The organism is Geothrix sp. (assembly GCF_049292215.1).
Taxonomy (GTDB): Bacteria; Acidobacteriota; Holophagae; order Holophagales; family Holophagaceae; genus Geothrix.
In genome coordinates, this window is the sequence record NZ_JBATQW010000011.1 from 1 (window position 1) to 57,671 (window position 57,671).

The 57,671-nt window shown below is 66.9% G+C and carries 44 protein-coding genes and 2 tRNA genes; 20 read left to right on the top strand and 26 right to left on the bottom strand.

The features are described 5' to 3' along the window. The 3 genes from WAS25_RS02055 to WAS25_RS02065 form a co-directional block, all read left to right on the top strand. Positions 1-190 (top strand): hypothetical protein (locus WAS25_RS02055; RefSeq protein ID WP_422309818.1); only part of this gene is annotated, 190 nt, incomplete at its 5' end. 21 nt (positions 191-211) lie between these two features. After that, entirely contained in the window at positions 212-952 is a 741-nt protein-coding gene (locus WAS25_RS02060) for a metallophosphoesterase family protein (protein ID WP_422309820.1), read from the top strand. A 13-nt stretch (positions 953-965) separates the two neighbouring features. Beyond that, positions 966-1,664 (top strand): PilZ domain-containing protein, encoded by a 699-nt coding sequence (locus WAS25_RS02065; RefSeq protein ID WP_422309822.1) that lies wholly within the window; start codon positions 966-968, stop codon positions 1,662-1,664. Between the two features lie 43 nt (positions 1,665-1,707). Here the strand turns inward: WAS25_RS02065 and WAS25_RS02070 are convergent, their stop codons facing one another. The 3 genes from WAS25_RS02070 to WAS25_RS02080 all read right to left on the bottom strand — a co-directional run bounded on the left by WAS25_RS02070 (position 1,708) and on the right by WAS25_RS02080 (position 4,376). After that, entirely contained in the window at positions 1,708-2,232 is a 525-nt protein-coding gene (locus WAS25_RS02070) for a hypothetical protein (RefSeq protein WP_422309824.1), read from the bottom strand. Positions 2,233-2,260: 28 nt separating this feature from the next. Further along, positions 2,261-2,809, bottom strand: a complete 549-nt coding sequence (locus tag WAS25_RS02075) for an SET domain-containing protein (RefSeq protein WP_422309826.1) — start codon at positions 2,807-2,809, stop codon at positions 2,261-2,263. 91 nt (positions 2,810-2,900) lie between these two features. Then, entirely contained in the window at positions 2,901-4,376 is a 1,476-nt protein-coding gene (locus tag WAS25_RS02080; RefSeq protein WP_422309828.1) for an MFS transporter, read from the bottom strand. Positions 4,377-4,553: 177 nt separating this feature from the next. Between WAS25_RS02080 and WAS25_RS02085 the strand changes: the two genes are divergently transcribed. The 3 genes from WAS25_RS02085 to WAS25_RS02095 all read left to right on the top strand — a co-directional run bounded on the left by WAS25_RS02085 (position 4,554) and on the right by WAS25_RS02095 (position 8,613). After that, positions 4,554-6,263: a cation:proton antiporter gene (locus tag WAS25_RS02085; RefSeq protein WP_422309830.1), complete on the top strand. Its 1,710-nt coding sequence runs from the start codon at positions 4,554-4,556 to the stop codon at positions 6,261-6,263. Positions 6,264-6,339: 76 nt separating this feature from the next. Further along, on the top strand, positions 6,340-7,230 hold the full coding sequence (locus WAS25_RS02090; protein ID WP_422309832.1) for a polysaccharide deacetylase family protein: 891 nt from the start codon (positions 6,340-6,342) through the stop codon (positions 7,228-7,230). A 354-nt stretch (positions 7,231-7,584) separates the two neighbouring features. Further along, the gene (locus WAS25_RS02095; protein WP_422309834.1) at positions 7,585-8,613 is read left to right on the top strand and encodes an alpha/beta hydrolase family protein; all 1,029 of its coding nucleotides are present in this window, start codon (positions 7,585-7,587) and stop codon (positions 8,611-8,613) included. Between the two features lie 54 nt (positions 8,614-8,667). On the opposite strand, the gene secD is transcribed toward WAS25_RS02095, so the two are convergent. The 3 genes from secD to tgt form a co-directional block, all read right to left on the bottom strand. Next, complete coding sequence (gene secD / locus WAS25_RS02100) at positions 8,668-11,514, bottom strand: protein translocase subunit SecD (protein ID WP_422309836.1); 2,847 nt, start codon at positions 11,512-11,514, stop codon at positions 8,668-8,670. A 72-nt stretch (positions 11,515-11,586) separates the two neighbouring features. After that, the gene (gene yajC, locus WAS25_RS02105; RefSeq protein ID WP_422309838.1) at positions 11,587-11,901 is read right to left on the bottom strand and encodes a preprotein translocase subunit YajC; all 315 of its coding nucleotides are present in this window, start codon (positions 11,899-11,901) and stop codon (positions 11,587-11,589) included. Next, the gene (gene tgt, locus WAS25_RS02110; protein ID WP_422309840.1) at positions 11,902-13,050 is read right to left on the bottom strand and encodes a tRNA guanosine(34) transglycosylase Tgt; all 1,149 of its coding nucleotides are present in this window, start codon (positions 13,048-13,050) and stop codon (positions 11,902-11,904) included. It abuts the gene before it with no gap. Between the two features lie 265 nt (positions 13,051-13,315). Between tgt and WAS25_RS02115 the strand changes: the two genes are divergently transcribed. Genes WAS25_RS02115 through WAS25_RS02130 form a run of 4 tightly spaced genes read left to right on the top strand, consistent with a single transcriptional unit; the run spans position 13,316 to position 15,955 of the window. Further along, a complete protein-coding gene (locus WAS25_RS02115) occupies positions 13,316-14,116 on the top strand; it encodes an energy transducer TonB (protein ID WP_422309842.1) in 801 nt (266 codons plus the stop codon). A gap of 49 nt (positions 14,117-14,165) precedes the next feature. Beyond that, a complete protein-coding gene (locus tag WAS25_RS02120; protein WP_422309843.1) occupies positions 14,166-14,894 on the top strand; it encodes a MotA/TolQ/ExbB proton channel family protein in 729 nt (242 codons plus the stop codon). Positions 14,895-14,954: 60 nt separating this feature from the next. Beyond that, entirely contained in the window at positions 14,955-15,455 is a 501-nt protein-coding gene (locus tag WAS25_RS02125) for an ExbD/TolR family protein (RefSeq protein ID WP_422309845.1), read from the top strand. Then, positions 15,455-15,955, top strand: coding sequence for an ExbD/TolR family protein (locus tag WAS25_RS02130; protein WP_422309847.1), 501 nt, complete (start codon positions 15,455-15,457; stop codon positions 15,953-15,955). The genes WAS25_RS02125 and WAS25_RS02130 overlap by 1 nt, the downstream gene beginning before the upstream one ends. Positions 15,956-15,998: 43 nt before the next feature. Here the strand turns inward: WAS25_RS02130 and WAS25_RS02135 are convergent, their stop codons facing one another. The 5 genes from WAS25_RS02135 to WAS25_RS02155 form a co-directional block, all read right to left on the bottom strand. After that, positions 15,999-16,886, bottom strand: a complete 888-nt coding sequence (locus WAS25_RS02135) for a DMT family transporter (protein WP_422309849.1) — start codon at positions 16,884-16,886, stop codon at positions 15,999-16,001. 35 nt (positions 16,887-16,921) lie between these two features. Further along, positions 16,922-18,400 carry a DUF512 domain-containing protein gene (locus WAS25_RS02140; protein ID WP_422309851.1) on the bottom strand — a complete coding sequence of 493 codons (1,479 nt, stop codon included), beginning with the start codon at positions 18,398-18,400 and terminating at the stop codon, positions 16,922-16,924. 61 nt (positions 18,401-18,461) lie between these two features. Next, a complete protein-coding gene (locus WAS25_RS02145) occupies positions 18,462-20,501 on the bottom strand; it encodes an elongation factor G (protein WP_422309853.1) in 2,040 nt (679 codons plus the stop codon). A 129-nt stretch (positions 20,502-20,630) separates the two neighbouring features. Continuing rightward, a complete protein-coding gene (locus WAS25_RS02150) occupies positions 20,631-22,994 on the bottom strand; it encodes a 3-hydroxyacyl-CoA dehydrogenase NAD-binding domain-containing protein (protein WP_422309855.1) in 2,364 nt (787 codons plus the stop codon). Between the two features lie 35 nt (positions 22,995-23,029). Beyond that, positions 23,030-24,178 (bottom strand): thiolase family protein, encoded by a 1,149-nt coding sequence (locus WAS25_RS02155; RefSeq protein WP_422309857.1) that lies wholly within the window; start codon positions 24,176-24,178, stop codon positions 23,030-23,032. A gap of 164 nt (positions 24,179-24,342) precedes the next feature. Here WAS25_RS02155 and WAS25_RS02160 point away from each other — a divergent pair, with 164 nt between their 5' ends. The 3 genes from WAS25_RS02160 (at position 24,343) to WAS25_RS02170 (ending at position 28,605) form a co-directional block, all read left to right on the top strand. Continuing rightward, positions 24,343-25,296 (top strand): AAA family ATPase, encoded by a 954-nt coding sequence (locus tag WAS25_RS02160; RefSeq protein WP_422309859.1) that lies wholly within the window; start codon positions 24,343-24,345, stop codon positions 25,294-25,296. 257 nt (positions 25,297-25,553) lie between these two features. After that, complete coding sequence (locus tag WAS25_RS02165; RefSeq protein ID WP_422309861.1) at positions 25,554-27,302, top strand: ABC transporter permease; 1,749 nt, start codon at positions 25,554-25,556, stop codon at positions 27,300-27,302. A 7-nt stretch (positions 27,303-27,309) separates the two neighbouring features. After that, positions 27,310-28,605 (top strand): nitrate/sulfonate/bicarbonate ABC transporter ATP-binding protein, encoded by a 1,296-nt coding sequence (locus WAS25_RS02170; protein WP_422309863.1) that lies wholly within the window; start codon positions 27,310-27,312, stop codon positions 28,603-28,605. Between the two features lie 7 nt (positions 28,606-28,612). On the opposite strand, the gene WAS25_RS02175 is transcribed toward WAS25_RS02170, so the two are convergent. From WAS25_RS02175 to WAS25_RS02200, 6 genes are all read right to left on the bottom strand, one after another. Next, on the bottom strand, positions 28,613-29,506 hold the full coding sequence (locus WAS25_RS02175) for a DMT family transporter (protein ID WP_422309865.1): 894 nt from the start codon (positions 29,504-29,506) through the stop codon (positions 28,613-28,615). A gap of 23 nt (positions 29,507-29,529) precedes the next feature. Beyond that, a complete protein-coding gene (locus WAS25_RS02180) occupies positions 29,530-29,901 on the bottom strand; it encodes a response regulator (protein ID WP_422309867.1) in 372 nt (123 codons plus the stop codon). A gap of 57 nt (positions 29,902-29,958) precedes the next feature. Then, positions 29,959-31,092, bottom strand: coding sequence for a D-alanyl-D-alanine carboxypeptidase/D-alanyl-D-alanine-endopeptidase (locus WAS25_RS02185; RefSeq protein ID WP_422309869.1), 1,134 nt, complete (start codon positions 31,090-31,092; stop codon positions 29,959-29,961). A 17-nt stretch (positions 31,093-31,109) separates the two neighbouring features. Then, positions 31,110-31,634 (bottom strand): type II secretion system protein, encoded by a 525-nt coding sequence (locus WAS25_RS02190; RefSeq protein ID WP_422309871.1) that lies wholly within the window; start codon positions 31,632-31,634, stop codon positions 31,110-31,112. A 26-nt stretch (positions 31,635-31,660) separates the two neighbouring features. Beyond that, the gene (locus tag WAS25_RS02195) at positions 31,661-33,475 is read right to left on the bottom strand and encodes an HD domain-containing phosphohydrolase (RefSeq protein ID WP_422309872.1); all 1,815 of its coding nucleotides are present in this window, start codon (positions 33,473-33,475) and stop codon (positions 31,661-31,663) included. Positions 33,476-33,596: 121 nt separating this feature from the next. Continuing rightward, entirely contained in the window at positions 33,597-34,502 is a 906-nt protein-coding gene (locus tag WAS25_RS02200) for an ACP S-malonyltransferase (protein WP_422309874.1), read from the bottom strand. Between the two features lie 32 nt (positions 34,503-34,534). On the opposite strand from WAS25_RS02200, the gene WAS25_RS02205 reads away from it, so the two are divergent. After that, positions 34,535-35,506 (top strand): hypothetical protein, encoded by a 972-nt coding sequence (locus WAS25_RS02205; protein WP_422309876.1) that lies wholly within the window; start codon positions 34,535-34,537, stop codon positions 35,504-35,506. A gap of 89 nt (positions 35,507-35,595) precedes the next feature. Here WAS25_RS02205 and WAS25_RS02210 read toward each other — a convergent pair whose 3' ends face one another. The 4 genes from WAS25_RS02210 to carA form a co-directional block, all read right to left on the bottom strand. Then, positions 35,596-36,003 (bottom strand): CoA-binding protein, encoded by a 408-nt coding sequence (locus WAS25_RS02210; protein ID WP_422309878.1) that lies wholly within the window; start codon positions 36,001-36,003, stop codon positions 35,596-35,598. Positions 36,004-36,048: 45 nt separating this feature from the next. Next, positions 36,049-39,642, bottom strand: coding sequence for a PAS domain S-box protein (locus WAS25_RS02215; protein ID WP_422309880.1), 3,594 nt, complete (start codon positions 39,640-39,642; stop codon positions 36,049-36,051). A 218-nt stretch (positions 39,643-39,860) separates the two neighbouring features. Next, entirely contained in the window at positions 39,861-43,070 is a 3,210-nt protein-coding gene (carB, locus tag WAS25_RS02220) for a carbamoyl-phosphate synthase large subunit (RefSeq protein WP_422309882.1), read from the bottom strand. Beyond that, entirely contained in the window at positions 43,063-44,145 is a 1,083-nt protein-coding gene (gene carA, locus WAS25_RS02225; RefSeq protein WP_422309884.1) for a glutamine-hydrolyzing carbamoyl-phosphate synthase small subunit, read from the bottom strand. Before carA ends, carB begins: the two co-directional genes overlap by 8 nt. 200 nt (positions 44,146-44,345) lie before the next feature. Here carA and tadA point away from each other — a divergent pair, with 200 nt between their 5' ends. Continuing rightward, on the top strand, positions 44,346-44,798 hold the full coding sequence (tadA, locus tag WAS25_RS02230) for a tRNA adenosine(34) deaminase TadA (protein WP_422309886.1): 453 nt from the start codon (positions 44,346-44,348) through the stop codon (positions 44,796-44,798). Between the two features lie 10 nt (positions 44,799-44,808). Next, complete coding sequence (locus WAS25_RS02235; RefSeq protein ID WP_422309887.1) at positions 44,809-46,632, top strand: diguanylate cyclase; 1,824 nt, start codon at positions 44,809-44,811, stop codon at positions 46,630-46,632. A 4-nt stretch (positions 46,633-46,636) separates the two neighbouring features. On the opposite strand, the gene WAS25_RS02240 is transcribed toward WAS25_RS02235, so the two are convergent. Further along, on the bottom strand, positions 46,637-47,704 hold the full coding sequence (locus WAS25_RS02240) for a DUF2891 domain-containing protein (protein WP_422309888.1): 1,068 nt from the start codon (positions 47,702-47,704) through the stop codon (positions 46,637-46,639). A 53-nt stretch (positions 47,705-47,757) separates the two neighbouring features. Between WAS25_RS02240 and WAS25_RS02245 the strand changes: the two genes are divergently transcribed. Beyond that, positions 47,758-47,847 (top strand) — tRNA-Ser (locus tag WAS25_RS02245). A gap of 78 nt (positions 47,848-47,925) precedes the next feature. Here the strand turns inward: WAS25_RS02245 and WAS25_RS02250 are convergent. Then, positions 47,926-50,031, bottom strand: a complete 2,106-nt coding sequence (locus tag WAS25_RS02250; protein WP_422309889.1) for a hybrid sensor histidine kinase/response regulator — start codon at positions 50,029-50,031, stop codon at positions 47,926-47,928. A 1-nt stretch (position 50,032) separates the two neighbouring features. Further along, entirely contained in the window at positions 50,033-53,053 is a 3,021-nt protein-coding gene (locus WAS25_RS02255; protein ID WP_422309890.1) for an ABC transporter substrate-binding protein, read from the bottom strand. 191 nt (positions 53,054-53,244) lie between these two features. Here WAS25_RS02255 and WAS25_RS02260 point away from each other — a divergent pair, with 191 nt between their 5' ends. Then, the gene (locus tag WAS25_RS02260) at positions 53,245-54,711 is read left to right on the top strand and encodes an aminoacyl-histidine dipeptidase (protein ID WP_422309891.1); all 1,467 of its coding nucleotides are present in this window, start codon (positions 53,245-53,247) and stop codon (positions 54,709-54,711) included. A gap of 76 nt (positions 54,712-54,787) precedes the next feature. Further along, positions 54,788-54,878, top strand: a tRNA-Ser gene (locus tag WAS25_RS02265). Between the two features lie 386 nt (positions 54,879-55,264). Here the strand turns inward: WAS25_RS02265 and WAS25_RS02270 are convergent. Beyond that, entirely contained in the window at positions 55,265-55,933 is a 669-nt protein-coding gene (locus tag WAS25_RS02270; RefSeq protein ID WP_422309892.1) for a DUF502 domain-containing protein, read from the bottom strand. 4 nt (positions 55,934-55,937) lie between these two features. Continuing rightward, on the bottom strand, positions 55,938-56,249 hold the full coding sequence (locus WAS25_RS02275; protein ID WP_422309893.1) for a DUF4010 domain-containing protein: 312 nt from the start codon (positions 56,247-56,249) through the stop codon (positions 55,938-55,940). 687 nt (positions 56,250-56,936) lie between these two features. Here WAS25_RS02275 and WAS25_RS02280 point away from each other — a divergent pair. Next, the gene (locus tag WAS25_RS02280; RefSeq protein ID WP_422309894.1) at positions 56,937-57,365 is read left to right on the top strand and encodes a rhodanese-like domain-containing protein; all 429 of its coding nucleotides are present in this window, start codon (positions 56,937-56,939) and stop codon (positions 57,363-57,365) included. Positions 57,366-57,671: the final 306 nt, after the last annotated feature.

Below are 57,671 nucleotides of genomic sequence, written 5' to 3' on the forward strand. Positions count from 1 at the left end.
GCTCTGGCTGGCGGAGACCCCTTCCCGGGCCTGGGCGCGGGCGGGACGGGACCCCCGACGCCCCCTGGCCCAGGATCCGGCCGCCTTCATGGCCCGCTGGCGAAGCCGAATGCCCGCCTGGTCCCAAGAGGACATGCTCCTCGCCTTTGGTCACAGTTCGCGGGACCTCGCGTCAGCCTTGCTAGACTGAGATGCCTCCCCTGGACATCCCTTGGACCTGATCCTCTCCGATCTGCATTCGAACCTGCACGCCCTGCGCGCCGTGCTGAGGTTCGCCCGGCGGCGGGCCATCCACCGCTTCGTCCTGCTGGGCGACCTGGTGGGCTACGGGGCCCACCCCAATCAGCTCCTCGACAAAGTGAAGGAGTGGCGGCCCCGGTACATGGTGCGCGGCAACCATGACAAGGTCTGCGCAGGCCTGGAACCGGACGGCTCGTTCAGCCTGCCCGCCAAGCAGGCGGCGGACTGGACCCGGGACCGGCTCCGCCAGGACAACTGGCGCTTCCTGGCCGACCTGCCCGTGGGGCCCCTCTGGGTGGGTGAGGACTACCAGATCTCGCATGGCTCCCCCGTGGACGAGGACGCCTACCTCCTCCACATGCGGGAGATCAGCCAGGCCTTCGACGCCTTCCAGGGCCAGCTCTGCTTCTTCGGCCACACCCACCTGCCCGGCTGTTTCGAGCTGGATGAGACCCGGGGACAGCTCAACTGGATCTGCCTCCAGCCTGGCGAGTGGTTCCAACTGCAGCCGCACTGCCGCTATCTCGTGAACCCTGGGTCCGTGGGCCAGCCCCGGGACCGGGACCCCCGAGTCTCCTTCATGACCTACAACCCCAAGCGCCACTGCCTGAGGCTGCACCGCCTCGACTACGACGTGAAAGGGGCAGCCAAGGCCATCCTGGCCGCGGGGCTGCACCGCAACCTGGCGGACCGGCTGGGCCAAGGCATTTGAAAGGCAGGACCCCATGGGCCACGCATCGCTTCTGTCCCCACCTGTCCTGGAGCAGTTCCTCCACCAGGCACGCCTGACCAAGGCCGTGGCGAGTCTGCGGATCCAGGACGCCAACTCCCGACTGCTCGGAGACCTGCGGATCCATCGCTTCATCGCCGGCTCGGCCCTGGAACTGGTCGGCCTCCACGCCCGCGATTCGGTTCCCGCCGATGGCACTGCCGTGACCCTGACCTTGCTGCTGGGCGAAGAGGTGCTCACGCTCGAATCGTTCCTGCTGAGCCCGGCCCACGATGATTCCGGCGCCACGCTGCTGCGGCTCGACTGGCCACACGAATCGGCGCGCCTCCACCACCGCCGGGATGTCCGGGTGGCGGGGCCCAACCAGACACCCCTCAAGGTCCGAGTCAGCCTGGGTGGACGGCAGCTGGAGGCCCTGCTGGTCAACCTCACGGAAACCGGCGTGGGACTCGCACTGCACGAGCCCCTGATGGTGGACCTGCACGCCCGGGTGGACATCGACGCCGAACTGCCGGACGGCGCCGTCCTGCGCTGTCCCGGCGAAGTCCTGCACCTCACCTACCTCGAGGGCCAGGACTACCCGACGCGGCTGGGCGTGGTGCTCCACCCGGAACCGGACACGGATCTCGAACCCATCCACCGGTTCATCCAGGCCCGGCGGACCGACCGCTCCCAGAGCTTCAGACAGTCCTGAAGCAGCGGAAGGTCCTGGCAACGCCGGGTTCCCGGGTGGATGGCTACTTCACGAACACCATGTCTCCAGCCTGGGAGAGGTAGAATTTTTCACCCCGGCTGTTCTGCTGGAGGACATGGCCCTGTGCATCCACGCCGAGCACGGAGACCTTGCTCTCGCCCTTGATGCCGTCGAATTTGATGAAGGTGGTGGACCTGGCCCCAGTCATGGATACGCGGCCCTCGGTCACCTTGATGTAGCCCAGGGACTCGGGGCTCATCCACTTCAGGTCACCGGTGTTCGGCTCCACCTGGAAGTACTCCCCCTGCGGGGTCTTGAACACCGGGCTGCCGTTCATCATGCCGGCCACGGCGAGGCTGGCGTGCCACTTGATGAAGCTGTTGGCGAACTTGATGTGGGTGTCCGTGCTGCGGCCGGCTGCGGCCGGGCTACCAGGCATGGGGGCGGCCGCAGGCGGGGCGGGCATTTTGGAAGCCGGAGCGGCGGCCTTGGGAGCCTGGGCGGATGCGCCCGTGGCAAGGAGCATCCCGGCCGAGAACAGGGTGGCTGTGCTTCGTTTGCGCGTCATGGCGCCTCCTGGAGAGGGGTAAACCGCATCATGGCTGCGGCTGGAAGGGTGGTGTCTGACCCCCGAGGGGGGTCTTGGTGCGCCGGACGGGAAGTGCCACCAGGGTTCGCCGGCAGGTCCTGGCCCCGCAATGGCAGGGGTACAACTCGCGGCACAGGGCGGCTGAGAGCCGATGGCCATTGGGTGACTGCAACTGATAGTCAAAGGTCAGCTCGGCCCCGGCGGCGATGTCCTCCAGGGCGTAGAGGTAGGGCACGCCGCCAAAGATGAGCACTTCGCAGTTGGGGGCGCAGCTGTGGTTCAGGAACCGGGCCTCGTTGCCTTCCAGGGCCCCGTCGATGGCGAACTCATCATCCACGTTCAGCACGTAGGTGAGCTTCCGCTCGCCCCGCTCTGCCGCCGCCAGCAGGTCGGCCTTGCGGCACCTCTGCCCCTTGTACTCGATGATCCTGGTGCCGCGGGCCAGGGCACCCTTGGCGAAGGCCCCGGTACCGTGGATGACCGAGTCCTGGACCCGGACCAGGTCCCGCTCGGGCCAATCGGCAGTCTGGATGGGAGAGGGCTGACCGGGGTTCATGGGAACCCATCATGCCCCTTTAGGCCTGCATGGGGATAAGAAATTTAAGACATTCTTTAACTATTTGGTATCTTTACCCGACGCATCCCACTCAGCGCCGGCGCAGGCTCACCGCCGCGCCGCCCGCACCCAGGAGCAGCATGATCACGGCCTGGACCATGGTCTTGTAGGAGATCTCGGCCCCGCCAAAGAGCGCTGACCGGACGAAGAGCAGGCCCGCCACGAGCAGCAGCGTGTAGATGCCGAGCATGATCTTCCGGGCCTTCTCGTTGGTCGCCGGGGTGTCTTCCGCGAAGACCCGGTCGTAGAAGATGAGCCCGATGGCGGCCACCACGTTCAGCACGACGAAGAGCAGCCAGAAGGTACGGGCGGCTGCCGCCGCGCCAGGCTGGCCCACCAGGGGCTTCAGCATGGAGCCGTAGAGCATGCCACCCAGGCTGGAGCCAATGAGGCTGCCGATAACACCGTAGAGGAAGGCATAGCCCATGTAGACGGCCTTCTTATCGGCCGGGGCGACCAGGCCCACGTAGCTGTAGTACTTCGGGTGGGCGGTCATCTCACCGATGGAGAAGACCGAGATGCCCAGGATGAAGATCCACACGTTGGTGGACGCGGCGAGGCACAGGAAGCCCAGGGTGCCGATGACGATGCCCGACACCATGGTCGGCAGGGGGCGGATGTTCTTGACGATGCGGCTCACGATGACCTGCAGCAGGATGATCGTCCCGCCGTTGACCACGGTGACGTGCTCCGCGTCGAACTTGAGCGGGATGCCAATGGAGGCGAAGAACCGGTTCACCGGGGTGGCGTCCACGAAATCCCGGAGGTACCACAGCACCGACCCGAAGTTCTGGAAGTAGAGGATCCAGAAGCCGGAGTAGACCACGATCATCAGCATGAAGCGCGCGTCCCCCAGCACCATGGCCGCACTGTGGGCCACTTCACGCAGGCTCTTGGTATTCTCGGGCTTCGGCGGATCCTTGAAGAGGAACACCGTCGGCACCAGCATGGCGGCGCAGTAGAGGGCCGAGGCGATGAACACGTAGCGCCAGGAGAAGCCCTTCAGCACGCTCACCACGAGGGGCGCCAGGAAGGCCCCGATGTTGATCATCCAGTAGTAGATGCCGAAGCCGAACCCCGAGTTTTCCTCGGTGGTGGTGCGGGCAAGGGTTCCCGAGATGATGGGCTTGAACAGGCCTGCGCCCGTGGCCATCAGCAGGAGGGCGGCGAAGACCGCGCCGTAGGCCGTGACGTTGCCCGCGATGAAGTAGCCCGCCGACAGGATGGAGAACGAGAACAGCAGCATCCGGCGGTAGCCATAGCGGTCCGCCAGGGCGCCGCCTGCGATGGGGATGACGTAGGTGAAGGCGTAGATGAGGCTCTGGAGGAAGCCCACGGACTGTTCCGTGAAGCCCAGGCCGCCTTCGGAGACCTTGTTGGTGAGGTAGACCGCGAGCACCGAGTTGAGGCCGTAGTAGGCGGCCCGCTCAAAGAGCTCCATGACGTTGGCCAGCCAGAAGACAGGCGGGAAGGTGCGGAGGATTCCGGAGGGGCGTGGTGTCGACATCCGCCGATTATACGGAACAGACCGGTCCTCCATGGCCTGGAGTTCGCCGCGAGGCCCCGGCTGCCTGGTCCTGGACAGCGGGTCGGTTTCGGCTGGAGGCATCTCGGCGGGGCCCGTGGCATCGTGGAGGGAGCGCCACGGGTGCCCACCGCCACCCCAGCCACGAGATTCCGGCCCATGACCATCACCCCGACCCCACCTTCGATCCTCGTCGACCTCGCCATGGTCCTGGGTGTGGCCGCCATCACCACGGTGGCGTGCCAGCGGCTGCGGCTCCCGGTGGTGGTGGGCTACTTGCTGGCGGGCCTCATCATCGGTCCCCACGTGCCAGTGCCGCTGGTGGCCGATCAGGGGAACGTCCACACCCTTTCGGAACTGGGCGTCATCCTCCTGATGTTCTCCCTGGGGCTGGAGTTCAGCCTCAAGAAGCTGCTGCGGACGGGACCGTCGGCGGCCCTGGTGGCCCTCATTCAGGGCGGCTTCATGGCCTGGTCCGGCTACCTCGCAGGCCGCTTCTTGGGCTGGAGCAGCCTGGAAAGCGTCTTCGCCGGGGCGGCTCTGGCCATCAGTTCCACGATGATCATCGCGCGGGTCTTCGCCACCTTGAAGACCACCGGGCCCTTGGCGGAGCTGGTGCTATCCACCTTGATCGTGCAGGACCTCCTGGCCATCCTCCTGCTCGCACTGCTCACCGCCGTGGGTTCCGGAGCGGGGCTCAGCCTCCCCGCCCTCCTGCTGACCATCGGCCGTCTGGCGGGTTTCCTGGTGGTGGTGCTGGCCCTGGGCCGCTGGATCCTCCCGCCCTTCGTCCGATGGGTGGCGGATGCGGGCAACGCCGAGACCCTCCTGGTCACGGTGGTTGGACTCTGCTTCACCTTCTCCCTGTTGGCGGCCAAGGCGGGCTATTCCGTGGCCCTGGGCGCCTTTCTGGCGGGCATGGTGGTAGCCGAATCCGGCCGCGAGCGGGTGGTCGAGCACCTAGTCCATCCCCTCAGGGACATGTTCGTGGCGGTCTTCTTCGTGTCCATCGGCATGCAGATCGACCCGGCCCAGCTGCTGCCCAACTGGCGGGCCCTGCTGCTCTTCGGCGCCCTGGTGCTCATCGGAAAGATCGTTTCCGGGGCGCTGGGCGGCCTCCTGGGCGGCAACAGCCTGAGGAACTCGATCCGCGCCGGGGCCGGGCTGGCCCAGATCGGGGAGTTCAGCTTCATCATCGCCGCCCTGGGCCAGCAACTCGGAGTGGTGGGCCCCGCCCTCTTCCCGGTCCTGGTGGCCACCTGCGCCTGGACCACCCTCACGACTCCCCTGCTCATCCGTAACTCGGAGCACCTGGCGGACCGCATCGAACAGCGCCTGCCCCGGGTCCTGCGGCATTTCCTCACCCACCATCGGGTGGCCATGGGACACCTTCGGGCCATGCCCCTGCGTAAGGCAGACTGGAGCCACCTCCGCCGTCCCTTCACCCTGCTCCTCCTGGATGGCCTGGCCATCACCCTGCTGGTCGCCCTAGGCGCCCTCATCCAGCGCACCGCCATCCCGGCCCTCGAGGCCCGGGGTCTGCCCCATCGCCTCGCGGCGCTACTGGTCTGGACCGGCATCCTGGGTCTCATCCTGCGGCTGTCGACGGGCCTCCTGGGCCAGGTGCGCCGCATCGCCCACAGCCTCGCGGCCCGGGCCCTTCAAGCCTCGGGCGACACCACCGAAGGCGTGGAAGACGCCACCCGGCTCTGCCTGGAGGCGGCCCTGGGCGCCATGGTCGCCCTCCCCATGGCCGCTCTCCTGCAGCCCCTGCTCCCACCTGGGCTCGTCCCAGCCCTGGTCCTGGCGGCCCTGGCCGGTGGCGGAATCCTGCTCTGGCGGCGCCTCCGGGCGCTGCGCCTGGGCTGACCGGCCACGGCCTGCGAAGGCCCACGGCTTGCTGGCTCCAGCGATCGCGGGTGCAATGGAACCAGCAAGGAGTTCCATGAAGGCCATTTCCCTCCGCGTGGATGTCGACACCCTGGAAGGCTCGCTCACGGGCATTCCCACCCTGCTGCGCCTGCTGGACAAGCACCAGATGCGCGCCAGCTTCTACTTCAGCTTCGGTCCCGACAACAGCGGCAAGGCCATCCGCCGCATCTTCCGCAAGGGTTTCCTGGCCAAGATGCGCCGCACCAACGCCACGAAGCTCTACGGTTTCAAGACGATGATGTACGGCGTCCTGATCCCGGCGCCCATCATCTGGAAGCGCGCGGCCGCCCAGATGCAGGCGGCCAAGGGGGCCGGCCATGAGGTGGGCATCCACGCCTGGGACCACGTGCAGTACCACGACCTGCTGGACCGGAAGTCCCGAAAGTGGCTGGCCGACTGGTACGCGAATGCCCACGAGGCCTTTGGCACGGTGTTCGGCGAGAAGCCCCTGGGCGCCGTGAGCCCCGCCTGGCGCTGCAACGACACGACGCTGGAGTTGCAGGAGGCCTACGACCTGGCCTACGCCGGGGACTGCCGTGGGGTTGCCCCCTTCTATCCCATCGTGAAGGGGAAGGCGCTGAGGACACTCCAGATCCCCACCACCCTGCCCACCCTGGACGAGTTGCTCGGCCTGGATGGCCGCACACCCGACCAGGTGAACCGCGAGGTCTGGGACCTGGTGCGCGAGAATGCCCTGAACGTCTACGCCCTGCATACCGAGGTCGAGGGCGGCGCCCTCGTCGAGACCTTCGACGCCTTCCTGGGCGGGCTCAACGAGCGGAGCGTGGTGGCCCGCACCCACGCCGAATGGCTGCCGGAGCTGCTGGCTGCCGGTCCACCGGCCAAGGAGATCACCCGCAGGGAGATCCCCGGCCGGGCCGGCTGGGTGAGCTGGGAGGGCTGATGCAAAGGCGTGTCGCCACCGAGATCTCAGAGTAGGAAACTGAATTCAGCCACCGATAAACTCCGATGAAATGCTGATGAAGATGAAGACAGCTACAGCCCCATGGGTCGGCCAGTTGTGGCTTGTGTCAGTGCCCTTCTTTATATCGGTGTTGATCGGTGGTTCCCATGTCGTTGAGCGTTGGAATGGGTCTTGCAATTTCGGCCCTGGCCCAACCCAGCCATTCCACTCGACCATGGTTTCCGTCCGGGATTCTCAGCTCCGGAGAGAAAGGGCTGACGACCCAGAACCTTCGTCCCACTTCCCCATAGCCCCTTGCATTACGCTCAAGGCGAACCCTTTCAGGAGGCTGCCATGCGTCGATCCCCCTGCTCGCTCCTTTGTGCCGGCCTCCTGGCGGGCTCCCTGCCACTCCTGGCTCAGGAATCTCGGGACGAAGGCCGACTGAAGAAGGTGGAAAAGCAGGTGGATGGACTCCGCTGGAGCCAGGATGCCCTGCGGAAGGCTACCGACGACCAACTCTGGTTCCTACGGCTCTCGGACGTGGCCGTGGTGGACAAGGTCACCTTCACGGGCCCTGCCAATCCCCGCGCTGAGGAGAGCTACGGGATCAAGAACGAGCGCCACCCGCTCAAGATCCAGCAGTATGTCTTCGTGCCCCGCAAAGCCGAGAAGGGCCGAAAGCTGCCCCTCATCGTGCTGCCTCACGGCGGCGTCCATGCCGACTTCACCACCTACCACGCCCACATCGTCCGCGAGATGGTGGAGTGCGGCTTCGTCGTGGTGGCGCCGGACTACCGGGGTTCCACGGGCTACGGCAAGGGGTTCTACGAGGCCATCGACTACGGCGGCCTAGAGGTGGATGATGTGGTGGCAGGCCGCGACTGGGCCGTGGAGCACCTCCCCGTCGATCCCAAGCGCTGCGCCATGGTGGGCTGGAGCCACGGCGGTCTCATCGCCCTCATGGCCGTATTCGACCACCCGGAGAAGTTCGCCGCCTGCTATGCCGGCGTGCCCGTCTCCGACCTTCTCATGCGGGTGGGCTATGCCGGCGAGGAATACCGGGACGACGCTGTGGTCCGAACCATGTTCGCAGGCAGGACCCCCAGCGAGGATGTGGACCTGGTCCGCCGCCGGAGCCCAGTCTGGAACGCCCACAAGCTCCGGACGCCGCTCCTCATTCACACCAGCACCAACGACCGGGACGTGAGCGTGGTCGAGGTGGAAGCGCTCCTCACCGCCCTCAAGGCCGCAGGCAAGACCTTCGAGCACAAGATCTACCAGGACGCCCCCGGCGGCCACAGCTTCAATCGCATCGACACCACCCTTGCCCAGGAGTCCCGGAAGGAAATCTACGCGTTCCTGGAGAAGCACCTGAAGTAGTTCCATACGAAAATCGCGGCCCTGAAGGGCCGCGATTTTCGCAAAGTAGTACCGCTACGCGTGCTGCTTGAGCTTGTCCTTCCCACCGAACCACTGATCCCAGTACACCACCACCGGGGCGGCGATGTAGATGGACGAGTAGGTGCCGGTGATGACGCCGATCACCAGAGGGAACGCGAGGTCCCGCAGCGCCGGACCGCCGAACAGCCAGAGGCAGACGGAGACGAAGAGCACGGACAGCGAGGTGAGGATCGTCCGGCCCAGGGTCTGATTGATGGAGTCGTTCACCAGCTTGGTGATGGAGACGCGTCGGTAGTCCTGGCGGTGGCTGTTCTCGCGGATCCGGTCGAATACCACGATGGTATCGGCCATGGAGTAGCCCATCAGCGTGAGGAAGCTAGCTACCACGGGCACGTTGAATTCGTAGCCGAAGGCCGCGAAGAGTCCCAGCGCCATGAGCAGATCGTGGATGAGGGCCACGATGCCGCCCACCGCGAAGCTCGCGGTGAAGCGGAAGATCACATAGACCAGGATGGCCAGCATGGCGAGGCCCACGGCGGTGAGGGTCTTGCTCGTCCATTCACCGGAGATGCTGGGGGAGAAGCTTTCGTTCTTGCGGATGCCCACCGCACCGAGCCGGTAGGTGGTCTGCACCGTGTCCTTGACGGCCTGGGGCAGGTCCTGGGGCAGCTCGCTGAAGCTGTGGTAAAGACCGGAAGTCAGACGGTCCCGACCAGCAATGATTCTTTCCGCCAGGGGCACGTAGGTCGTGGTGAGAATCGACTCGTCGTTGGCGACTCGGAGGGGGTTCACCCTGGCCAGGGAATCAGCCAGGGTCTTCGAGCCTTCGAGGTTCAGGGCCGGCAGAGTACTGCCGACGGCCTCGGGGTCCAGCTGCTTGAAGATGACACGCAGGGCATTGGCCTGGATGGTGCTGTCCTTCTGGTCCCCATCCTTCTTGGCCTTGACCTTGACGGCAAAGTCGCGGACGGACTTGTCCGAGTTCTCATAGGCCACCACGGTGGTGTCGGTGAAGCCGTTCTTCGCCAGGGCGGCCCGTATGGTCTCAGGCTCCATGGCGCCGCGGAAGCGCACGGTCATGTCGTTACCGCCCACGAACTGCATGCCCAAGTGGATGCGGTTGTTGTTCGTGAGATTCCAGGGGCGCACGAAGAAGAAGCAGAGCACGATGATGCCCCAGCTAATGGCCAACGCCGTGCCCTTGTACTTCATGAAGTCGAAGGTGGAACCCTTGAACATCGTGTGGACGCCAATGGACAGGGTCTTGGTGCCGGGGTGCTGCTCGAGGATCCAGTCGTAGATGAAGCGGCTGATGTAGATGCTGGTGAACAGCGAGGCCACGACGCCAACTGTGAGGGTCACCGCAAATCCCTTCACGGGACCAGTGCCGAAGATGAAGAGCAGGAGGGCTGCAAAGAGCTGGGTCACGTGGCTGTCCACGATGGTCCAGAACACCCGGTCGAAGCCAGCATCGATGGCCCCGGGGACACTCTTGCCCAGCCCCAGTTCCTCCTTGATGCGCTCGAAGATGAGGATGTTGGCGTCCACCGCCATGCCCAGGGTCAGCACAAAGCCCGCAATGCCCGGCAAGGTAAGGGTGGCGCGGAAGGAACCCAGCAGCCCCATCATCACGATGATGTTCACGGTGAGGGCGATGATGGCGTTCATGCCCGACCAGCGGTAGAAGAACACCATGAAGACGATGATGACGAGGAAGCCCACCAGGGCCGAGGTCACGCCTGCCCGGATGGAGTCCTTGCCGAGGCCCGGACCCACCACACCTTCTTCCAGGAACTTCATGGGCGCGCGCAGGGCGCCGCTGCGCAGCTGGCTGGCGAGGTCGTCGGCCTCCTGGGCGGAGAAGCTGCCGCTGATGCGGACCGCGCCGCCTATGATCTTCTCCTTGGCGCTGAGCTCGGTGACGATCTTGTGGTCCAGCACGATGGCGATGAGGCGGTTCTCCTCCGAGGCCGTGCCCGTGAGGCGGGCGAAGTCGTCATCCCCCTTCTTGTTCAGGGTGAAGTTGACCTCGTTGGCCTCGGTCTGGGAATTGGAGGCACGGTGCGAGTCGATGATGTCGGCCCCGTCCACCGCGATGCGGCTTTCCAGCAGGACCCAGCGGCTGATCTTCTCCTCGCCGGGCTTGGCCTTGACGACTGGCTGGCCGCCCCGGCGGGCCTGCCGCTCGCTCTCGATCTCGGGCAGCAGCTCGAATTCCTGGGGGATCTGGCCCTTGAAGAAGGCCAGGGCCTCGTCCTTGCTGGTGAAGTAGATCTGGGGAGCCTTAGCCAGCAGGCGCTGCTCCAGGCGACCGGGGGTGGCCAGCAGTTTCTTGATGCGCTCGCGGTCACCTTCCTCGATCCCGGGAATCTCGACCACGATGCGGTTGCCCTCGGCACCGCTGGCCGTGATCTCCGGCTCGAGGACGTTGGCCGGGTCGATGTCACGGATGCGCTTCTCGATGACCTCAAGGGCCCGCTTGTTGGCATCGTCCTTCAGCTGCTTCTGGTAGGTGTCCTTCTGGGTGAGCCGGAAGTCATTGCCTTCGGAGGCGACCCCGTAGCCGGGAAAGAAGTCCTTCGCGACCTTCTCCACCGTGGCCTTCTGGTCAGCCCCCACGCCCTCCACCTTGAGGGCCGGGCCGTCCACGCGCACCATGGCGCCGGGCAGGCCCTTCTCCCGCAGGCGGGAGACCATCCGGTCCTTGCTGTCGCGCAGATCGGCGGCCAGGGCCTCCTGGCCCTGGACCTCCAGCTCGAAGTGGACGCCGCCGCGAAGGTCGAGACCGAGCTTCACCTTGGAGAGGGGTGTGAAGAAGTATCCGCAGCCGAACAGCACGGCGAGGACGATGGTGAGGCGCCAGAGGCTCCGTTTGGTCACGGGGCGCTCCTTACAGGAAGCGGGACGGCCCAATGATCGGGCATTGGTGCCGGTCCGGAAGAATGGGGAAGATCAGTTCTGCTTGGGTTCCGCTTCGGAGGCCAGGGCTGCGACGGCCGTGCGGCGCGCCTTCACCACGGTGTTGCCGAGCTTGACGTAGAGGTCCTTGTCCTCGACGCGGTCGATGGTGGCGTAGAGGCCGGAGCTGAGCACCACCTCGTCGCCGGCCTTCAGCTTGGCCAGGCGGGCTTCCATCTCCTTGCGGGCCTTGCTCTGGGGTCGGATGAGCAGGAAGTAGAACATCAGGGCCATGCCGCCGATGAACACGAACTGGGTCCAGCCGGGGGCACCGCCGGCAGCGGCTTGTTGCAACAGGGCGAAGGTCATTCAGGGCTCCTCTGTCAACCATCCGGCACGCGTGGACTGGGCGAAGGCCGGAAAGCGGTTTTCCAGCAGGGCCTGCCGCGCGGCGCGGGTGAGCTCCACAGTGTAGCTCAGGTTGTGGATCGTGTTCAGCGTGAAGCCCAGCAGCTCCCCGCAGCGGAGCAGGTGGTGCAGGTAGGCCCGGGAGAAGGTCCGGCAGGTGTAGCAGGGGCAATCCGGGTCGAGGGGCAGGTCCGCCTCCCGGTGCCGGGCGTTCTTGAGGTTCAGCCGGCCCCGGCTGGTGAGGATGCGGCCGTGGCGAGCCTCCCGGCTGGGCAGGACGCAGTCGAAGAGGTCCACCCCGTGCTCGACGCCGAAGAGCAGGTCCTCCGGCGTGCCCACGCCCATGAGGTAGCGGGGCCGATCGGCCGGCAGCTCCGCCACGAACTCGGCCAGCACGGCGTTCATGTCCGGCTTGGGCTCGCCGACGCTGAGGCCACCCACCGCGAAGCCCTGGAAGGGTGTCTTCGCGTCCAGCTCCAGGGCCTCTGCCAGGTGCCGCCGCCGCAGGTCCAGGTGGGTGCCCCCCTGGTTGATGGCAAAGAGGCCCTGGTGTGGCTGCAGCGCCACGGCCCGGCTGCGGGCCAGCCAGCGGGTGGTGCGGGCCATGCTGAGCTCCAGCTTGGTCCGCTCCAGCTGGCCCGGCGGGCACTCGTCCAGGGCCATGCAGATGTCCGATCCCAGGTTGCGCTGGATCTCCAGGCTGCGCTCCGGCGACAGGAACTGCGGACTGCCGTCGATGTGGCTCTGGAAGGTGACGCCCTCCTCCGTCATCTTGCGGAGGGAAGCCAGGGAAAACACCTGGAACCCTCCGGAATCCGTGAGGATGGGTCCTTCCCAGCCCATGAGGCGGTGCAGCCCACCCAGCCTGGCGACCAATTCGTCGCCCGGCCGCAACCCCAGGTGGTAGGTGTTGCCCAGGATGACCTGCGGTCCGATCTCCCGGAGCTGGACCGGCGTGATGCCCTTCACCGTGCCCTGGGTCCCCACGGGCATGAAGGCCGGGGTCAGGACCTCCCCATGCACAGTGCTAAAGCGGCCCGCCCGGGCCGCCGAGACATGGTTTTCCGTTTCGTTCCTGAATGTGAAGTCAGGACTTGTGATTTTTGACATGACGCTTACCTGACTTTCTTAACAAAAATTAACAACCCCACCCTTTTCCCAGCTTAAAGGATGTTGCGGTATCCATGAAAAAACAGTGGAATGCCGTATTCACGAGGGGTTGCGTTCAGTTTCAACGCTTGACCAACCGCCGACCCTTTGCCATCTTAGCCGCTGGGCTTGCCCCAGTTCTTTACCCCAGTCGTCGTGGCCGAATCGGTGTTCCCGCCGTTTCGGCTAGCTATTTTTTCCCCCCTGGATCTTTCAAGGGAGCCGCATGAGCAAAGATCCCCAGAAACCCATTCCCGCCAAGTCGGCCGCTCCCGCGGAGACCCTGGAGGATGCCGTCTACCGGTCCTCCCTCTCTGCCGGGAACGACGCCATCAAGCGGGGCAACCCCATGGTGACGGTCCCCACGACCGTACTCATGTACGGGCTCTTCGCCTTCGTGGGCTTCCAGTTGGCCAAGCAGTCGTCAGTGGTCAAGGAGAAGCTGAAGACCGTGGGCATCGACATCTCCGAGCAGAAGCCGGACGATGCTCCGCCCCCGCCTCCGCCGCCTCCGCCGCCCCCTCCCCCGCCGCCGCCGCCACCGATGGCTGCGACTTCCAAGGCGGATACGACGCCCATCGATCCCCGGCAGGAAGTGGTACCTGAGCAGGCCCCCAAGGAGCTGCCCAAGCAGGATCACTCCCTGGGCGGCGTTCCCGGTGGCGTTCCCGGTGGCGTGCCCGGCGGCGTGATCGGCGGCGTGGTCGGCGGCGTGGTTGGCGGTGTGGTCGGCGGTCAGGGCAAGGTAGTCGACTTCGACTTCAGCCAGATCAAGATCAAGTACCAGCCCCCGGCACCCCCCTACCCCCCCCTGGCCAAGATCGCGAAGATCCAGGGCACGGTGGTCGTGGAGATCGTTGTCGGTCCGGATGGCATCCCCACCTCGGCTTCAGCCAAGGAGGGTCCTCCCCAGCTCCGCCCTTCCGCTGAGGCCTACGCCATGATGTGGAAGTTCGAGCCAGCCATGCTGAACGGGCAGGCCCAGTACGCCCGCTTCAAGCTGACGATGCCCTACCGCCTCCGCTAGCCGCAGCCCCTAACCGAGTCATCCACCTTTTCTCCCATAAGGAAACCTCATGAACCTGCTTTCCTCCCCCCTCCTGCTCGCCCTCGCCGAAGGCGCCCACGACAGCTTCTCCCCCATGGAGCTCTTCAAGGCGGCCTCCCCCGCGAACAAGGGGATCATCATCATCCTCTTCATCCTCCTCGGGTACCAGATCTACGTGACCGTCGAGCGCTTCGTCACCTACGCCCAGAGCAACCAGGCCTCCGACAAGTTCCTGAAGCTGTTCATGGACACCCTGCGCCGCGGTGACTTCGAGGCCGCCAAGCGCGCCGCCACCACCCACAACAAGAGCCACGTCGCCCTCGTGCTGAAGCACGGCCTCGACATCTTCCAGTACGAGAAGCAGCTCAAGACCATGAACCCCAACCACGACGCCATCCAGCCCGTGGAGCGCGCCATCCAGCGCGGCACCGCCGAAGTCGTCGAGCTCCTCAAGAAGGGCATGAGCGGCCTGGCCACCATCGGCGCCCTGGCCCCCTTCATCGGCCTGCTCGGCACCGTCATCGGCATCATCAAGGTCTTCTCCGACCTGAAGACCAAGGGCGCCGGCGACATCAACGCCCTGGCCGGCTCCATCGGTGAGGCGCTCGCCACCACCGCCCTCGGCCTCATCGTCGCCATCCCCGCCGTGTGGATCTACAACCTGCTGACCAACAAGCAGGACGTGGTCGTCACCAACATCAACAATGCCGCTTCCCAGATGATCGACGAGTTCATCCGTCGCGAGAGCCAGGGCTAATCCGACCATCCATCCCCGTCCGGGGGCGCGAGTCCCCGGGCCGTTCAAGGAGAACACACCATGGATGCAGGTGGTGGTAAGGCGGGTGGCGTCAAGTCCGACATCAACGTCACCCCGCTCGTGGACATTGTGCTGGTGCTGCTGATCATCTTCATCGTGATCACGCCCGCGGTGAACAGCAGCGTCAAGCTGCCGACCGCCAAGCACAGTCCGAAGGCAGAGAAGAACAAGGACGAGAAATACCTCACCCTGATGCTCACGTCCAAGCGCAACGACAAGTGGGAAGTCGTCGGTCCCGGCGCCATCCTCATCGACGACAAGGACGCGAAGGACGAGGTCTTCTTCATCAGCAACGACGCCCAGAAGCAGAAGCTGGAAGACTACATCAACCGCAATGTCTCCCAGCTGAGCCAGAAGGTCGTGTTCGTGAAGGCTGACGCCGATCTCCCCTTCAAGTACGTGAACGAGCTGTTCCAGGTCTGCCGGAAGGGGGGCGCCGACGAGGCGTCCATCGTGACCAGCGAAGACAAGGCCGAAGACAAGCCCGCAGGAGGCAAATAATGGATGCCGGTGGCGCTAAAGGAAAACAGAAGTCAGACATCAACGTCACGCCTCTGATTGACATCGTGCTGGTGCTTCTCATCGTCTTCATCGTGATGGTGCCCGGCCTCGACAAGGCCACCAAGGTCGTGGTTCCCCAGGTCGTCACGACCACCACGCCTCCCAAGCCTGATCCCAACAACATCCTGATTCAGATCGAACAGGACGGGACGATGCTGCTCCAGCAGGACAAGATCGACGCCCAGGGCCTGAAGGATCGGCTCCCCGAAGCGGTCATGCTCCAGCCCCTCGGCTACCGGAAGGTCTTCCTGAAGGTGGACGAGGATGTGAGATTCCAGGCCATGGTGGACGTGCTCGACACGATCCGCGTCGCCTCGAACACCGCCAAGAAGAAGTCCCTGGAAAACCAGGACAAGTTCCTGGGCCAGGATGGCGGTGACGTGAAGGTTGCTGTCTCCCTCAAGAAGCGTCCTGCGAGTGCCACCGCTCCCGTGAGCTAGGCATTCCCGCTTGACCTGAAAGGGCCCCGACCGGGGCCCTTTTTCATGCCCGCTTCCGATGCCCGAGCACCGTGCCGTAGGTCACGCCGGCCACGGTGATGAGCACACCGGCGAGCCCCGGGAGTGTCAGCCGCTCCCCCAGCAGCGGCACCGCCAGGACGTACTGGACGATGGGCAGCAGCTGGAGCCAGATGGCCGCCTCAGGGACGGAGAGCGTCCCGTAGGCTTCCGACATCAGGAGCTGGCCGGCGAAGGCCAGCAGGCTCATGAGGACCGCCAGCGACCAGGGGCCCGCCCCGCCCGGCCAGGGTGTGAGCGCGAAGGGCAGCACCACGGGCAGACCGGCGAGGCAGAAGAAGAAGAAGATCGTGGCGGCGTTGTCCGTGTGGCGCACGGCCCGGATGGCGTTGGCGCTGGTGGCCGCGAAGACTGCTGCGCCCAGGGCCGCCAGCTGGCCGCGACCAAACCCGAGCCCCAGGTGGCCCTGGCTCAGCACCAGCGCCACGCCCAGGGAGGCGGCCAGAATGGCCAGCCACAGGTGGACGGTGGGCCGCTCCTTGAAGAGCACCAGGGACATGGCCACGGCAATCACCGGGAACACGTTGTAGAGGATGCCCGCCTCGCCGGCCGGGATGTGGGCCAGGGCGTAGAAGTAGAGCACCACCACGGCGCCGCCCGAGAGCCCACGCATCACCAGCAGGCGGTGGTTGCTGGGACGGTACAGGCCAGGGATCAGACCGAAGGCCACCAGACTGAACAGGGCCCCCACCACGAAGCGGAGCACGGCCAGGTGCCCCGGCGTGAAGCTCATGTCCGGCTGGGTCAGCTTGCGCGCCAGGATGGCCATGAGGCCGAAGCACAGGGCCGAGCCCGCCAGCTGCGCCCGGGCCGCCATGCGGCGGCGGGACTGGGCAGCGGTGTAGGCGGGCATGCCCTCCATCCTGCCTGGAAACCCGGAGATCCGGGTCAGGGGTTGTAGGCCCCCTGGGGCAGGTTCAGGCCCGCAGCATGGAAAGCCGACTGGAGGGCCCCGCCCCGGAAGGCGCCGCGATCGGCGGCCTCCAGGTGGTCCAGCAGATGGGAGAGGTTGGCGCCGCTGGGCACCGTGGGCACGCCCAGATCGGCGGCCAGCTGGGGCAGGGTCAGGTCATCGAGGAAGGTGCCTTCCTCCCTGACCACGGCGCCCCGCAACGTGTACTGGTCCGTAGGCCCCGTCACGGTCCGCAGGCTGGAGGAGGGCACCACCACCGCATCCACCCAGTCCGCCTTGCCGCCCTTGGCGTCCCGGTCGGCGTGGGCGGCGTACTTCAGGTCCTCGCCGCAGAGCAGCCCTGCGACCGTGACCGTCTCGCCGAAGCTGAAATTCGTCGCGGCCACCACGCGCAGGTGGCTGCCCACGGCGCGGTTCAGCTCCGCAGCGACACGGCTGAGGGTCGGCGCGAAGCTCGAGCCGGTGAGCAACAGCACCCGGCGGCCCGCGAAGCCTTGGGCCTTGGGGCTCTTGATGAAGCGGCGACTGTGCTCCAAGAAGCGGCGCACCAGGCCCACGCCGTTCTCCAGCTGGGCCCAGGAGCGCGAGTAGAAGCCACGCCCAGGCACCTCGATTCCCGCCCGGGTGAACCACTCGTCCGCCAGCAGCATCCAGGGCTCACCATCGTTTGCCTTGGCGTAGGTCCGCACGGCCGGTGTCCAGCGCGCGACCCAATCCCGGGCAAAGTCCTGGCTCACGTCCTGCACGGTGGGCAGGTTCTCGCGGTGCGCCGTGAGGCCCACGGGCACGCAGGAGAGGCTCAGCACGCTGCCCCTCCCCTCCCGTCGGCGGGCCCAGAGGTCGTCCAGGGTCTGCTGCCAGATGGCACCATCGTTGAGCCCCGGCGCCACCACGGCCTGGGTGTGGACATCGATGCCCCCTACCAGCAGGCGGTCGATCTTGCGGAGGATGTCGCCCTCGCGGGGATTGCCCACCACCTTCACCCGGGCCAGGGAGTCCGTGGCATGGACCGAGACGTGGATGGGGCTCAGGCGCTCGCGGACGATGCGGTCCAGTTCGGCATCGTCGCTGCTCGACAGAGTGGTGAAGTGGCCGTAGAGGAAGGAGAGCCGCACGTCCTCGTCCTTGAGGTAGAGCGACTTCCGGAAGCCCTTCGGCATCTGGTGGACGAAGCAGAAGACGCAGTTCTGCTTGCAGACCTTCACCTCGTCCTGGGCCAGGTCTACCCCGATGCCCTCGCCGCCGTTCTCCACGAAGGCCTTGAAGGTGCTGCCATCCGGGCGCTGGAGCATGAGCTCCGCCTGGTCCTCCCGGGTGATGAGGTACTGGTAGCTCAGCTGGTCCAGCACCGCCTCGCCGTGGATCATCAGGAGCGTGTCGCCCGGGCGGATCCCCGCCTCATCGGCCAGGCTGCCGTGCTCCACTGTGATGATCTGAACGCCCTTCTGTGCCAACGAAAATCCCCCCGGACCGTTCAGTCTGGGGGGATTTGGTTGACCGGGCAAGTCAGGATTGTCAGGCAGGCGCCTTGGTCTGCTTCCTCGCCTCGACCACCTTGTCGGCATCGCGGCCCACAAGCTCCTGCAGGTGGTGGAAGGCCCAGGTGAAGGAGCCGACGCCCATGGTGAGGCTACGGAGCTCCACCACCACATCGCTCATCTCGGCCTGGGGGATGTAGGCCGAGACGATGTCCCAGCCGTTCCAGCCGGGCCGGGCATCGAAGCCGAGCACCTGGCCGCCGCGGCGGCCGGTGACGAGGCGCTGGGCCTTGGGCGTGAACTCGCTAGGCACGGCGATGTGCACCTCGCAGATGGGCTCCAGCAGCACCGGGTGGCAGACCGGCGCCGCCTCATTCATGCCGATGCGGGCGGCGGTCTTGAAGGCCATGTCGGAGCTGTCCACGGTGTGGTAGCTGCCGTCCACCAGGGCCACGTAGATGTCCACGACGGGGAAGCCCAGTGGGCCGCGCTTCATCCAGTCCACCACGCCATGCTCGACGGCGCCGAAGAAGTTCTTGGGCACCACACCGCCCACGATCTTCTCCTCGAACTGGAAGCCCTCGCCGCGCTGCCTCGGCTTCACCTCCAGCCACACATCGCCGAACTGGCCGTGACCGCCGGTCTGGTGCTTGTGCCGGCCGTGCACCTTGGCGGCCTTGGTGAAGGTCTCGCGGTAGGGGACCATGGGCGGATGGTGCGACACGTCCAGGCCGAAGCGGCTCTTGAGGCGGTCGAGGGCGCACTTGAGATGGACCTCGCCCTGGCCCCAGAGGATGCGCTCCTGGGTCTCGGCGTTCTGTTCCACCTTGAGGGAGGCGTCCTCCTCGCAGAGCCGCTGCAAGGCCAAGGAGAGCTTCACGTCATCGCCGCTCTTGGTAGTGTGCAGGCTGAGGGCCAGCATGGGCTGGAGGGGCTCGGGCCAGGTGAGCTCGACCTTGGCGGTGGGTGTGAGGCCCTCGGCCGTGTGCACCTCGTCCATCCGGCCCAGGGCGATCACTTCGCCCACCGTGGCCTTCTGCTGCTTGATCTGCTGTGCGCCGAATAGCTTGTTGATGCCGCTGACGCGGTTGCCGGCCAGGGAGCTACCGTCGGCCACCTCGCCGCGCCACACGCGGGAGATGCTCAGCTTGCCCACATGCTGGGCATGGACGGTCTTGAAGACCTGCACCAGGGAATCCTTCCCTTCAGGGATGCCCAGGCGCGCGGCCGTGGCGTCCACCCGGGGGGCCTCGTCGCAGAGGGCCTGGAAGAGGCGGCGCACGCCCGTGTCCTTGTCCGCCGAGCCGAAGTAGACCGGGACCAGCAGGTCCTCGCGAACGTCCTTGGCCAGGTCCTCGGAGACCTCCTCCTGGGGCGGCACCATGTCACTGAGCAGCTCTTCCATCAAGTGGTCATCGAAGTCGGCCAGCTTTTCCAGCAGGAGCTGGCGGGCCTCCTGCTCCTCGGGCAGGACCGAGTCCGGCAGCTGCACCAGGTCCGCATCCTTGCCGGCCTCGTACCGGTAGGCGTGCTCGCTGATGAGGTCCACGTAGCCGGTGATCTGGTCACCTTCGCGGATGGGCACTTCCACCAGCACCAGGGGCCGCTCCGATACCACCTGCAGGGCGTTGAGCACGTCCTTGAGCTTGCCGGCGCTGCCCGGCGCCTCCATCTTGTTGATGAAGACCGCGTGAGGCACCTTGTGGTCGTCCAGGAACTTCAAGGTGGGCGCCACCATGAGGGCCCGGCCGGGATCGGGATCACAGACCACCACGGCGATGTCGGCCACCATCAGGGCGTGGGCAGCCTCCTGGCTGAACTCCACGGAGCCGGGGCAGTCGATGAGGGTCCAGGCCTCGCCCTGGAAGGTGCAGGCAGCCAGGCTCGCCTCGACGGACATCTGGCGGGCCTTGGCTTCCATGGAGGCATCGCCGACCGTGTTCCCCTCCTTGACGGAGCCCTTGCGCGGCAGGGCGCCTGCCACGAAGAGAAGACTCTCCATCAAGGAGGTCTTTCCGGAGAGGTAGGGACCCACGATGGCCGCTACGCGTGGAGTTGACTGGGAATTCCCGCTCACAGTGCCTCCTGATTGTTTGATCCAACTTAAGATCGCTCCAAGTGTTCCGAGCTTGTCACAGGCTGGCAACACCGAAAAAAAGCCGCCCGGGAAAAGGCGGCTTAAGTCACAAAATGGCGGGGGTTCTGATTAGTTTCTCAGGGGCCTTCCCGTCTTCAGGATGGCGTCCATGCGGGCCTGGGTCTTCTCGTAGCCGCAGAGGCGGGCGAAGGCCTGGCGTTCCAGTTCGAGAATCCGCTCCTCGCTGACCTCCTGGACCAGGCTCACGTCGCCGCCACAGAGGATGTTGGCCAGCTCGCCCATGATGATGCCGTCGTGCTCGCTGGCCAGGCCCTGCAGCTGGAAGTCGCGCACGGCCATCTTGAGTGCCTCGCTGCCGCCCCGGCCCGGCAGGCGCAGGGTGCGCTCCTTCACGGGCTGGAAGTCAGCGGCCATCTTCATGACCTCCTGCTTGGCCTCGTGGAGCAGGAAAGCCTTGTTCATGACGCGGCGGTCCGTGCGGCGCAGGTAGCCGTTGCGCTGGGCCTCATCGAAGCTGGTGTGGACCGTGGCGGTGCCGATGCCCTGGAAGCTGGCCTTCACCTTGGGCATGGGACCCAGCTCACCCTTGGCGGCCATGGCGTCTTCCATGCGCAGCAGCATCTGGAGGCAGCCGCCTCCGGCCGGGATGACGCCCACGCCCACTTCCACCAGGCCGATGTAGAGCTCGGCATGACCCACCACGCGCTGGCAGGCCATGGTGAGCTCGCAGCCGCCGCCAAGGGCCAGGTTGAAGGGCGCGCCCACCGTGGGGAAGGGTGCGTAGGTGAGCAGGCGGGCCGCGTACTGGAGGCGGCGGGCCGCCTCCTCGATGACGTCGAACTGCTTGTCCTTGGCAGCGTTCAGCACGAAGACGAGGTTGGCCCCGGCGCTGAAGTGCTGGCCCTGGTTGCCCACCACCAGGCCCTTGAAGCGGCCGGGCACGTGCTTCTGGAGCGTGTCCTCCATGAGCATGATGATGCCGTCGTCCAGGGCGTTCATCTTGCTGCGGAAGCTGAGGCAGGCCACGTCGTCGCCAAGGTCCAACAGCTGGCAGCTGCCGTTCTCGGCCACCACCCTGCCCTTGCCCTCCTCGCGCTTGAGGATGATCACGCGCCGGTCTTCGAGGATGGGATCGAAGGCCAGGGTCTTGGGATTCAGCTGGGATACGGGAACGCCATGCTCCCAGCGGTAAAAGCTGGTGATGCCCTTGGCGAGCATCTGTTCGACGAGGGGCGCAATGGGCTGATCCTCGAACTTCATGCGAGCGACCACACGCTCCACGCCGAGGATGTCCCACAGCTCGAAGGGGCCCACCTCGAAGGCGAAGCCGTTCTTGATGGCGCGGTCCACGTTCAGGGGGCCGTCGGTCACCTCGCCCAGGCGGTTCACGGCGTAGGTGAGGTTCGGAGAGATGCAGCGCCAAGCCAAGCGCCCGGCTTCCGTGTCACTGGTGAGCAGGGTCTTCACCTTCTCCGAAGGATCATCAATGCCCTTCAGCTCCTTCAGGATGGGCCAGTCCTTCTTCACCTGGGGGATGTACTCGCGGGTGGCGGGATCGATGGCCAGGAAGGTCTTCTTGCCCTTGGCGTCCTTGGGACCCTTCTTGAAGAAGCCCTGCTTCACCTTGTTGCCGAAGAGCTTGTTGTCCAGCATCCACTGCAGGAACTCGGGGAACTTGAAGGTGTCGCGGACCTCGTCGTTGGGGCAGAGGTCGTAGACGTTTTTCGCCGTGGCCGCGAGGATGTCCACGCCGGCCAGGTCCGCCGTGCGGAAGGCGGCGCTCTTGGCGCGGGCTGCCGCATCGCCCAGCACCGTGTCCAGCACCTCGAAGGGGATCTTTTCGGCCAGGGCCATGTGCAGGGTGGCCATGATGCCGTGGATGCCGATGCGGTTGCCGATGAAGGTGGGGCTGTCGTAGGCCGGCACCACCTCCTTGCCGAGGCTCTCCTCCAGCCAAGTGCGGAAGGCCTGGGCCTCGGCCTCATCGACCTCGGGCCCCTTCACGAACTCCAGCAGGCGCAGGTAGCGCACGGGGTTGAAGAAGTGGGTGATGACGAAGTGCTTGCGGAAGGCGTCTGTGCGGCCTTCGACCAGCAGCTTCAGGGGGATGCCCGAGGTGTTCGAGCTGATCCAGGCGCCGGGCTTGAGCTTCGGCTCCAGGCGCGTGTAGAGCTCACGCTTGATGGCCAGGTCCTCCTTCACCACCTCCACCACCCAGTCGCAGTCCGACAGGCGGTCCAGGTGATCCCGCAGGTTGCCGGGCCGGATCTTCTTCAGGAAGGAGCCGTGCATGGCCAGCGCAGGCTTGGATTTCGCCAAGGCCGCCAGGGCCCCTTCGGCCAGTTTGTCGGGTGCCGCCTCGTCGATGACGATGTCCAGCAGCTCCACCGAGCAGCCCGCCGACGCGACGTGCGCCGCAATGCCCGAGCCCATGACACCCGATCCGAGTACGCCAATCTTCTTGATGTTCATGACCAACCTCCGTGTCTCGATGTCGTGTGGTTGGATCAGAGCTTTTCGATGATGGACGCGATGCCCTGGCCGCCGCCGATGCACATGGTGGCGATGCCGTACTTTCCGCCATCGGTCTCCAGCCGGTTCAGCAGGGTCGTGAGGATGCGCGCGCCGCTGGCACCCAGGGGATGGCCCACGGCGATGGCGCCGCCCCAGGCGTTCACCTTGGCCGGGTCGTAGCCCCCCTCGCGGATCACCGCCAGGCTCTGGGCGGCGAAGGCCTCGTTCAGCTCCATGGCGTCGATCTGGTCGAGGCTGAGACCGAAGCGGTCCAGCACCTTCTTCACAGCGGGCACGGGGCCGATGCCCATGCGGTCGGGCTCCACGCCAGCCACGGCGCCGCCCAGGATGCGGGCCCGGGCCTTCAGGCCCAGGGACTTGGCCAGCCCCTCCTCCATGACCAGCAGGAAGGCGGCGCCATCGGTGATGGGGGAGCTGTTGCCGGCGGTGGTCAGGCCGTCCACCAGGAAGGCGGGCTTCAGCTCCGCCAGCTTCTCCAGGCTGGTCTCGGCGCGGACGCACTCGTCCTGCTGGAGCGTGACGGGCTTGCCATCCAGGCCCTTGGTTTCGAAGCGCACGACCTCCTTCTCGAACTTTCCGCCCTTCCAGGCGGCGGCGGCCTTCTGGTGGCTGTTGAAGGCAAACTCGTCACACTCGCGGCGGGTGAGCTTGTACTCCTTGGCCAGGTTCTCGGCCGTGATGCCCATGGAGCAGTAGGCCGCGGGATAGGTCTCGGCGATGAAGGGGTCCACGCTGGGGTTGAAGCCCATCATGGGCACCTTGGACATGCTCTCCACACCGCCCGCGAGGAAGAGGTCGCCCTGGTTCGCCATGATGGCCCGTGCCGCCATGAGCATGGTCTCCTGGCTGCTGCCGCAGAAGCGGTTGATGGTGGCGGCGCCCGCCGTGATGGGCAGGCCGGCCCGGAAGCTGATGAGGCGCGCCATGTTCATGCCCTGCTCGCCCTCGGGCATGGCACAGCCCACCAGCACGTCCTCGAGCCCCGACCAGTCCTTCAGCAGGGGCTTCATGGCCTCGATGACCGCCGCACCCAGCTGCTCCGGACGGGTGGCCGCATAGCTGCCCTTGATGCCCCGGCCAATGGGCGTGCGCTTGGCTTCGACGATGACTGCAGATCGCATGGGTCCTCCATAGGAAAGTGGATGTCTGGGTTTCCGAGGAGCCTAGCATCCGCTGAGAGGGGCGGAAGCACCTACCGTGGGTCATGAATCACCTACCACAGGTCAACGCGCCGTTCCGGTGGACGCGCATTCCAGGCAAGATGAGAGCATTCCCCGGACCCCCCATGGCCACTCCGTTCGTCCACACCCTGGAACCCCTCCTCGCCGAGTGCCGGAAGGTGATCGTGGGGCAGCCCCAGCTCCTCAACCGGCTGCTGGTGGCCCTGCTCTGCCGGGGTCACGTGCTGCTGGAGGGCCTGCCGGGCCTGGCGAAGACGCGCACCATCAAGACGCTGGCATCCGCAAGCCATACCAGCTTCCGCCGCATCCAGTTCACGCCGGACCTGCTGCCCAGCGACGTGGTCGGCACGCTCATCTTCGATCCCAAGCAGCTCACCTTCACGCCCAAGCGCGGCCCCATCTTCGCGAACCTGGTGCTGGCCGACGAGATCAACCGTGCCCCCTCCAAGGTGCAGGCCGCCCTGCTGGAGGCCATGGAGGAGCGCCAGGTGACCCTGGGCGAGGAGAGCTTCGCCCTGCCCGATCCCTTCCTGGTGCTGGCCACCCAGAACCCGCTGGAGCAGGAGGGCACCTTCCCCCTGCCCGAGGCGCAGATGGACCGCTTCCTCTTCAAGCTCCGGGTGGACTATCCGAAGCAGGATGACGAGGTCGAGGTCCTCCGCCGCGCCCACCTGACTGGCGACGAGGTGAATCCCGTGGTGGACGGCCCCAGCCTGCTGAAGGCCGGCCGTGAGGCCCAGCAGGTGCGCCTCGACGAGGCCATCCGCACCTACATCGTGCGCCTCGTGCAGGCCACGCGCCCCGGCCACGGCAAGCCCTGGAAGGGCAAGGAGCAGCTCCGCTGTGGCGCCAGCCCCCGGGCCTCCCTGGCCCTGCAGTCATCCTCGCGCGCCCTGGCCTACCTGCAGGGCCGCGACCACGTGCTGCCGCAGGACGTGGTGGACCTCGCGCCCGACGTGCTGCGCCACCGGCTCCTGCTCACCTTCGAGAGCGAGGCCGACGGGGCCACCACGGACCAGGCCATCACCCAGCTCCTCCAGGCCGTACCCCGGCCCTGAGCCCGGGCCTGGCCCAGGCCACAGGAATGTCACATCTGCGGGGTTGACCCCCTCCTTTGGGGGCGGTCAGACTGGCCGCTGGCCCTGGCGCCGGAAAGGAGGTTCGATGGGACGACACGCCGACCTCTCCGAACCTCCGTCGAGACGCGCCGCCCGCTGAGGCGGCAGCCATCCGCTCTTCCGGCTCCCCTGATTCCGCACCCTGAACGGGAACGCGGCGCCGTCCCGCGCGCCGCCTCACACCGAACGGAACGGCCATGATCCACCGCTTCCTCGACACCGTCTGGGGCCAGGCGATGAACCTGCTGACGGCGCCTGTGCGGCACCGTCGCTGGATCGACCTCCTCGTGCTGGCGGCCCTGGCGGGCACGCTGGCGGCGCTCTGGCTGGTGGGGAAGGAATGGACCGCCGTCCAGCGGCCCACGGTGGAGATCGCCCTCAGCGCCTGGGCCCTGCCCAAGTATCTGCTGCTGTCGCTCATCCGGGCCGTCGCGGCCTACGCCATCTCCCTCACCTTCACCCTGCTGGTGGCCTACTGGGCCGCCAAGGACCCCGTGGCCGAGCGCATCCTCGTGCCCATCCTGGACATCCTCCAGAGCGTACCCCTGCTGGCCTTCCTCCCGCCAGTGCTGCTGCTCATGCTGACGCTCTTCCCCCGCAGCAACATCGGGCTGGAGCTGTCGGCGGTGCTGCTCATCGTCACCTGCCAGGCCTGGAACATGGCCTTCAGCTTCTACCAGTCGCTGAAGACCCTGCCCAAAGAGCTGGAGGAGACCTCCAGCCTCTACGGCTTCACCTGGCTGCAGAAGCTCCGCTGGGTGGAACTGCCCTTCGCCACCCCGGGCCTGGTGTGGAACTCCATGGTGAGCGTGGCCAACAGCTGGTTCTTCCTCATGTCCGCTGAGGCCTTCCACGCCGGCAACAAGAACTTCCAGCTCCCGGGCATCGGCTCCTACATGAACACGGCCGTGGAGCAGGGAAACACCCGCGCCCAGGTCTACGCCATCCTCACCATGCTGGCGCTGGTGATCGCCCTGGACCAGCTGGTCTGGCGACCGGTGGTCGCCTGGTCCCAGCGCTTCCAGGTGGACGACGGCGCCGAGGTGGAGCCCGGCGACAACTGGCTGCTGCGGCTCTTCCGCCGTTCCCGTCTGCTGAAGTGGCTGGAACAGCGCCGCAACCAGCGCCTCCATCGCCGTGCCCCCCGCCCCGCCCTCATCCGCAAGGCCCGCGAGGAGCTCCAGCGGCCGGGCAAGCTCGGCTCCTGGGTGGCCACGTCGGCCATGGTGGGGATTCTGGTGCTGCTGGCCCTGGGTGGGCTCTCCGTCGTGCGCCTGTTGGCGGAAGTCAGCGGGGCAAAGTGGCTGCAGCTGCTCAAGGCGGGCGGCGCCTCCCTGTCCCGGGTGCTACTCTCCACCTTCCTGGCCACCCTGTGGACCCTGCCTGTGGGGCTGTGGATCGGCATGTCCCCGAAGTGGTCCCGGCGGCTCCAGTCCATCGTGCAGGTGGCCGCCTCGTTCCCGTCCTCCCTGATCTTCGCCACCCTGATCCTGCTCTTCCAGTCCGTGGGCATCGGTCTTGGGGTGAGCTGCGTGCTGCTCATGGTGCTGTCCACGCAGTGGTACCTTCTCTTCAACATCATCGCGGGCGCCCAGGCCATCCCCAGCGACCTGCGCGAGGCTGCCACGGCCTACCGCCTGTCCCTGTGGAAACGTTGCTGGACCCTCTACTTCCCGGCGGTATTCCCCTTCCTGGTCACGGGCTGGGTCACGGCCACCGGCGGCGCCTGGAACGCCAGCATCGTCACCGAGATCGTCACCGCCAAGCAGCAGACCCTTCGCACCTTCGGGCTGGGTGCCGAGGTGGTGCTCGCCACGGAGCAGGGCTCCATGCCCCACCTCGCCGCCAGCGCCCTGCTCATGGCCGCCCTGGTCGTCCTCTTCAACCGTCTCGTCTGGGTGCCGCTCTACCGCCTGGCCGAGACCCGCTACGCACTCAATCGCTGAGGTGGACATGCAGCAGGCCCGCACCTCCCCCATCTGTGAACTCCGCGGCATCCAGATGCGCTTCCCTGGTCCCAAAGGCAAGGTCCAGCGTGTCCTGGAGGACATCCGCCTGGACGTGAGGCCGGAGGAGATCCTCTGCCTCATCGGCCATAACGGCTCCGGCAAGTCCACCCTGCTCCGCCTACTCGCGGGCCTAATGCCGCCCACCCAGGGCGAGGTCCGGCATCACGGCGAGAAGCTCGACGGGCTCAACCAGGGCGTGGCCATGGTCTTCCAGAGCTTCGCCCTCTATCCCTGGATGACCGTCGAGGAGAACGTGCGTGTGGTGCTCCGGGCCCGCAACCTGCCCGAGGGCGAGGTGCGAGAACGGGCCCACCAGGCCATCCGCAAGGTCGGCCTCGAGGGCTTCGAGGAGGCCTTCCCCCGCGAGCTGTCCCGGGGCACCAAGCAGCGCGTGGGTGTGGCCCGGGCCCTGGCCGTGGATCCGGAAGTCCTCGTCATGGACGAGCCCTTCAGCCAAGTGGACGCCCTCACGGCCGAAGCGCTGCGCGCGGAGATCATGGACATCTGGGCCGACAAGGAACGCAATCCCTCGGCCATCGTCATGGTGAGCCAGTCCATCCGCGAAGCCCTGCTCATGGCCGACCGCGTGGCCGTCCTGTCCGGCAGTCCCGGCACCCTGCGGACCATCGTGGATGTGACCCTGCCCCGCCCGCGGGACAGCCGTTCCCCCGAGTTCATGAAGCTGGTGGATCACCTCCACGACATCATCACCAGCGCCGAACTGCCCGATGTGCAGGTGACCGCCCCCGTCCTCAGCGCCTCCGAGGAGGATCTGGTGGAGCCCCTGCCCATGGTGCAGAGCGCGGATATCCTCGGCCTCCTCGAATTCGTGGAAGCCCAGGGCGGCGCCAGCGACCTGTTCCATGTGGCCTCCCACACGCAAGTGCCCTTCGAGCGCGTGCTCACCACCGTGAAGGCGGCAGAGATGCTGGACCTGGTGGATACGCCCAAGCGGAGCGTGCTGCTCACGCCCCTGGGCAAGCGCTTCGTGAACGCCAACATGGATGACCGCAAGGACCTCTGGCGGGCCCAGCTCCTCGAGCTGCGCCTCTTCCGCGTCGTCCAGGAGATGATGCATCTGGAGGAGGGCGAGCTGTCCAAGGAGGCCCTGCTCCAGGAGATCTCCACGCGCCTGCCTATGGAGGATCCCGAGGCCACGTTCGAGACCATCGTGGCGTGGGGCCGCTTCGGGGAGCTCTTCGCCTACCGCGAGGAGCAGGGCGTCCTGACTCCGGAATAGGGCGTCCTCACGCCGGAGTGACCTCCTTCACGGCCGCCGGTGGCGCAAAGGCGCAGAGGGCGATGCCCGCCAGCACCAGCAGCGCACCGAGCCCCTGCAGGGGCCGCACCGACTCGGCCAGCAGCACCCAGCCCAGGATGATGGTGGCCACGGGCTGGGTCATCAGGCCCATGGCGCCCAGATTGGTGGGGACGTGGCCCAGGCCCCAGGTGATGAACCACCAGGCCACCACCTGGACCAGCGTGCCCAGGGCCAGCAGGGCCCACCAGGCACGGGCCGGGTAGCCCGTGAAGGTCTCTCCCTGCGCCCAGCCGAGGACTCCGAAGAGGATGGTGCAGCAGAGCACCACCCAGAACAGGGCCTCGGGGGCGCTGAGCTCCCGCCGGGCGCGGCCCAGGGCCAGGGTGAAGGCCCCGTAGGCGAGGGAGGCCAGGGCGCCCAGCAGCTCCCCCAGCCCGGTGCCCCAGCGGGCCCCCTTGGCCAGGCCCAGCACCAGGGCCCCGGCCAGGGCCAGCAGCACACCCAGCCAGAAGCGCTTGCGCAGCCGGGCGCCCATCCACAGCACGGAGACCACGGCCACCCAGATGGGAGCCAGGGTCACCAGCAGGGTGGCGTTGGCGGCGCTGGTGAGGTGCAGGGCCGAGTGCCACATCCAGAGATCCAGCACGAAGCACACGCCCGCGGCCACCGCCCAGAGTCGCGCCCGCCCGGTGACGGGCCGTGCCGTGCCCCGGGCCAGCCAGGCAACGAACGGCAGGGCGATGGCCATGCGATAGAAGCCCACGGCGAGCGGCCCCGCCGGCACCGCCCAGCGCACCAGCATGGCCGCGAAGCCCAGCAGGGAGGCGCCGAAGATCAGGGCGGCGAGGCCCCGCGGATCCGGCGTCGGTTTCATGCCCATGGGACCAGCCTTCCGAACCGGGCTCAGCCCTCGAGCGCCTCGGCCACCTTGGCCACCAGGGTCAGCGCGTCCACGGGCTTCAGCAGGAACCCGGAGATGCCCATCTGCTGCATGCGCTGCAGGCTGATGTCATCGCGATGGGCGGAGACGACCAGGATCGGCAATTCCCGGAGGGTCACGTCCTCCCGGCAGGCCCGCACCAGGCTCTCACCTGGGCACTCGGGCATGAGGAAGTCCGCCAGGAGCAGGTCCACCGGCGTCTCCCGGAGCACCTTCAGTACCTCGAACAGGGAGGTTGGCTCCACCTCCACCGTCTCGTGGCCCTTGGCCCGCAGGGCCCCGGCCGCGAAGGCCCGGACCAGCCGGCTGTCATCCACGATGGCAATGCGGGGCATGGCGACTCCTCAACTCCCATGGTCCCGCACAACCCACGGCTCAACAATGGCCCGGAATCAATTGGCCCATCTTGAGACCTGATCCCACACATCCTCGTCGCCGCAGGGGCCATTGAGGACGATGGCGAAGACGCGGACCTGGCCATCCAGGGTCTGCAGGTAGCCCGCCAGGCTGGTGACACGGTCCAGGTGGCCTGTCTTCACGCGCACACGCCGGGTGAGCTGGCGCATGAGGTTGGGGGCCGGCTTCTTCAGCTTCCAGGGCTCGCCCCCGATGATCTTCAACGACGAGACGAACTCCGGCCCCGCCTCGAAGTCGTGGTAGGCACCTCGCAGGATGATGGCGAGGGTACGGGCGGACAGGCGGTTCTCCTTGCTCAGGCCCGAGCCGTCCGTGATCTGGATGGCCTCCGCCCCGAGGCCGAACGACGTGCGGTAGAACTCCTGGATGCGCTTTACACCCCGCGGCCAGGAGCCCGCGCCGTACTTGCGCACCAGCATCTCGATCATGAAGTTGTTCGACCACTTGTTGATGTCCATCACCATCGACCGCAGCGGGGGGGACGCCCAGCCCAACAGCTTGCGCGGGTTCCCGGGGACCGGTTGCCGACCCTCCACCGGGATGCCGCTCTCCTGGAGGAGCCGCTGGATGATCTCCCGGGACTGACGCTCGGGATCCTGTACCAGCTTGCCCGCCTCTTCCCGGTTGAAGTTCACGGACAGGGCCAGCACCTGGGGCAGGGTGTCCGCCGTGGTGTTCTCCCAACCCTGGGGTTCCCGCTGGGCGTCGAAGGCACTCTGGTCCAAGCGGATGCTACCCGTGATCCGCTGGACGCCGAGCTTCTTCAGGGATTGGACCAGCAGCCACACGCGCTCGCTGGTGAGCAGGGGATCGCCATCCCCCTTGAAGGTGAGGTCGCCCCGCACCACGCCGTCCTGCAGGTCGCCCCAGACTTCCGTCACCACCGTGAAGTCCGGTTTCAGGGTCTTGAGCAGCGCATAGGTTGAGATCACCTTGGTGGTGCTGGCGGGCACCAGGGCCAGCTCATCCTGGTGGCGCTCGATGGCCTTGCCGGTGTTCGCGTCCCAGAGTCCGGCCGAGACCCGCACGCCCCGCACTTCCAGCTGCCGTGCCCAGCTCCGGAGGTCCTGGGCGCCCAGGGCCAGGGCCGAGGCCAGGAGCAGGGTCATGGACCTCCAGCCCAGCCTCATTCCTTGGTTGCCTCGGGCTTGACGGCGGCGTTGCCGGCCTTGGGCAGCCCCCTGGACCGGCCCATGTCATCCGTGATCCCCAGCAGGTTCTGCTCGGCCGTGAACTGCCACTCCCGCACCAGGGTCTTGTTCTGGTACATGCGGATGCTGTTCAGGGGGCTCTTGCTGCGGACGCCGACGATGGGCAGCCCATCCGTGTTGCCCGAGGCCCCGGGCCGCACCTGGGTGATGTACTCCCACTCGCCGCTGGCCGTCATCGGATCCTTGTAATTCTGGCGGAGGATGCGGGGGCGCAGCTTCATCACTTCGTCGAGGTCCATGGGGTAGCGCCCATTCTTGGTCGCGTAGAGCCTGAACGCCGCGGCGATGGCCTCGCCCCGGAAGATGAGCTCCGCCTCGTTCTCGCGCTGGACCTCGGCGCTCACCAGGGGCCCTGCCTTCATGAGCATGATCCCCATCACCACCGCCAGGGCCAGGGCCAGGGCCATGGTGAAGCCGCGCTGGGATCGGTGAGGGGTCATGGATGGCACTCCAGAGGACCAGGGTACTACCCCCGGTCCCCTTTCCGGGTGATGAGCTCGCGGAAGGCTGCCACCACCTTGGGGTCGAACTGGGCCCCGGCCTCGTTGTCGAGTTCCTCCAGCACCTGCCGGTGGCCCTTGGGGCGCCGGTAGCCCTTGCCGCTGGTCATCACCTCGTAAGCTTCGATCAGGCCGATGATGCGGCTGCCGATGGGGATGCTGGTCTCGCGCAGACCCTCGGGGTAGCCGAGGCCGTCCCAGCGCTCGTGGTGGTGCCGGATCATCTTCACCACATCGAAGGGGAAGCGCAGGTCCTTCAGGAAGACCGCGGCCATCTCAGGGTGGCTGCGGACCTTCTTCAGCTCCTCACTGTTCAGCTCGGGCTTGGCGAGCATCTGCGGATCCAGCATCAGCAGGCCCACGTCATGGAGGATCGCCCCGATGCTGACCGCCTCCACCTCCTCGGTGGTGAGCTCGAGCTTCAGGGCCAGGTCCCGGGCCAGGCGGGCGGTAGCCAGGCTGTGGGGCCGCAGGGTCGGGATCCGGCTCTCGCTGGACTGCAGGATTCGGTGGCTCACGGAGATGAAGGCATGGTGGTAGCGCTCGTGGAGCCGCGCCTCCTGCATGTGCAGGCCCAGGATGCGGCCGAGCTTCTGGATGGCCTCGAGCTCCGAGATGGAGAAGGACTGGTCCTCCTGCCGGAAGACCAGCATCAGGTCGTGGCCCTGCAGCGTCTCGTTCAGCAGCAGGGGCATGTAGGTGGCGAAGGCACCGTCAACCTGCGGGGACTCGATCATGTCCACCCGCGTGATGAGCCGGAGGTCCTGCTCCTGCACAGAGGGGAGGTGGAAGGTGGCGTGGGCGAGGATCTGCTGCTGCAGGTTCGGGGACAGGGGCAGCGTGCTATAGGCGAGGATCGGCCGGATCTCCTCGGGGTCCTCGATCCAGAGCGCCACCGCCGTGGCGGAGAGGATCTGGCTGAGCAACCCGGCGATCTCCCAGAAGAAGGCCCGCTGTTCGGGTGGCACCATGCCACGTTTGCGCTCCGGGTTCGGCGGCGGCGGGGCGACCCAGCCGCTGAGCGTGCGGTCCGCCTCCCAGGGCAGGGCCGCGTAGCCATCCTGCCCGCCGGCGAAGCCGTACATGCGCTCCTGGGCCGGGGGCCCGGAGGAGGCGACAAAGACGCCGGGTGCCCTCATGGGAGGGGCCGGTGCGCCCACCGAGGGCAGCAGCCGCTCGGCAACGGGGGCCACCTCATCGATGATGGCCGAGGCCGTGGGCAGGCCTTCCGGCACCGGCGCCGGACCCACGGCGACCGGGGCCGGGGGATCAGGCACGTGGACCGAGAGCGGCACGTGGTCCGGCCGCGGGGTGGTGCCGTAGAGCCGGAACTCCCGCAGGGCCTCCACCAGGTCTCCGCAGATGGCCAGAGTCGGCGGCTCGTCCCGCTCCACATCAAAGGTGCCCCCCTTGATGCGGTCGCGCTGGATCAGCAGCCCCACCCAGTCCCCCGCCAGGTAGACGGGCGTGATGAGGTACCGGGGCCACTCGCCGCCCTGGCCGAAGGCGGCCAGCTCTGGGGACTCGGAGGCATCGTTCACAACGAAGGCGCGGCGCACGCGCTGGGTGTGCACCAGCAGTGGGTGGCCCTCCGGGATGGAGACCGGCGGGCGCGTCCCCCGGGGCCAGCCATAGAAGCTCACCACCTCGAAGGATCCGGACTCGGGCATCCGCAGGTAGAGCGCACCCTTGGTGCTGCCCACCTCCTCCAGACACCGGTAGAGGACCTGGGAACACCGGTTGGCGAGGGCCTCTCCGAGGATCAAGGTGGGCATGGCCATGGGATGGGGAATCCTGGTCGGGGTGGCGGGGGAACCCCAATCATGGCAGAGGCCAAGGGGGACGATCCAGCGAATAGGCCGATCCGCCTCGCGACTTTTACCGACAGGTCCTCAAAGGAGGTCAAGCCTGGGGCGGGAGGCGCTGCAGGCTCTCCACCCGGAGGGCGCGGTCGGCCCAGCGGGTGAGCCCGGCCAGCTGGCTCCCATGCCCGCACTCGGCCAGCGGCGAAGCCAGCGCGCCCAGCCGCGCCACCACGGCCAGCCAGTCCACGGGCAGCGCGATCGAGGCCAGGCCATCATCCCAGGCTTCCTCGCCCGTTGTGAGCAGCCGTCCATCGAAGTGCGAGAGCAGCGGGAAGGCCGGGGCCGAGGGCGTCACGCCGGCCATGCGACGGGCCAGGGCGGGCAGGAGGGCCGCCATGTGGGGGCCGTGCAGGGGATGCCGGACCGGCAGCAGGCCGACCTTGAAGGCGCTGGGCTGGAGGGCCGCCACCAGCACTTCCAGGGCCTCCACCGGCCCCGAGACGGTGAACTGCGCCTGGCCGTTGCGGTTCGACAACGCCAAGGCGGGCTGGGCCAGGAGCGCCTGCCGCAGCTCCAGTTCCGGCACGCCGATGACGAAGGCCATGCCCATGGCGCGACCGGCGAAGGCGGCCTCACTCAGCCCCTCCACGGTGTCCAGCAGGTCGAGCGCGGCTTCGAGCGGAACGACGCCCGCCGCCACCAACGCAGAGTAGAAGCCCATGCTGTGCCCCGTGGCCGCCCGAGGCACCGGCAACCCAGCGATCCGCCAGGATCGGTAGAGCCCCACGGAATGCGCCAGCACCGCGCAGGGGGCATGGCGCTGGAAGCGCAGCGCCTCGATGGGGCCTTCGGTCATGAGCCGCCGCAGCGGATAGCCCGTGTGCGCCTCGGCAGCGGCAAGGGTCGTGACCCAGGCAGGCTGGGCCTCCCAGCCGGAGGACATGCCCACCGCCTCGGTGCCCTGGCCGGGAAAGAGGAGGACGGAGGGGGTCGTGAACATCATGTCTGACAGCATAAATCGGCTACTGTGTCCCGATGACCTCAGATACGTCCTGGCAGCAGGTGGCCTGGCACCAGCGTCGCTCCTACTGGGAGCTGGCGGAGGACGAGCGCCGGGAGCTGCGCTCAGCCCTGGAGCACGAGGCCGCCGACCTCGCGCGCCACGCGGACCGGGCGCTGGATGACTACGCCGCCCTCTCCGGCACCCTGGAGGGTCAGCTCGTGAACGGGGACGTGCTGGCGACCCTACTGCCCAGCCTGCGGCGCAACCCCACCCAGGGCTACGAGGCCCTGGAGGATCCCGCAGGCCGGGCCTCTGTGCACCTGAACGCCCTGGGCAAGCGGCTGCGGGACCGCGCCCTGGTCGTCGCGCGGCAGGAGCCGGTGATCATCTTCATGGGCGGCCAGGCCACGGGGAAGACTACCGGCGCCCTGGCGCTTGGGCCAGCCTTCGGGGCCGTCTTCGACGCGCCCCACACCGAGCCCGAGGGCGTGGCCTTCCTGCTGGGCCGCATCCGGCGCGCCGGCTGCAGCGAGGTCCACCTGGCCTACACCGACCGGGAGCCCGGGGGCTCGCTCCGGGCCATGCTGGCCCGCTCCGAGCGGGAGGGCCGCTATGTGCCCCTGGACCGGATGGCCCGCGCCCACGCCTGGGCCCCGTTCACCTTCCTGGGCCTGGCTCCGCGCGTGGGCCGCAGCCTTCAGCTCTACCACGTGCGGGTGGACGAGGAGGGCCCGGGCCGCATGACCGAGGGCCAGGATGCCCTGGCCAGTGTCAGGGCACGGGCAAAACCTGCTGATTCTGTGGTTGCCTACCAGCTGCAAAGCGCTTACCTTTCTCTTCTGAGGAATCCCAACCATGACCGCCAAGCCTACTTCCCGCGAGATGTCCTCGCAGGACTCAACCGAACGCTCGATCCCTGGCGAAGAAGCGAAGCCGATCATCTCCTTCGCCGATTTTTCGAAGCTGTGGCGGAGCGAGGTCCCGAAGGTGGTGCAGGCGCATGAGGAGCACCGGCTGGAAGTCCGGCGCAACCTGGGCCTCGCCTAGCCGCGCACGTTTCCCAGCTCCCTGATCTGAGGCCGCGGAAGCGGCCTCACTCGTGATAACCGAGCACCACCAGCAGGCAGGGCCCCCCTGCGATCACGGTCATGCCAGCGGCTGCGGCCTCCCGGATGGCCGCGTTGCTCTCGGCGCCGGGCTGCATCCAGATGTGCGTCACGCCCGCGGCCGCGGCATCGCGGACCACCTGCTCGGTGATGGCGGGCGGTGTGATGACGGAGATCGCCTTCACGGGCACGGGCAGGACCGCCAGGGACGGATAGGCCTTCAGGCCTTCCACTTCGTCGGCCCGCGCGTTGATGGGGAAGACCTCGCGCCCATGCTGCTGGTAGCAGCGCAGCACCTTGTTGCCGTACTTCGAGCGATCCACACTGGCGCCCACCACCGCGAAGGGGCCGGCCTCGAGAAAGGCGGTGATCGTCTGCTGGACTGTCTGGGTCATGGCTGCTCCAGAACATGGGATGCCCGGGGCGGAACCACCGTGACGTCAGGCTCCGCTCGGCGGAAAGTGCATGCGGACGACCAGGCCCCCCTGCTCGCCATTGAAGAGGTGCAGCCCGGCACGATGGCCCTGGAGGATGCCGGCGACCGAGGCCAGGCCCAGCCCCCGGCCCATGGCGTGGGTCGTGAAGAAGGGATCGCAGATCCGTTCCAGGATCGCCGCAGCAACCCCGGGCCCAGCGTCCGCCACCTCCAGGCACACCGTGGCGGGCAGCTCGGGCCGCGCCAGGGGCCATGTACCGGGCGAGGCAGGACCGGGCCGGTCTGTCCCGAAATCCGTGAAGAGCCGCACCCGCACCCGGCCCGCCAGGGGTTCGGCCGCCTCGCGGGCATTGGCCAGGAGGGCCTGCATCACCTCTTCGAGGCGGACCCGGTCGCCCAGGATGAACGGCACGGGCGCGCAGGAGACATCCAGGAGGAGGGTGGCCGGCAGCTCCAGCTGCAGGGTCGCCGCGAAGGCGGGCAGCCAGGCCTCCAGGTCCAGCGGCTCCTGCTTCACCAGGGCCCGACCGGAGAAGTCCAGCATCTTCCAGGACAGGCCGATGGCCTTGCGCAGCGAGCCCTCGGCCTTGCCGAGCATCTGGCTGACCTCCAGGTTCTGGCCGGCTCTGATCTTGGCGACCTCGATGAAACCCAGGACCCCCTGGAAGATGTTGTTGAAGTCGTGGGCGATGCTGCCGGCCATGAGGACCAGGCTCTCGGCCTTCTGCGCCCGGACGACTGCCGCCTCCGCCTGCTTCCGGTCCGACACGTCCTGGGCGAAGACCAGGATGGTGGGCTGGCCGTCCACCGTCACGGCCCGACCCACCGCCTCCACATCAAGGACACTGCCATCCATGGCGATGAAGCGCTCCTCCAGCAAGGGGGCTTCTGCTCCGGTGGCGAGAGCCACTCTGATCCGCTCGACCACCTGGGCCCGGTCCTCGGGGTGGACGCGGTCCAGGACCGGCTGCCCGAGCAGGTCCTCCGCGGACTCGGCCTTCAGGAGCCTGAGCGCGGCCGGGTTCAGATAGATGAACCGCCCATCCCGGTGGAGGAACAGGGGTGCGGGCCCGTCCTCGATGACAGCCCGGAAGCGCGCTTCGCTCTCCTCCAGGCGCAGCTGGCTCTGATGGCGGTCCGTGACATCCGTGGAGATCCCCTCCCAGATGACCGAGCCGTCCGGCTGGGGCCGGGGCATCGAGCGCACCCGGAACCAGCGCCAGTTCCCGTCGGTGTGGCGCTGGCGGAGGTCCATGACGAAGGGCGTGAGTTCCCTGGCGCTGGTGGCTTCCGCCTCGAAGTAGGCGGGCAGCATGGCCGGATCCATTTGCCCCAGCAGCACCATGGCATCCTCAAGAACCGCCTCGGGGCTGACCCCGCACAGCCGCTCCACGCCGGCGCTGAGGTAGACGAAACGGGGGACCTCTCCTGGCCTGGACAGGTATTGGTACAGGAAGCTGTCCGGCAGCTGATCTCCCAGGATGCGGAGACGTGCTTCGCTGTTCCGGAGAGCCTGCTCCGCGGCCCTTCTCCGGGTGATGTCCTGGTTGATGCCGGAGGCTTCCTGCAATTGGCCATCAGGAGAGAACTGGAACTGCACCCGCACGGCCACCCAGCGGACCTCTCCACCGACGACGATCCGGTGCTCCCACTCGCTGGGGCCCCTCCCGGCCAGGGCCGCATCCCAGGCCGCCTGGGCGAAAGCCCGGTCCTCGGGGTGCATCATGTCCAGCCCGGTCTGCATGGTGATGGACTGATCGGGACCAAAGCCATAAAGGCGGCGCAGCCCCTCCGACCCGGACCAGACTTCTCCTTCGCCGTCAAAGACCACCCGCCAGCTCCCGAACTCGCCGATCTCCTGGGCGTGGGCCAGGTCAGCTTCGCTGCGCCTCATGGCCTCTTCCAGCTGGTAGCGCCGGGTCACATCCTTCCCGAGGCTCAGGAAGCAGGGGTCGCCGGCCAACGCCATGGTCTTGGCCGTCACCAGGAGCCTGTGCTCCCGGCCATCCCTGCCCTTGAGGGTGATCTCCGCCGGACCATAGGCCCCGGCCTCTTGAATGCCTGCGACGAAGACTTCCCGCTCGTCGGGGCGGGTCCAAAGGCCCAACTCGGTGGTGGAGCGCCCCAGGCACTCCTCTCGGGGAATCCCGGTCAGCTCGCACCAACTCTGGTTCACTTCCACCAGCAGGCCGTCCGAGAGCCGGGTCAGGGTCATGGGATCGGGCGAGAGGTTGAAGGTCTCCCGGAAGCGCTCCTCGCTGGCCCGGAGTTGCGAATCCCGTGCACGAGCCTCGGTGATGTCCTCCACCATGGACAGGTGCCTGGCGGGGTCCCCCACGGTCACCGGGAGCTTGACCATGCTCAGGCGGGCCCAGACCACATGGCCGTCCCGATGGAGATACCGCTTCTCCTTGTGGATGATCGGCACGGCACCCGAGGCCAGGTCCCGCACCGAGGCCAGATCCGCCTCCAAGTGCTCGGGATGGGTGAGGCTCTGGAAGTTGCGCGTCAGGAGCTCCTCCGGGGTGTAGCCGAGGATCTTGCCCAGGTGGGCATTCACGGACAGGAAGCGACCCGATCCTGAATCCACGATGGCCATGCCGAAAGGGGCCTTTTCGAAGAGAGCCCGAAACTGGGCCTCACTGGCCAGCAGCTCCTCGCCCCGGAGCCGTGCCAACCGCCGGGCGCGGGCTTCGGCGCCCGTCTGGAGGACCAGAACCGTGAAGATCAGCAGGCTGATGACCGCGCCCCCGAGCAGGAACTGCCAGTGGTGGGCATGACCCACCTGACGGTAGAACGCTGCGCTCGGCACGATCCGAGCGACCCAGGTACGCCCTGGGATGTGGAGGGTCCAGGTCGTCTCCGCTTCCGTCACTGCGCGCGAGACGCCGGACTCATAGAGTGGGGTCCAGTGGCCGCGCTCGCGCTCCCCAAGGCTCAATTCCGCCTGCTGCTGATACTTGGTGAGGGTGGCCTGGATGAAGGTCCTCACGCGCAGGGGGATGGTGACCCAGCCCCGGAGCGCCGCGCGCCGCTCCGCCACCGTCGCCACCGGCTGCCCCTCCCGGAAGACCGGGCCGTAGAGGACGACACCGGGCTGGTCCTTTCCGTTGGCATCCTGGTAGAGGAGCAGCGGGCCGCTGGTCACCACCTGCCCCGTATCCCGGGCCTGCAGCATGGCCTGTCGGTGGGTGGCGTCCTCCAGCATGTCCTTGCCGAAGGCATGCTGGTTCTCGGCGTTCATCGGCTCCAGGTAGAGGATCGCGCTGGCCCCGTCCGTCAGAGGTCCCGACGAGCCACCCGGCACCACAGCGTTGTCCGGGGAACCCTCCTGACGTACCCGCCGGACGTGGGCAGGCAGGTCAGCTCGGGGAATCCACTCGACAAAGCTGAAGCCCTGCACGCCCGGGTAGGCGGTCGGTAGGCCCAGGCTCACCACATAGTCATGCCACTCTGCTCGGGTCGGCAACGGGCCGCGCCCGAGGTAGCCGGCGGCCACGCGCAGCGCATGCTCCAGGTCCGCCATCCTCCGCTCCACATGGTGAGCCAGAGCGGAAGCCTGGGTCTGCTGGAGCGCCGTCAGGCGGTTACGCTCCACCTGACGCACCGACAGCCAGACGGCGGTGGTGATGAGGAGGCTCAGGCACAGCCCCGCCCAAGGCCACGGAGACCTGAGGGGCCGCACGGAGGCGGTCGCAGCAAGGGGGGCAGGAGGAGCCACAGAGCACACGGAAAGGGATCAGACAGACCCCAGGCCGAGGGTAATATGACCCATGAGTTAAAAATAGTGGATATCTATATTCTCTCTCAAGAATATCACCCCAAGGACTGCAGGGCCCGCACCGTCATGTCGCCCCGCAGGGTCTCCACGGCCTCGCAGGCGGCCAGGGCCGCACTGAGGTTGGTGAGGCAGGGGATCTTCAGGCGCAGGGCCTCCTTGCGGATGGAGCCCTCGTCGAAGAAGGCGTCGCGGCCCAGGGGGGTGTTGATGACCCACTGCACCTCGCCGTTCTTGAGCAGATCCACAGCGTTGGGGCGCCCCTCGTTCACCTTGAAGATCCGGCGGACCTTCAGGCCCACGGCCTCCAGGGTGCGGGCCGTGCCCTCCGTGGCGCAGAGACCGAAGCCCAGGGCCACCAGCTTCTGGGCCAGCTCCGGCAGACGGGCCTTGTCCTTGTCGTTCACCGTGAGGAAGACCGTGCCCGAGAGCGGCAGTGGGATGCCCGCGGCCAGCAGGGACTTGGCGTAGGCCTCGCCGAAGGTGGCGCCGATGCCCATGACCTCGCCCGTACTCTTCATCTCGGGGCCCAGGATGGGATCCACCCCCGGGAACTTGGCGAAGGGGAAGACCACGCCCTTCATGGACACGAGCCGCGGCACGCCATCCGTGATGCCCTGCTGCTTCAGGCTCTGGCCCAGGCCGATGCGCGCGGCCACGCCCGCCCAGTCCACGCCAGTGGCCTTGCTCACGAAGGGCACCGTGCGGCTGGCCCGGGGGTTGGCCTCCAGGCAGTAGGCGATGCCATCCTTCACGGCGAACTGCAGGTTCATGAGGCCGCGCACGCCCAGGTCCAGCGCCAGCTTCCGGGCGTAGCCCGCGACGGTCTCGAGGATCTCCTCAGAAACGCCCAAGGCCGGAATCACCGCGTAGCTGTCGCCGCTGTGGATGCCCGCCTCCTCGATGTGGGCCAACAGGCCCGCGATGGCCACGTCCTCGCCGTCGCAGACCACGTCGATGTCCAGCTCCTGCGCGCCATCCAGGAACCGGTCCAGCAGCACGGGCTGGTCGTTGCTCACGGCCACGGCCTCGCGCATGTACTTTTCCAGGCCCGCGTCATCGAAGACCACGGCCATGGCGCGGCCGCCCAGCACGAAGCTGGGGCGCACCATCACCGGGTAGTCCAGACGGTGGGCCACCTCCTTGGCCTGCTCGAAGCTGGTGGCCATGCCCCACTGGGGCGCGGGGATGCTGAGCCGCCTGAGGGCCTGGCCGAAGCGCTCGCGGTCCTCGGCATCCAGGATGGTGTTGAGCGGTGTGCCCAGCAGCGTCACACCCGCCTGGTGGAGCGGTTCCGCCAGCTTCAGCGGCGTCTGGCCGCCGAACTGCGCGAAGACGCCCAGCAGCTTGCCCCCCTTCCCCTCCCGGTCCACCACGGCCTTCACGTGCTCATAGGTGAGGGGCTCAAAGTAGAGGCGGTCGCTGGTGTCGAAGTCCGTGCTGACGGTTTCCGGGTTGCAGTTGATGAGGATGGCCTCCACCCCGCTGGCGCGGATGGCCTCCACCGCCTGCACGCAGCAGCAGTCGAACTCCACGCCCTGCCCGATGCGATTGGGCCCGCTGCCCAGCACGATGGCCTTGGGGCGGTCCGTGGGTTCGGCTTCGCTGTGCTCTTCCCAAGTGCCGTATAGGTACGGTGTCTCCGCCTTGAACTCGCCCGAGCAGGTGTCCACCCGCTTGTAGGCGGGGCGCAGGCCCAGGGATTCGCGCCGCGCGGCGACTTCGGCCTCGGTGCCCGAGCAGAACACGGAGATCTGGTTGTCGGCGAAGCCAGCCCGCTTGGCCTTTTCCAGTAGCTCTTCGGGGAGACGATCAACGGGGAAGCTGCGCAGGCGGCCCTCCAGCACGACGATCTCCTCGATCTCGCGCAGGAACCAGGGCGTGATCTTGGTCAGGCGGTGGAGTTCTTCGACGCTGTGCCCAGCCTTGAGCGCGTGGTAGATCCAGAAGATGCGCTGGGCGCCGGGGATGATGAGGTGTTCCTTGAGGCGGCCCAGGTCGAGCTTGCCTTCGAGGGCGCCGGAGATGCCCTTGTGGCCCTCCTCCAGGGAGCGCACCGCCTTCTGCAGGGCCTCCTGGAAGCTGCGGCCTATGCTCATGACCTCGCCCACGCTCTTCATCTGGGTGCCCAGCACCTTGTCGGCCAGGGGGAACTTCTCGAAGGTGAAGCGGGGCATCTTCACCACCACGTAGTCCAGCACCGGCTCAAAGGCCGCCTTGGTCATGCGGGTGATGGCGTTGGGCAGCTCCCACAGGCGGTAGCCCAGGGCCAGCTTGGTGGCCACCCAGGCGATGGGGAAGCCCGTGGCCTTGGAGGCCAGCGCGGAGCTGCGGCTCACGCGGGGATTCATCTCGATGACGATGATGCGGCTGGTCTCGGGCTCCAGGGCGAACTGGATGTTGGAGCCGCCGGTCTCCACGCCCACGGCGCGGATGACCGCCAGCGCGGCGTCGCGCATCTTCTGGTACTCGGGATCCGTCAGGGTCAGCGCAGGGGCCACGGTGATGCTGTCGCCCGTGTGCACGCCCATGGGATCGAAGTTCTCGATGGAGCAGATCACCTCGACGTTGTCGTCCAGGTCACGCACCACCTCCAGCTCGAACTCCTTCCAGCCCAGGATGCTCTCTTCGATGAGCACCTGCTTGGTGGGGCTCAGGTCCAGGCCCCGGGCCACGATGGTCTCGAACTCGTCCACGTTGTAGGCGATGCCGCCCCCGCTGCCGCCCAGGGTGAAGCTGGGGCGAATGATGGAGGGGAAGCCCGTGAGCTTGAGCAGGTCCCGGGCCTCGGCCATGTTGTGGGCGAAGCCGCCGCGGCAGGTCTCCAGGCCAAGACCATCCATGAGGGCCTTGAAGAGCTGGCGATCCTCGCCCCGCTTGATGGCCTCGGGCTGCGCGCCGATGAGCTTCACGCCACTGCGCTCCAGGAGACCGGTCTCGTGGGCCTCCATGGCGAGGTTCAGGGCCGTCTGGCCGCCCACGGTGGGGAGGATGGCGTCGGGCTTTTCGGCCTCGATGACCTTCTCCAGCACGGCCAGCGTGAGGGGCTCGATGTAGGTGGCGTCGGCGCGGCTGGCGTCCGTCATGATCGAGGCCGGGTTCGAGTTCAGCAGGATGGTGCGGATGCCCTCCTCCCGCAGGGCCTTCAGGGCCTGGGTGCCCGAGTAGTCGAACTCGCAGGCCTGCCCGATCTGGATGGGCCCCGAGCCCAGCACCAGCACGCTCTTCAGGTCGGTCCGCTTAGGCATGGTGGACCTCCTGCAGCATGGCGACGAACCGATTGAAGGCGGGGTGGGCGTCGTGGGGTCCGGGTGAGGCCTCGGGATGATGCTGCAGCGAGAAGATGGGGAGCCGAGTGTGGCGAAGGCCCTCGACGGTTCCGTCGCTGAGGTGGCGGTGCGTGACCTCCACATCCTTGGGCAGGCTGGCCTCGTCCACGGCGAAGCCGTGGTTCTGGGCGGTGATCTCGATGCGGCCGGTCATCAGGTCATGCACGGGCTGGTTGGCGCCGCGGTGGCCGAACTTCAGCTTGAAGGTGCGGCCACCGAAGGCCTGGCCCAGCAGCTGGTGGCCCAGGCAGATGCCGAAGATGGGCAGCTGACCGATGCAGGCCTCCACTTCCCGTTGCATGCCGGGCAGCGCGGCGGGGTCGCCGGGGCCGTTGCTGAGGAAGAGGCCGTGGAAGCGCTTGTCCGTCAGCTCCGAGGCCGGCGTGTCCCAGGGGAAGACTTCCAGATGCAAACCTGCGCCCACCAGCTGGTGCAGGATGCTGAGCTTGATGCCACCGTCGAGCACGGCCACGCGGAAGGAGCCGCCGGGGTTCAGCTCGTAGCGGTCCTTGCAGCTGACAGCACCGCAGAGGGCCTGGCCCGTCATGTCCGGCAGGGCCTTGGCCTTGGCCACGCCGGCGTCGAGGCTGCCGTCCACTTCCGTCCAGATGAGGGAGGGCTGGGAGCCCTGGTCGCGCAGGTGCTGGGTGAGGGCGCGGGTGTCCAGGTCGCTCATCACGGGGATGTGGTGGCGCTTCAGCCAGGCCGGGAGGTCACCCTCGCAGCGGTGGTGATCCGGCGCAAAGGTGAGGCGTCGGCAGAGCAGGCCCGTGGCCCAGGGGCGCGTGCCCTCGTTCAGATCGGCGTGGATGCCATAGATGCCCTGCTCGGGGAAGGTCATGCAGACCATCTGCCCGGCGAAGCTGGGATCCGTGAGGATCTCCTGGTAACCGGCCATGGCCGTGGTGAAGACGGCCTCGCCCCCGCCACCGAAGCCCAACGGCGCCCGTCCCCGGAAGATGGTGCCGTCCTTCAGGATCAGGTGCGCGCGCATGAAGCCTCCGCCCGTGCTTGGCAAAAACCCCGCGAAGGCCAGGCCGCCGCGGGGTCGTGAGAATGACTCGGTCCATGCAGGACCAAGGTGAGTGTAGCGACCCCGAAATGCGAGGATCAGCCTTTTTCTTCAAGGGGAATTCGGCCATACTGCTCCTTTGTTCCTGATGTACAGACCGCTGTTTGAGCCACACTGGATCCATGTGGAGCGGCGACGACATCTACTTCATGAAGCTCGCCCTCGAGGAGGCCGAGAAGGCGGACAGCCTGGATGAAGTCCCGGTGGGCGCGGTCATCGTGAACGAAGGCTGCCTCCTGGGCCGTGGCCACAACCACCCGGTGAAGCTGAACGACCCCACGGCCCACGCCGAGGTGCTGGCCCTGCGCAGCGCCGGCGCCTGGACCAAGAACTACCGCATGACGGGCGCGACGCTCTACGTGACGCTGGAGCCCTGCCTCATGTGCTTCGGGGCCCTCATCCACGCCCGGGTGAGCCGCGTGGTGTTCGGCGCCTCGGATCCCAAGGTGGGCGTCAGCCGCTGGCTGGACACGCTGGATCAGGCCGCCCTGAACCACCGCTTCACCCTGGAGGGGGGCCTCCTGGAGCCGGAGTGCCGTGCCCAGATCCAAGCTTTCTTCAAGCGGCGCCGATGAGAGGGTCGTCATGCTGACCCTCCCGCCTGCCCCCGCTTCGGCGCTGCCCTCGCCCCTGCCCCTCGTCCTCCAGGCCTTCCTGGGGGGCATCCTGGTGGCCTTGGCGTTGCTGTCGATGCTCGCCTACCGCCCCCTGCGCGATCGAGTGCTCAGCCAGGCGGGTCTGTTCGGCCTGCTGGCGGCCGCGGCCTGGATCGCCTACAGCGGCCTCGCAGGCCTCCTCCTTCCGACCGGCCTGGCGCCCTGGATCCATCCCGCCTCCCTGATCCTGGGCGGCCTCTGCCTCGCCATCTGGGAACGGGTCACGGCCGGGCTCCTGGCGGGATCGCCCGGGGCCCGCCGTCTTGCCCACATCCGGCGCTTCACCGCCCTGGCCACCCTCGTCATCGCCCTGGCCGCGCTCCTGCCCTCGGACCGGTTCCACCGACTCTCGGAGATCGTCCTGGGTCTTCTGGCGCCCCTGCTGGCCGGGCTGACCCTCGCGGCTGGCCTGCGGGCCCGGAGAGAGGGGCTCCGGATCGCCGGTGCCCTCGTGGCGGCCACCCTGGCCCTGCTGGTGTGCTGCGCAGCCCTGTGGGCCCTTTCCGCCGGGTGGCTGGGCACCGTCCTCTGCCTTACCATCCTCCAGCTCGCGCTGGTCGCGCTCGCCATGGCCCTGGGCTGGGCCATGCTCAGCCGCATGATGGAACTCCGGAAGGAAACCGAGGCCGCCCAAGGCGCCCAGCTCGCCATCGTGGCGAATCAGGCCTACACGCTGGAGGGCATGGTGGCCCAGCGGAACGCCGAGCTGTCGGCCCGCCTGAGGGAACTCAGCGAGGCGCGGCAGTCCTCCGAGCTGGCCAACCAGAGCCTCCAGCGGGCCCTGGATCAGCTGGAGCAGGCCGCCTCCACAGACCGCCTGACCGGCGCCTGGAACCGCCGCCGCTTCGAGGAAGCGGTGCTGCCCGAGATCGCCCTGGCCCACCGCCGTCGCGACCCCCTTTCCCTGCTCATGTTCGACCTGGACCACTTCAAGCGCGTCAACGACACCTACGGCCACGGGGCCGGAGATGCCGTCCTGGCCGGCACGGCCCAGACCGTTCGCCTGCACCTCCGGGCCTCGGACTCGCTTGTCCGGTGGGGCGGCGAAGAATTCCTCGTGATGACCCCGGCCACCCGCCTGGAAGGGGCCCTGGGCCTGGCGGAGAAGCTCCGCGCGGCCGTGGAGGCCATCGACTTCCCGGACGTGGGCCACGTGACCATGAGCCTGGGCGTCTCGGAATACGCCGTCGGGGAGGGGCTCGAGGAATGGATCGAGCGGACGGACAAGGCGCTCTACCAGGCGAAATCCGAGGGCCGGAACCGTGCCATCGCTGCCCCGGCACCGGAAAGGGCCGACGTGGAGCCCTCCTCCGAGCGATCGCTGCTCGAAGTCATCTGGGAGGACACCTACGCGAGCGGCCATGCCCTGGTCGATGCCCAGCACCAGCGGCTGTTCCGTCTGGCCAGCACCCTGATGTCCACCCTGACCGAGAACCGCCCCCTCACCGAGGTGTCGCTGCGCCTGGAGACCCTGCTCGCCCACACGGCCCAGCACTTCCACGACGAGGAGGCCCTCCTGCGTCAGGCCCGCTACCCCGACCTGACCGAGCACGCAGCCGTCCATGCGTCCCTCCTGTCCAAGGCCTGGAAGCTCCAGGCGGAGGTCAAGGCAGGCGAGCTGGACTTCGGCCGACTGGTCAGCTTCCTCGCCCTGGACCTGGTGAAGGGGCACATCCTCACGGAGGACCGGGCCTACTTCTCCCACCTGCTCAGCGCCATCGGCCCTGACAGCGCACCACCGGCAGGAGCCTAGGGACTCAGCTCCCCGCCAGCATCCGCACAGCAAAGGTGGCCAGCCAGTGCTCCCCTTCGTAGCTGCCGGATGCGAGGTGCGGCAGTGAGGCCCGCGCGTGCCGGTCCGCGAGCCTGAGCAGCCCGGCGGAGCGCGCGTCCCGGTTCCCCAGCGCCGCGGCGATCCGGCGGAGGGCTCGCCCCCGGCTGAGGTTCAGGCCATCCAGGTGCACAATCTTGGGATCCGTGCGGTCCGAGACCACCGCCGGCACCAGCCCGGCAGCCATTCCGGGCAGGAAGCCCTGCAGCCAGCGCCGGTAGGCCGGGAGTGCCAGCACCCTCGACATGAGGGCGGCCTCCTCGAGACAGGGGGACAGGAAGTCCTCCCCGCCCGGCTCCCAGGCCAGGGGCCCGTTCCGGTCCCGTCCGAACCAGTCCCGGGCGCGCTCGCGGATGAGGGCCTCGAAGCGGGCATCGCCGGTGGCCTGGGCGTAGTCCAGCGCCAGCTCCAGGCTGAAGGCCGTGTTGGGGTGGACGCCCGTGCGGGTGGGGTAGGTCTGCTTCGGCAGGAAGGCCATGAACCGGGTCGTCAGTGCATCGGCCAGGGGCCGCAAGGCAGCCGCCCAGCGCTGGGCCGAGGGGTCCTCCCATTCCCGCAGCTCCGCCGCGAGCTTCAGCAGCCAGGCCCAGCCGTAGGTCCGCTCGAAGCTGCGCCGGTTGGGCTGGTCGAGGTAGGCGACCTCCGCAGTGATGCGCTCGGGGCTCAGGTTCTCGTCCAGCACCGCGCGGATGTCAGCCGCCCGGGCCATGCCCGGGTGATCCCGCAGCAGCTTCACGAGCATCCAGTGCCCATGCACCGACGAGTGCCAGTCGAAACAGCCGTAGAAGGCCGGGTGCAGGGCCTTCGGAGCCTGCACCTCCCCGGCCCCGTTCATCACGTGATCCAGCTTGTTGGGGTATTCCTGCCGGACGCACCGCAGCGCCAGGGCCGCGAAGCGGTCCGCGGCTGCATCGGTGAGGGCCAGCTCCACTTCCTGTGCCTGGGCCGCCGTGAGGACCGTCATGCCGAGGACCGCGCGCCCCATCCATCCCATGGCAACCTCCGAAGGCTGGATTCTACCGGGCGGTTTGCTAGAATGAGCGTTCCGGAGAGATGGCCGAGTGGTTGATGGCACCGCACTCGAAATGCGGAGACGGGGAAACCTGTTCGGGGGTTCGAATCCCTCTCTCTCCGCCAAAACGGGCCCCGGATGGGCTCGTTTTGGTGGAAAACGTCCAGCGGGCTTCGAAATCACTGAATCGCTGGCCTCAAGCCCTACCCCAGCGCCCGGTCCACCGCACCAGTCAGGGCCTGCAGGTCGAAGGGCTTCTGGATGAACCCTGTCGGACGGAGGCCGTGCAGCGTCTCGATGGCCTCGCCCTCGCTGTAGCCGCTGGCCAGGATCACCTTCACCTCGGAGTCGCGGGCCTTCATCTGCAGGAAGGCCTCCTTGCCGTCCATGCGGGGCATGGTCAGGTCCATGAAGACGAGGGTGAACTCGCCCTTCTGGAAGCGCTCCAGCGCCTCCACCCCATCCCGGGCGGCCACCACCTGGAAGCCGAGGTGCTGGAGCATGCTGCCGAAGCTGAACCGGAGGTCGGCCTCGTCATCCACGAGCAGCACCTTGCCGTGGTAGCCGCCTTTCCGGGCCCCGGCCTCGGGGCCGGCGGAGCTAACGACCTTCGCCTGGCTGGCCCGGAAGTGGATCTGGAAGACGCTGCCGAGATCGGCATCCGAGTGGATCTCTAGGCCCGCCCGGTGCCCCCGGACGATGCCCAGCATGGCCGAGAGGCCGAGGCCACGACCGGAGCCCTTGGTGCTGAAGAAGGGATCGAAGATGCGGGCCTGGACTTCAGGCTCCATGCCGCACCCGGTATCGGTGACCCGCAAGGTGACGTAGGGTCCGGGCTCGAGCCCCTGTCCGGGCAGGACCGTCTCGATCTCCTGCTCGCCGAAGTCGCTGAGGCTGGTCGCAATCTGGATGACGCCCTCGGTCTCGCCGATGGCTTCGGAGGCATTGGTGACCAGGTTCATCACCACCTGCTGGAGCTGGGCCGAGTCTGCCTCAATGGCGGGGAGCCCAGGTGCGAGGTCATACTCCAGGCGGACGCGCTTCGAGATGGACACGGTCAGCAGGTGCGTGATCTCCGTGACCAGCCGATTCAGGTCCATGGGCTCCACCACGAAGTGCCCCCTGCCCGAGTAGGCCAGCATCTGGCGCGTGAGCTCCGCCGCCTTGCGGATGGTACCCTCCATGTTCTCGAGGTAGGGCCCCGAGGCGCTGCCGGGGGTCAACTTCATCTGGGCCAGGTTCAGGTTGCCGAGCATGGCGCTCAGCAGGTTGTTGAAGTCGTGGGCGATGCCCCCGGCAAGCACGCCGAGGCTCTCCAGCTTCTGCGTCTGGCGCAGCGATTCCTCGCCCCGCCGCCGCTCAGAGACGTCCGTGAACATCACGAGCCACTGGTCGCCGATGCTGGCCGCCTGGATCTCCAGGTGGGCGGTCCGGCCGTCCTTGCAGACCACGGGGTACTCGGCGGGCGGCACCGTCGTGCCGGTGGCCACGGCCTTGGCACAGGCCTCGGCCCAGTGCGTCGCGGCCCCCTTCCGCAGGTGGGGATTGGGGTAGGCCTTCTCCCACCAGGCCTCGAGGTCGGGCAGGTCCTCGCGGGTGTAGCCGAGCACCTGCTCGAACCGCTGGTTCACGAAGCCGATCTCCCCCTGGGCGTTCGCCAGGCAGATGGGAATCGGCGCGTTCGCCACCAGGGACCGGAACCGGAATTCGCTTTCCTGCTGGGCCGCCAACGAGGCGCCGAGGCGCTCCCGCTCCTGGTGGTACTCCTTCAGGACCGTCCAGAGGATGATTACGCAGACCAGGCTGGACAGCGTGAACCCCGTGACCAGGTCCAGGAACCGCCCCTCGGGATGCGGGAAGGGCCAGACGAGCCCGGGACGCAGCCGCTCGATCCATAGGAGGCCAAGGCCATTGACCAGGTAGAGCCCGAGCATGAGCCACCGGGTCCGGCCCTTGAAGAAGATCACCAGGTACATGGCGGCGGTGATCAGGAACATGCCGATGCTGCCCTGGGAGCCCGCGTTGCCGAACCAGATGACATCCAGGTTCGCCAGGTGGAGGAAGAACAGGAGCTTCATCCCGTAGTGCCCGCGGAAGGTGGCCCCAAAGAGGCCCAGGCAGAGCAGGCCGAACGTGAGGACCGACCCGTTCACGAAGCCCGGCAGGCTCTGGGGAAAGTTCAGGGGGACGACGACCAGGATCGAGAGCAGGCCGCCGACCAGGGCGAGCCCGCGAAACAGGCGCCGCTCGATGGTCGAGCCTGCGTCCGGACTCCACCATGTCGACAGGCCTTTCAGATTGATGCTCACCTCAGCCCCTCCCCCTCAGGGCCTTTTCCAGCGTCTCCACCAGGGTCTTCAGCTGGTAGGGCTTCTGGATGAATCCCGCGAGACCCCGGCCCAGGAACTGCTGGATGGCCTCCTGCTCGTTGTAGCCACTGGAGAGGACCACCCGCACCGTGGGATCCGCCTCCTTCATCCGGCGGAAGGCCTCCTTCCCGTCCAGGCGGGGCATGGTGAGGTCCATCAACACGAGGGTGTAGACGCCGGGCGTGAAGCGCTCGACGGCCTCCAGGCCATCCCGCGCCGTGTCCACCTGGAAGCCCAGATGCTCCAGCATGGCCGCGATGCTCGCACGGAGGTCCTCCTCGTCATCGACCAGGAGCACCCTCCCCTGAAAGGGCATGGTCGCGGATGCCACCGGATCTTCGGTCGCGGGTAGCGCGGTCCCCGCGGCCCGAAAGTAGACCTGGAAGGTGCTGCCCTGGCCGGGTTCGGAGTAGATCTTGATGCCCGCCTGGTGGCCCCGGAGGATCCCCAGCATGGCGGAAAGCCCCAGCCCCCGGCCTGAGGTCTTGGTGGAGAAGAAGGGATCGAAGATGCGCGCGAGGGTCTCCGACGACATGCCACAGCCCGTATCGGCCACCTGGAGGGTCACGAACCGGCCCGGCGCCAGCTCCTGCCCGGCAAAGAGGAAGTCCATGGCCTTCTGGTCCAGGTCTCGGACACCCGTGGCGATGGTGATGATGCCCTCCTTGTCCCCGATGGCCTCCGAGGCGTTGGTGACGAGGTTCATGATCACCTGCTGGACCTGGGTGGCGTCCGCCTCGATGGCGGGGAGGCCCGGGAGGAGGTCGTAGCGCAGGACCACCTTCTTCGAGATGGAGACGGACAGCAGGTGCGTGATCTCCTCGACCTGGCGGCTGAGGTCGAGGGGTTCGACGACGAACCGGCCCTTGCCGGAGTAGGCCAGCATCTGCCGAGTGAGGTCGGCCGCCCGCAGGATGGTGCTCTCCATGTTCTTCAGATAAGGCTCCGAGGGAGCGTTCGGCGGCAGCTTGATCTGGGCCAGGTTCAGGTTCCCGAGCACGGCACTGAGGAGGTTGTTGAAGTCGTGGGCGATGCCGCCGGCCAGAACGCCGAGGCTCTCCAGCTTCTGTGCCTGTCGCAGCGCCTCGTGGGAGCGCCGTTCGTCGGTCACGTCCCGGCTGATGCCGGCAACCAGGTAGATGGTGCCTTCCGGGTTCCGGATGGGCACCATCTGGGTGAGCAGAACCCGCTTACCCGTCGGCAGGTCCAGCACCTCTTCGTAGGTGAGGTTGCGGCCCGCAGCCACACAGCGCTGGAGGTTGCCCATGATGAAGTCGGCCAACACCCTGGGCAGACAGGCCTGAGGGGTTTTGCCGAACACCTGGTCCTGGGTGACGCCGAAGGTGGCCGCAAAGCTCGGGTTCACACCCTCGAACACGAAGGCGCCGTCCGGCGTCACCCGCAGGACCTTGATCAGGTCGGGGGAGTTCAGGTAGATGCCGCGGTAGCGATCCTCGCTGGCCCGCCGGGCAGCTTCGGCTTCCACCCGCGCCGTGACGTCCATGACCAGCCAGACCTCGCAGGCGGCGAGCATGCGCATGCTGATCTCGACGCTGCGGCGGCCCCCATCGCGACGCACCACTTGGGCGGCCAGGGGGGTCACCGGGTGTGTGTCACGCTTGGAGAGGTAGGCCCGCTGCACCCGCTGGCCGCCCTGGGGATCGAGGATGCGCAGCCAGCCCTCGAAATCGCACAGCTCGGACCGGTCATAGCCCGTCAAGTGCTCGACCGCGGCGTTGGGATAGAACCCTGTGTCGTCGATGTAGACGGCCCCTGCAGGAAGGTTCTCCACCAGCAGGCGGAATCGCTGCTCCCGCTCGGCCAGGCTCGTCTCGGCCTCGCGTCGGTGTTCGACCTCCTCCAGCAGGGCCTTCGTCCGCGAGTCCACCTGCCGACGCAGCTGGAGGATCCAGAGTGTTCCGATGAGCCCGACCACCAGCACGGCCACCAGGCCCAGGCCCGTCCACTTCAGCAGGGCGGCACCCACCGGGCTGGGAGGTTCGAACAGGAACGGCCTGGGATCGCGGACGGCCTTGAGCACCCCCAGGTTCACGGCCGCCTGGGCGATCCGCTCGAACCGGCCCGGGTTCATGTGCCCGGCGTCCACCAGTCCGGGCAGCAGGAGCCCCTTCATGCTCTGGGCCTCGTACTCGAGGTGCTCCCGGGTCACGCCGCGGGCCTTGACCTCGGGCATGGCGAGGATCAGGTCGATGAGCTCCGCCGGGTGCTCCATGGCGTAATCCCAGCCGCGAAAGGAGGCCCGGCGGAATCGCTCAGTGAGTTCGGGGTTGTTCTTGGCAAAGGCCCGGGTCGTGAAGAGCAGGTCCCCGTAGAAGTCGATCCCGTAGTCGGCGGGGCGGATCAGGCTCAGCTCGGCACCCTTGGCTTCCAGCCCGAAGGGTTCGTCGGTGAGGTAGGCCGAGATGGCATCCACCTTCCCGCTGATCAGGTCATCGAGGTTCCAGCTGTGCGGCACCGCCCGGATCTTCTCCGGCAGGATCCCCTCGGACTGGAGCATGGCGAAGATCTCCATCTGCCCCTGGTTGCCAGCGAACATCACCCGCCGACCCACGAGATCCGAAGCTCGCACGATCTTGTTTTTGCGCAGGGCGATGATCACATAGGGGGAGTGCTGGAACACCACGCCCAGCGTCACCAGGGGACGCCCCTCCTGATAGGCCTGGAAGACCTCCATGTCGCTGACGCCGAACTCCGCCTCGCCCCGTTCCACGGTTGCCAACGGCAGGCGCTTGGGCCCGGCCTCGCGGAAGGTCACGTCCAGGCCCTCGGCGGCGTAATAACCCTTGGCCTGGGCCGCGTAGTAGCCTGCGAACTGGAAGGCATGGGCCCACTTCAGCTGCAGGGTGACCTTGCGGGGAGGCTCGGACCGCAGGGGCCCCGCCAAGACGAGCGCCAGCACCCCCGCGAGGAATCGCCGACTGGCTGGTAGGAGGCGTCGCACGGAGACCCTGAGATGGGACGGCGATTTCGGGGAACTTCACACGGTTCGAACTGCATCGGTGCGTCAGGGCTATCGGCTGAGATTCAAGAAGGTTAATCCACTTGAATACCCTCGCATCGTGATGCGCGTCACGCCTGCATCCGTGGCCCCCCGGTACCCTGGATTCCTGGCCCAGATCGACCTGAGGGCCAATGACCATGGGAGACCCTGTGAACGCCCTGCTCGAAACCCTCGAACCCAAGACCTTCTGGTCCTACTTCCTCGAATTGTCCAGGATCCCCCGCGGCTCCAAAAACGAGGCCGCCGCCGCGGACTGGGTGGCCGAGCAGGCCAAGGCCCTGGGCTGTGATGTCGAGCGCGATGCCGTGGGCAACGTGATCATCCGCAAGGCCGCCACGCCCGGCAAGGAGGGCCGTCCCACCACCTGCCTCCAGGCCCATGTGGACATGGTCTGCGAGCAGAACGAAGGCACCAACCACGACTTCCTCAAGGATCCCATCCAGGTCTGGCGCGATGGCGACCTGCTCCGCGCCAAGGGCACCACGCTGGGGGCGGACAACGGCATCGGCGTCGCCGGCGCCCTGGCCGTCCTGGCCAGCAAGGACATCAGCCACGGCCCTATCGAGGTGCTGATCACCATCGACGAGGAGACGGGCCTCACCGGCGCCGACGGTCTCCAGCCCGGCCGCCTCAAGGCCAAGTTCCTCCTCAACCTGGATAGTGAGGAGGAGGGCTTCCTCACCATCGGCTGTGCCGGCGGCGAGGACACCATCGTCACCCGCAAGCTGACCCGCGAGCCCCTGCCCGCCGGCACGCGTGCCTTCCGCCTGAAGGTCTTCGGCCTCAAGGGCGGTCACTCCGGCATCGACATCAACGCCGGCCGGGGCAACGCCATCCGCATCCTCGCCCAGGTCCTGGGCGCGATGAAGCCCGCTTTCGGGTTCGGCCTGGCAGCCATCAAGGGCGGCAACAAGCGCAACGCCATCCCCCGCGAGGCTTCGGCCATGATCCTGCTGGATCCCGCCCAGGAGCAGGCCTTCCGCACGGCGCTGGCCACTCACGAGGCCCACTGGCGGGCCGCCCTCGGCGCCCATGATCCCGGCCTGCACCTGGCCCTGGAAGCCGGCGAAGCCACCCAGATCATGGCCGGCACCGATGCCGAGGCGCTCCTCCGCCTGCTGCTGGCCCTGCCCCATGGCGTCGAGGCCATGAGCCCCGACATCCCCGGCCTTGTTCAGACCTCCACCAACCTCGGCGTCATCAGCACCCGCGAGGAGGAGGTCGAGGTGAACATGCTCACCCGCAGCTCCATCAATGCATCCAAGACGGCCCTCTCCGAGCGCATCGCCGCCACCTGCGCCCTGGGCGGCTTCGAGTCCCACGTCACCGGCGGCTACCCCGGCTGGAAGCCCGAGCCCAAGGCATCCCTGGTGCAGGTCGTCCAGGATGCCAACCAGAAGGTCTTCGGCCAGCCCCTCAAGATCATGGCCATCCATGCGGGCCTGGAATGCGGCCTCATCGGGGAGAAATACACCAGCATGGAAATGGTCTCCTTCGGCCCCAGCATGTGGGACGTCCACACCCCCGACGAGCACGTCAGCGTGCCCTCCGTGGGCAACTTCTGGAAGCTCCTGGTGGCCGTCCTCGAGACCGTGTAGCCCTTCCGATCACGGCCCTTGGTCAAGGCTGGGGGCCGTGATAACCTTGTTGCTTCCGCATTTCCGTGGAAGCCAGGGAGAGTTGTCCGAGTGGTTTAAGGAGCACGCCTGGAAAGTGTGTGTAGGTCAAAAGCTTACCGGGGGTTCGAATCCCCCACTCTCCGCCAACAAACCCCTGATACCGAAAGGTTTCGGGGGTTTCGTTTTTTTTAGGAATCGAACTTCCAACCTACCCCTATAAATGGCGCGTATCTCACTCGTATCTAAATTCCCCCGTGGGCGGACGCTTGTCTCCCCTGGCTTGACCCTGAGCCCCCGAGACCTCCAGGCCCCCGAATTTCGCCTTCCAGCGGTAAGAGGGCCGATCCAAGTGATGAGGTCCACCACATACAGGGCCCTAATGGTCCTGCCTTCGGCCAGGGCATCGGAAACCTAGTCCATGGCCCATTGCTGATTGGGCCTAACTGGTGGGTGTAGCGCGAGACGCGGGGCGCGAGGCGCTAGGCGGGTTGCGGCAAGTCAGGAGTGGGCAGGGACAGGGGCCCTGGCTTTCTTACCCCAGCGATGAGGCGGGTCGCTCGTCTTTCAAGAGGGTGGGCGGGGCCACGATCCCCATGGAGATATAGACACTGGTGAGGGTGTCGACCCCAATATGGGCCGGACGCACCCACTCGGCGGGGACATAGAGCAGGCCGCCGCCGATGGGCACTGGTGCCGTTGGGACGAGAATTGCAAAATAGGCCCTGCCCTCCAGGAGGACCGGGACAGGGTTGGGCAGCAGGGCAAGCACGGCCACGCCATCTCCCCCGAAAAAGCACCAGACTGGACTCATGGCCGCAATGTCCACATCCTGCTTCTGGTCCACTAGCCCGACGAAACGGTCAACAAGACTGTACAGACTGCCAACCACCGGGATTCGCCGAACCGTGCGATCCACGAAATCCGTCAGTGGCTTCGTCAGACGCGACCGGACCGCAAGGCCCAAGGGATAGATCACGAGGACCAACAGGGCCGAACCGGCCAGGTACTCAAGCACTGGGTGATTGGTGAACGGCTGACCAAACAGCGAAAAAAGGCGCCCCGCAGGGCTGGTTGGCCCCAGATACACATGGATCACATTGACGACCCAGGCAAGCAGGGAGAGCGTCAAGACGAGTGGAAGCAAAGCAAGGAGGCCCGCTAGCCAGGTTCCGGCAAGTTTCTGAAGTAATTGTTTTGCCATGCCGCTACTCCAAACTCAAAACCACCAAATGACGAGCAGGCCAATGCCCCCAGCACCAACTGAGTTCCAAAAAGCATGGCAATGCGGCGCCCAAAACTCCAGTCTCCGGCGAGCGACTCGTTCCAGCCATCAGCACAGTGTTTGAGGCAACCCCTAGCAGAATGGTTGTCACGGCCACCAGAACGGCAATGCTTCCGGTCTGCGCCAAACGAGCCCTGGAGTGAGTGCTGGCGTCCACATCCGTGGTCCCCGCCAGGATGCCGGTCAAGTAGGTGTCGCCGGTCCCAAAGTACGTGACTGCGGCCTTGGCCCTCACAGACCCAGCGGGAAAACGCAGCAAACTTGAGGGCGGCGCTCAACTCGAAAGGGTTCTTCAGACTGATGTCCCCACTGTCTGGGGAATCGTGGATACGGGACCTGCGCCAAAGGAAGGCGCTGGCCTGTCTCCATAACTTGGAGAATGACCCGGGGGAGGCCCGCTACGGTGGACATCGTAAGGCCTTGGGTGAAGTGCGATGGGTTCACCGATAGTCCAGTTCTCAATTGCATTGACAACCTGGGACAGGAACAGGGGATGAAAGAGGAGTCTTGCGGAGGTCCTCAAGACGAGAAGGAGCCTGCTCCCGGGCTCATGACGGCTTCTCAGCCGTGGCCTTGAGGTTCTTCGGGACCATGGCATTACCCACACCAAACCTTCCCCCAACCCGGTGCAGATCGATGAAGATCGCAGCAAAGAGCACCATGTCATCCTCGAGAGTATGGGCCGAGGGATTGGACAGTTTTTGGCGCTTACTTGCAGGTGGATAGTGGCCCTACTGCGGGAGGGCTCTGCGCCCCTGCCGCTTCGTCTCTCCCCAGAATTGCGAGAAGGCGACCTCCTGGCCCTCGCGGGATCTGACCATGTCCTCGACGAGGCATGGCATCCGGTGGGAGAGCGCGTGTAATTCACTGGTGTTGGTGAAAGATTTTTATATCTGGGGCATCCAATGGACAGGAGGTAGACGTGTACGGTCGGTTTCGGTGGACTATTCCCACAACACTTATGGTGGCGGTTCAGGCCTGCGGGATTTCCGCCTCGGACGCGGATCTGAAACGCGTCTCGCCTGAGCAAGCCAAAGTGATCATTGACGGGCAAAAACCCTTCCTGCTGGATGTGCGTACCGAGGCTGAACACACAGACCGGCACATTCCAGGTACCGATGCACTCATCCCGCTTCAGGAGCTTTCCCGGCGAATCCACGAGTTGGAGCAGTGGAAGGGCAAACCCATCCTGCTCTATTGCCGTTCGGGTAACCGAACCCAACAGGCGGCGAAGCTGCTTCATAAGCATGGATTCACCGATGTGACCGACCTGAAGGGGGGCATTCAGGAATGGATGTCCAAGGGGTATGTGACCGCCACGGGGCCTTTTGTCCCTTTGAAGGCTCCCTAATCCGGCAAACCAAGAACCTATTTCTGGGGCTGTCTTCAATGAAGTGGCAGTGGAAGCTGGGTCGTTACGCAGACATCGATAGTATGCATCCACGAAACCTTTGTATCGATCCTTGCCTTCGTCGCCTGGAAACACTGGGCCCTGTGACCGCAAGGCGGCTTCTTTCATCTGGCTGCGAAGCGTGGGGGAATCGAAGTCGCTTGAATGCTGGCAGGTAGGTGCAGGTAGTGGCAATCCGGTGGACTGCTGGAACCGTGGAGCGCCGTGCCAGCATTTCGTGCGGCCGGAATGGACGCCGCGTAGCGG

What these genes read in the sequence shown, in the direction of transcription:
- WAS25_RS02270 (WP_422309892.1), bottom strand. Translation starts at nt 55,933, where the DNA reads ATGGCAAAACAATTACTTCAGAAACTTGCCGGAACCTGGCTAGCGGGC.
- WAS25_RS02130 (WP_422309847.1), top strand. Translation starts at nt 15,455, where the DNA reads ATGGATGCCGGTGGCGCTAAAGGAAAACAGAAGTCAGACATCAACGTC.
- WAS25_RS02085 (WP_422309830.1), top strand. Translation starts at nt 4,554, where the DNA reads ATGACCATCACCCCGACCCCACCTTCGATCCTCGTCGACCTCGCCATG.
- WAS25_RS02200 (WP_422309874.1), bottom strand. Translation starts at nt 34,502, where the DNA reads ATGATGTTCACGACCCCCTCCGTCCTCCTCTTTCCCGGCCAGGGCACC.
- WAS25_RS02240 (WP_422309888.1), bottom strand. Translation starts at nt 47,704, where the DNA reads ATGGGATGGATGGGGCGCGCGGTCCTCGGCATGACGGTCCTCACGGCG.
- WAS25_RS02095 (WP_422309834.1), top strand. Translation starts at nt 7,585, where the DNA reads ATGCGTCGATCCCCCTGCTCGCTCCTTTGTGCCGGCCTCCTGGCGGGC.
- WAS25_RS02065 (WP_422309822.1), top strand. Translation starts at nt 966, where the DNA reads ATGGGCCACGCATCGCTTCTGTCCCCACCTGTCCTGGAGCAGTTCCTC.
- WAS25_RS02190 (WP_422309871.1), bottom strand. Translation starts at nt 31,634, where the DNA reads ATGACCCCTCACCGATCCCAGCGCGGCTTCACCATGGCCCTGGCCCTG.
- WAS25_RS02115 (WP_422309842.1), top strand. Translation starts at nt 13,316, where the DNA reads ATGAGCAAAGATCCCCAGAAACCCATTCCCGCCAAGTCGGCCGCTCCC.
- WAS25_RS02175 (WP_422309865.1), bottom strand. Translation starts at nt 29,506, where the DNA reads ATGGGCATGAAACCGACGCCGGATCCGCGGGGCCTCGCCGCCCTGATC.
- carB (WP_422309882.1), bottom strand. Translation starts at nt 43,070, where the DNA reads ATGCCTAAGCGGACCGACCTGAAGAGCGTGCTGGTGCTGGGCTCGGGG.
- WAS25_RS02160 (WP_422309859.1), top strand. Translation starts at nt 24,343, where the DNA reads ATGGCCACTCCGTTCGTCCACACCCTGGAACCCCTCCTCGCCGAGTGC.
- WAS25_RS02165 (WP_422309861.1), top strand. Translation starts at nt 25,554, where the DNA reads ATGATCCACCGCTTCCTCGACACCGTCTGGGGCCAGGCGATGAACCTG.
- tgt (WP_422309840.1), bottom strand. Translation starts at nt 13,050, where the DNA reads ATGTCAAAAATCACAAGTCCTGACTTCACATTCAGGAACGAAACGGAA.
- WAS25_RS02075 (WP_422309826.1), bottom strand. Translation starts at nt 2,809, where the DNA reads ATGAACCCCGGTCAGCCCTCTCCCATCCAGACTGCCGATTGGCCCGAG.
- tadA (WP_422309886.1), top strand. Translation starts at nt 44,346, where the DNA reads ATGTGGAGCGGCGACGACATCTACTTCATGAAGCTCGCCCTCGAGGAG.
- WAS25_RS02090 (WP_422309832.1), top strand. Translation starts at nt 6,340, where the DNA reads ATGAAGGCCATTTCCCTCCGCGTGGATGTCGACACCCTGGAAGGCTCG.
- carA (WP_422309884.1), bottom strand. Translation starts at nt 44,145, where the DNA reads ATGCGCGCGCACCTGATCCTGAAGGACGGCACCATCTTCCGGGGACGG.
- WAS25_RS02150 (WP_422309855.1), bottom strand. Translation starts at nt 22,994, where the DNA reads ATGAACATCAAGAAGATTGGCGTACTCGGATCGGGTGTCATGGGCTCG.
- WAS25_RS02205 (WP_422309876.1), top strand. Translation starts at nt 34,535, where the DNA reads ATGACCTCAGATACGTCCTGGCAGCAGGTGGCCTGGCACCAGCGTCGC.
- WAS25_RS02135 (WP_422309849.1), bottom strand. Translation starts at nt 16,886, where the DNA reads ATGCCCGCCTACACCGCTGCCCAGTCCCGCCGCCGCATGGCGGCCCGG.
- yajC (WP_422309838.1), bottom strand. Translation starts at nt 11,901, where the DNA reads ATGACCTTCGCCCTGTTGCAACAAGCCGCTGCCGGCGGTGCCCCCGGC.
- WAS25_RS02195 (WP_422309872.1), bottom strand. Translation starts at nt 33,475, where the DNA reads ATGGCCATGCCCACCTTGATCCTCGGAGAGGCCCTCGCCAACCGGTGT.
- WAS25_RS02125 (WP_422309845.1), top strand. Translation starts at nt 14,955, where the DNA reads ATGGATGCAGGTGGTGGTAAGGCGGGTGGCGTCAAGTCCGACATCAAC.
- WAS25_RS02180 (WP_422309867.1), bottom strand. Translation starts at nt 29,901, where the DNA reads ATGCCCCGCATTGCCATCGTGGATGACAGCCGGCTGGTCCGGGCCTTC.
- WAS25_RS02235 (WP_422309887.1), top strand. Translation starts at nt 44,809, where the DNA reads ATGCTGACCCTCCCGCCTGCCCCCGCTTCGGCGCTGCCCTCGCCCCTG.
- WAS25_RS02155 (WP_422309857.1), bottom strand. Translation starts at nt 24,178, where the DNA reads ATGCGATCTGCAGTCATCGTCGAAGCCAAGCGCACGCCCATTGGCCGG.
- WAS25_RS02210 (WP_422309878.1), bottom strand. Translation starts at nt 36,003, where the DNA reads ATGACCCAGACAGTCCAGCAGACGATCACCGCCTTTCTCGAGGCCGGC.
- WAS25_RS02185 (WP_422309869.1), bottom strand. Translation starts at nt 31,092, where the DNA reads ATGACCCTGCTCCTGGCCTCGGCCCTGGCCCTGGGCGCCCAGGACCTC.
- WAS25_RS02120 (WP_422309843.1), top strand. Translation starts at nt 14,166, where the DNA reads ATGAACCTGCTTTCCTCCCCCCTCCTGCTCGCCCTCGCCGAAGGCGCC.
- WAS25_RS02070 (WP_422309824.1), bottom strand. Translation starts at nt 2,232, where the DNA reads ATGACGCGCAAACGAAGCACAGCCACCCTGTTCTCGGCCGGGATGCTC.
- WAS25_RS02080 (WP_422309828.1), bottom strand. Translation starts at nt 4,376, where the DNA reads ATGTCGACACCACGCCCCTCCGGAATCCTCCGCACCTTCCCGCCTGTC.
- WAS25_RS02170 (WP_422309863.1), top strand. Translation starts at nt 27,310, where the DNA reads ATGCAGCAGGCCCGCACCTCCCCCATCTGTGAACTCCGCGGCATCCAG.
- WAS25_RS02260 (WP_422309891.1), top strand. Translation starts at nt 53,245, where the DNA reads ATGACCATGGGAGACCCTGTGAACGCCCTGCTCGAAACCCTCGAACCC.